Annotated in this window: 41 protein-coding genes and 1 pseudogene; 31 read left to right on the forward strand and 11 right to left on the reverse strand. The window is 68.4% G+C overall.

Annotated elements, in window-relative coordinates; all coding sequences use genetic code 11:
• The 11 genes from KD1_RS00005 to KD1_RS00055 form a co-directional block, all read left to right on the forward strand.
• On the forward strand, positions 1 to 3123 hold a 3123-nt coding region (locus tag KD1_RS00005), incomplete at its 5' end, for a helix-hairpin-helix domain-containing protein (protein WP_068395685.1).
• Positions 3124 to 3162: 39 nt separating this feature from the next.
• Positions 3163 to 3648, forward strand: coding sequence for a SixA phosphatase family protein (locus tag KD1_RS00010; protein ID WP_068395688.1), 486 nt, complete (start codon positions 3163 to 3165; stop codon positions 3646 to 3648).
• Positions 3649 to 3717: 69 nt separating this feature from the next.
• Positions 3718 to 4971: a hypothetical protein gene (locus KD1_RS00015; protein WP_068395691.1), complete on the forward strand. Its 1254-nt coding sequence runs from the start codon at positions 3718 to 3720 to the stop codon at positions 4969 to 4971.
• Positions 4968 to 5576 (forward strand): hypothetical protein, encoded by a 609-nt coding sequence (locus KD1_RS00020; protein ID WP_068395694.1) that lies wholly within the window; start codon positions 4968 to 4970, stop codon positions 5574 to 5576. The genes KD1_RS00015 and KD1_RS00020 overlap by 4 nt, the downstream gene beginning before the upstream one ends.
• 36 nt (positions 5577 to 5612) lie before the next feature.
• Positions 5613 to 6833 carry an arginine deiminase gene (locus KD1_RS00025; RefSeq protein WP_068395696.1) on the forward strand — a complete coding sequence of 407 codons (1221 nt, stop codon included), beginning with the start codon at positions 5613 to 5615 and terminating at the stop codon, positions 6831 to 6833.
• A gap of 67 nt (positions 6834 to 6900) precedes the next feature.
• The gene (locus KD1_RS00030) at positions 6901 to 7272 is read left to right on the forward strand and encodes a DoxX family protein (protein WP_068395702.1); all 372 of its coding nucleotides are present in this window, start codon (positions 6901 to 6903) and stop codon (positions 7270 to 7272) included.
• 112 nt (positions 7273 to 7384) lie between these two features.
• Positions 7385 to 8608, forward strand: coding sequence for an ornithine--oxo-acid transaminase (gene rocD, locus KD1_RS00035; RefSeq protein WP_083541831.1), 1224 nt, complete (start codon positions 7385 to 7387; stop codon positions 8606 to 8608).
• 75 nt (positions 8609 to 8683) lie between these two features.
• Positions 8684 to 9469 (forward strand): methyltransferase domain-containing protein, encoded by a 786-nt coding sequence (locus KD1_RS00040; protein WP_068395705.1) that lies wholly within the window; start codon positions 8684 to 8686, stop codon positions 9467 to 9469.
• A gap of 1 nt (position 9470) precedes the next feature.
• Positions 9471 to 10493, forward strand: a complete 1023-nt coding sequence (galE, locus tag KD1_RS00045; protein ID WP_068395708.1) for a UDP-glucose 4-epimerase GalE — start codon at positions 9471 to 9473, stop codon at positions 10491 to 10493.
• Between the two features lie 110 nt (positions 10494 to 10603).
• Positions 10604 to 11857: a DNA polymerase IV gene (dinB, locus tag KD1_RS00050; protein WP_068395711.1), complete on the forward strand. Its 1254-nt coding sequence runs from the start codon at positions 10604 to 10606 to the stop codon at positions 11855 to 11857.
• Between the two features lie 282 nt (positions 11858 to 12139).
• Complete coding sequence (locus KD1_RS00055) at positions 12140 to 12583, forward strand: SCO2097 family morphological protein (RefSeq protein ID WP_245627206.1); 444 nt, start codon at positions 12140 to 12142, stop codon at positions 12581 to 12583.
• A gap of 89 nt (positions 12584 to 12672) precedes the next feature.
• Here KD1_RS00055 and KD1_RS00060 read toward each other — a convergent pair whose 3' ends face one another.
• Genes KD1_RS00060 through KD1_RS00070 form a run of 3 tightly spaced genes read right to left on the reverse strand, consistent with a single transcriptional unit; the run spans position 12673 to position 14287 of the window.
• Positions 12673 to 13521 carry a zinc-binding dehydrogenase gene (locus KD1_RS00060; protein ID WP_068395714.1) on the reverse strand — a complete coding sequence of 283 codons (849 nt, stop codon included), beginning with the start codon at positions 13519 to 13521 and terminating at the stop codon, positions 12673 to 12675.
• Complete coding sequence (locus tag KD1_RS00065) at positions 13518 to 14060, reverse strand: DUF456 domain-containing protein (RefSeq protein WP_083541833.1); 543 nt, start codon at positions 14058 to 14060, stop codon at positions 13518 to 13520. Before KD1_RS00065 ends, KD1_RS00060 begins: the two co-directional genes overlap by 4 nt.
• An 11-nt stretch (positions 14061 to 14071) precedes the next feature.
• A complete protein-coding gene (locus KD1_RS00070; protein ID WP_174521080.1) occupies positions 14072 to 14287 on the reverse strand; it encodes a DUF7455 domain-containing protein in 216 nt (71 codons plus the stop codon).
• Between the two features lie 187 nt (positions 14288 to 14474).
• On the opposite strand from KD1_RS00070, the gene KD1_RS00075 reads away from it, so the two are divergent.
• On the forward strand, positions 14475 to 16631 hold the full coding sequence (locus KD1_RS00075; RefSeq protein ID WP_068395720.1) for a DNA gyrase/topoisomerase IV subunit B: 2157 nt from the start codon (positions 14475 to 14477) through the stop codon (positions 16629 to 16631).
• A 108-nt stretch (positions 16632 to 16739) separates the two neighbouring features.
• Positions 16740 to 17566, forward strand: a pseudogene (locus KD1_RS00080) (uracil-DNA glycosylase).
• 91 nt (positions 17567 to 17657) lie between these two features.
• On the opposite strand, the gene KD1_RS00085 reads toward KD1_RS00080, so the two are convergent.
• On the reverse strand, positions 17658 to 20123 hold the full coding sequence (locus KD1_RS00085) for a DNA gyrase/topoisomerase IV subunit A (RefSeq protein WP_083541836.1): 2466 nt from the start codon (positions 20121 to 20123) through the stop codon (positions 17658 to 17660).
• A 48-nt stretch (positions 20124 to 20171) separates the two neighbouring features.
• On the opposite strand from KD1_RS00085, the gene KD1_RS00090 reads away from it, so the two are divergent.
• The 3 genes from KD1_RS00090 to KD1_RS00100 all read left to right on the forward strand — a co-directional run bounded on the left by KD1_RS00090 (position 20172) and on the right by KD1_RS00100 (position 24794).
• Positions 20172 to 22958, forward strand: coding sequence for a bifunctional acetate--CoA ligase family protein/GNAT family N-acetyltransferase (locus KD1_RS00090; protein ID WP_068395723.1), 2787 nt, complete (start codon positions 20172 to 20174; stop codon positions 22956 to 22958).
• A 69-nt stretch (positions 22959 to 23027) separates the two neighbouring features.
• On the forward strand, positions 23028 to 23621 hold the full coding sequence (locus tag KD1_RS00095) for a DUF5998 family protein (RefSeq protein ID WP_245627207.1): 594 nt from the start codon (positions 23028 to 23030) through the stop codon (positions 23619 to 23621).
• 3 nt (positions 23622 to 23624) lie between these two features.
• Positions 23625 to 24794: an alkaline phosphatase family protein gene (locus KD1_RS00100; protein ID WP_068395726.1), complete on the forward strand. Its 1170-nt coding sequence runs from the start codon at positions 23625 to 23627 to the stop codon at positions 24792 to 24794.
• 33 nt (positions 24795 to 24827) lie between these two features.
• Here KD1_RS00100 and sepH read toward each other — a convergent pair whose 3' ends face one another.
• Complete coding sequence (sepH, locus tag KD1_RS00105; protein ID WP_068395729.1) at positions 24828 to 25742, reverse strand: septation protein SepH; 915 nt, start codon at positions 25740 to 25742, stop codon at positions 24828 to 24830.
• Between the two features lie 112 nt (positions 25743 to 25854).
• Here sepH and KD1_RS00110 point away from each other — a divergent pair, with 112 nt between their 5' ends.
• The 8 genes from KD1_RS00110 (at position 25855) to KD1_RS00145 (ending at position 31384) form a co-directional block, all read left to right on the forward strand.
• Positions 25855 to 26592: a trimeric intracellular cation channel family protein gene (locus KD1_RS00110; protein WP_083541842.1), complete on the forward strand. Its 738-nt coding sequence runs from the start codon at positions 25855 to 25857 to the stop codon at positions 26590 to 26592.
• Complete coding sequence (locus KD1_RS00115; protein WP_068395732.1) at positions 26589 to 27704, forward strand: ferrochelatase; 1116 nt, start codon at positions 26589 to 26591, stop codon at positions 27702 to 27704. The genes KD1_RS00110 and KD1_RS00115 overlap by 4 nt, the downstream gene beginning before the upstream one ends.
• Positions 27705 to 27715: 11 nt before the next feature.
• On the forward strand, positions 27716 to 28573 hold the full coding sequence (locus tag KD1_RS00120; RefSeq protein WP_068395735.1) for an inositol monophosphatase family protein: 858 nt from the start codon (positions 27716 to 27718) through the stop codon (positions 28571 to 28573).
• A 185-nt stretch (positions 28574 to 28758) separates the two neighbouring features.
• Positions 28759 to 29055 carry a DUF4193 domain-containing protein gene (locus KD1_RS00125; protein WP_068395738.1) on the forward strand — a complete coding sequence of 99 codons (297 nt, stop codon included), beginning with the start codon at positions 28759 to 28761 and terminating at the stop codon, positions 29053 to 29055.
• A gap of 1 nt (position 29056) precedes the next feature.
• Positions 29057 to 29500 carry a dUTP diphosphatase gene (dut, locus tag KD1_RS00130; protein WP_068395741.1) on the forward strand — a complete coding sequence of 148 codons (444 nt, stop codon included), beginning with the start codon at positions 29057 to 29059 and terminating at the stop codon, positions 29498 to 29500.
• A gap of 162 nt (positions 29501 to 29662) precedes the next feature.
• Positions 29663 to 30343 (forward strand): DUF3710 domain-containing protein, encoded by a 681-nt coding sequence (locus KD1_RS00135; protein ID WP_245627211.1) that lies wholly within the window; start codon positions 29663 to 29665, stop codon positions 30341 to 30343.
• Entirely contained in the window at positions 30343 to 30717 is a 375-nt protein-coding gene (locus KD1_RS00140) for an OB-fold nucleic acid binding domain-containing protein (RefSeq protein ID WP_068395747.1), read from the forward strand. Before KD1_RS00135 ends, KD1_RS00140 begins: the two co-directional genes overlap by 1 nt.
• On the forward strand, positions 30707 to 31384 hold the full coding sequence (locus KD1_RS00145; RefSeq protein WP_245627208.1) for a DUF3159 domain-containing protein: 678 nt from the start codon (positions 30707 to 30709) through the stop codon (positions 31382 to 31384). Before KD1_RS00140 ends, KD1_RS00145 begins: the two co-directional genes overlap by 11 nt.
• 31 nt (positions 31385 to 31415) lie before the next feature.
• Here KD1_RS00145 and KD1_RS00150 read toward each other — a convergent pair whose 3' ends face one another.
• The gene (locus tag KD1_RS00150) at positions 31416 to 32102 is read right to left on the reverse strand and encodes a potassium channel family protein (protein WP_068395753.1); all 687 of its coding nucleotides are present in this window, start codon (positions 32100 to 32102) and stop codon (positions 31416 to 31418) included.
• A gap of 29 nt (positions 32103 to 32131) precedes the next feature.
• On the reverse strand, positions 32132 to 32794 hold the full coding sequence (locus KD1_RS00155; protein WP_068395755.1) for a potassium channel family protein: 663 nt from the start codon (positions 32792 to 32794) through the stop codon (positions 32132 to 32134).
• Positions 32795 to 32862: 68 nt separating this feature from the next.
• Here KD1_RS00155 and KD1_RS00160 point away from each other — a divergent pair, with 68 nt between their 5' ends.
• From KD1_RS00160 to KD1_RS00190, 7 genes are all read left to right on the forward strand, one after another.
• Positions 32863 to 34872, forward strand: a complete 2010-nt coding sequence (locus KD1_RS00160) for an APC family permease (protein WP_068395794.1) — start codon at positions 32863 to 32865, stop codon at positions 34870 to 34872.
• Complete coding sequence (locus KD1_RS00165; RefSeq protein ID WP_068395759.1) at positions 34872 to 36125, forward strand: class I SAM-dependent RNA methyltransferase; 1254 nt, start codon at positions 34872 to 34874, stop codon at positions 36123 to 36125. Before KD1_RS00160 ends, KD1_RS00165 begins: the two co-directional genes overlap by 1 nt.
• A 412-nt stretch (positions 36126 to 36537) precedes the next feature.
• The gene (locus KD1_RS00170; protein ID WP_068395762.1) at positions 36538 to 37512 is read left to right on the forward strand and encodes a phosphotransferase family protein; all 975 of its coding nucleotides are present in this window, start codon (positions 36538 to 36540) and stop codon (positions 37510 to 37512) included.
• Positions 37506 to 38609 carry an Rv3169 family protein gene (locus KD1_RS00175; protein ID WP_068395766.1) on the forward strand — a complete coding sequence of 368 codons (1104 nt, stop codon included), beginning with the start codon at positions 37506 to 37508 and terminating at the stop codon, positions 38607 to 38609. Before KD1_RS00170 ends, KD1_RS00175 begins: the two co-directional genes overlap by 7 nt.
• 50 nt (positions 38610 to 38659) lie before the next feature.
• Complete coding sequence (locus tag KD1_RS00180; protein ID WP_068395769.1) at positions 38660 to 39724, forward strand: phosphotransferase; 1065 nt, start codon at positions 38660 to 38662, stop codon at positions 39722 to 39724.
• Positions 39724 to 40797, forward strand: coding sequence for a TIGR03857 family LLM class F420-dependent oxidoreductase (locus tag KD1_RS00185; protein ID WP_068395771.1), 1074 nt, complete (start codon positions 39724 to 39726; stop codon positions 40795 to 40797). The genes KD1_RS00180 and KD1_RS00185 overlap by 1 nt, the downstream gene beginning before the upstream one ends.
• A gap of 104 nt (positions 40798 to 40901) precedes the next feature.
• Positions 40902 to 41609, forward strand: coding sequence for a TetR/AcrR family transcriptional regulator (locus tag KD1_RS00190; protein WP_068395774.1), 708 nt, complete (start codon positions 40902 to 40904; stop codon positions 41607 to 41609).
• Here the strand turns inward: KD1_RS00190 and KD1_RS00195 are convergent.
• The 4 genes from KD1_RS00195 to KD1_RS00210 form a co-directional block, all read right to left on the reverse strand.
• On the reverse strand, positions 41589 to 42656 hold the full coding sequence (locus KD1_RS00195) for a ferredoxin--NADP reductase (protein WP_068395777.1): 1068 nt from the start codon (positions 42654 to 42656) through the stop codon (positions 41589 to 41591). The genes KD1_RS00190 and KD1_RS00195 overlap by 21 nt on opposite strands.
• A 29-nt stretch (positions 42657 to 42685) precedes the next feature.
• The gene (locus KD1_RS00200) at positions 42686 to 44182 is read right to left on the reverse strand and encodes a pyruvate, phosphate dikinase (protein ID WP_068395780.1); all 1497 of its coding nucleotides are present in this window, start codon (positions 44180 to 44182) and stop codon (positions 42686 to 42688) included.
• Positions 44179 to 45012, reverse strand: coding sequence for an SDR family oxidoreductase (locus KD1_RS00205; RefSeq protein ID WP_083541838.1), 834 nt, complete (start codon positions 45010 to 45012; stop codon positions 44179 to 44181). Before KD1_RS00205 ends, KD1_RS00200 begins: the two co-directional genes overlap by 4 nt.
• Positions 45009 to 45867: aldehyde dehydrogenase family protein (locus tag KD1_RS00210; RefSeq protein WP_157073081.1), on the reverse strand; the 859-nt coding region annotated here is incomplete at its 5' end. The genes KD1_RS00210 and KD1_RS00205, both read right to left, overlap by 4 nt.

Raw genomic sequence — 45867 nt, forward strand, 5'->3', positions numbered from 1 at the left:
CATCTGGCCGACACCCCGACCATGGTCGCCGTCGCCCGGCACATCACCGGTGAACACCACGGCCAGGCCCCGCGGGCCGAACACCTGCTCGCCGAGACGGCCGCCCTGGCCGCGCGCTGTACCCAACACCCGCGAGGCGACCTGGGCATCGGTGCGGTCCACCTGCCCGAACCCGAGGTCATCGGTCTCGGCCCGGCCGACGACGCCATGGCGGTGCTCACCGTCCGGTGCCGCGACGCCGTGCCGGCCCGCTACCCGGGCGCTGCGGCGGCCCACCTGCGCACCGTCCACGACCGGCTCGACGCCGAACTGGCCACGATCGCCGCGCTCGGTTACCCGACCTATTTCCTCACCGTCGCGGCCGTCGTCGACCTCATCCGTGAGATGGGCATCCGCGTGGCCGCACGAGGCTCCGGTGCGGGCAGCCTGGTCAATCACCTGCTCGGCATCAGCGGGGTCGACCCGATCCACCACGACCTGCTCATGGAGCGGTTCTGCACCCCGCTGCGCGCCGAGTTGCCCGACATCGACATCGACGTGGAGTCCGCCCGGCGCACCGAGATCTACGAGAAGGTGCTGACCCGCTTCGGTGGCGAGCGCGTCACCTGCGTGTCGATGATGGACACCTACAAGGTGCGTCACGCCGTGCGCGATGTCGGAGCGGCGTTGGGCATGCTCCCCGGGGAGATCGACGAGATCGCCAAGGCCTTCCCGCACATCCGCGCTCGCGATGCCCGTTCGGCGCTGGCCGAACTGCCCGAGCTGCGGGTCAAGGGCCTGGATTCACCCCGGCTCGCGACGTTCTTCGACCTCGTCGAACGCCTCGATGGCCTGCCGAGACACATCGCGCTGCACCCGTGCGGGGTGATCCTGTCCAACGGGGGCCTGCTCGACCGCACTCCGGTCGAGGCGAGTTGGCTGGGCTTCCCGATGAGCCAGTTCGACAAGGACGATGTCGAGGTCCTCGGGCTGCTCAAGCTCGACGTCCTCGGCATCCGCATGCAGTCGGCCATGGCCCACGCGATCGACGAGGTCGCGCGCGTCGACGGGGTGCGCATCGACCTCGACGACCGCGCCGATGTGCCGTTCGACGACGACGCCACCTTCGAGTTGATCCAGTCCACCCGCACGCTGGGGTGCTTCCAGATCGAGTCGCCCGGTCAGCGCGAACTCATCGGCAAGTTCGGGCCGACCGCCTTCGAGGACCTCATCATCGACATCTCCCTGTTCCGGCCCGGCCCGGTCAAGTCCGACATGATCCGCCCGTTCCTCGAGGCGCGGCACGGCTGGGCCGACCCGGAGCACCTGCACGACTCCCTCATCGAGGCGTTGCGCGAGACCGAGGGGGTGGTGGTCTTCCACGAACAGATGCTGCGGATCATCGCGGTGACCACCGGATGCTCGTTGGCGCAGGCCGACGAGGTGCGCCGGGCCATGGGCAGCCCGGCCGGGCAGGAGGAGATCGAGGCCTGGTGGCACCCCGCCGCCACCGCCCGCGGCTACACCCCCGCCGACCGCACCCGTATCTGGGCCGTGCTCAAGGCGTTCGCGTCCTTCGGGTTCTGCAAGGCCCACGCGGCGGCGTTCGCGTTGCCGACGTACCAGTCGGCGTGGCTGAAGACCCACCACACGGCGGCGTTCCTGGCCGGGGTGCTCACCCACGACCCGGGCATGTACCCCAAGCGGCTCATCCTCGAGGACGCCCGCGCGTTCGGCGTCGACGTGCTCGGCCTGGACATCAACGCCTCGCGCGACACGTACCGGGTCGAGCGGGTGCCGATCCCGAGTGACCCGGCCACTCACCGATCCGACGATCATGGCGACCGCGACGACCACGGCGACCCGGAGCTCGGGACCGGCGCCGGCTACGGCATCCGCATCCCGCTGTCCGAGACCAAGGGCATCAACGACGCCGAGGTCGCCCGACTGCTCTCCGGTCAGCCGTACGCCACCCTCGCCGACGTGTGGACCCGCGCGCACCCCTCGCGCCCGACCATGGAGCGGTTGGCCCTGGCCGGGGCGTTCGACTCGCTCTACGGCATCGGCCTGCCCGGCGCGCGCACCAACGGGCTGGGTCGGCGCGGGCTGATCACCCGGCGTGACGTCCTGTTGCACATCGCCGAGCTCGAGCGGTGGGACTCCGCCGGTTCACCCCGGCGCCGGAAGGCCCGGTTGGCGCTGACGGCGGCGGACATCGCCCGCAACGAGTCCGGCCGGGCTCCCGACGGAGCTCCGAACGGCGGCCCACGCGCCGCTCCTGACCGTGTTCTCGTGGGCGGCACCACCGCCCAGCGGGCCGCGGCCCAGTCCAACGCCGCCGCGCCGGTGCGCCCTCAACCGGCGCAACTCACCCTCGATCTCGGCGACGCCCCTGAGCTGACCCGTGGCTCCGGCCTGCCCGAGATGACCGGTCCGGAGCGGGTGCGCGCCGAACTGGACGTGCTCGGTCTGGACGCCTCGGGGCATGTCGTCGAGTTCTACGCCCCGATGCTCGACGCGCTCGGGGTCACCCGGAGCACCGAGTTGTTGCGGGTGCGCACGGGGTCGGAGATCTGGGTGGCCGGGGTCAAGGTCGCCACCCAGACCCCGCCGGTGCGTTCGGGGCGTCGGGTCGTCTTCCTCACCCTCGACGACGGCACCGGTCCGGTCGACGCGACCTTCTTCGAGGATGTCCAGGGGCCGTACGCGGCCACGGTGTTCCACTCGTGGATGATGCTCGTGCGTGGGGTGACCCGCCGCACCGGTGAGAAGGGGATCTCCCTGCGCGCGACCGGTGCGTGGGAGCTGTCCGGCCTGTGGGAGGCGTGGCTGGCCGGCGGACCCTCGGCCGTCCAGACCGCGCTCCGCGACGCCGATCGTGAGGCCCGTGATCTCGATCAGCTCACCACCGAGGCCCTGGCCAAGGCCGACACGGCCGGAGAAGCGCGCGGGCCCGGAGCGCGGCGCGGTCGCCGGATGCTCGTGCACGCCTCCGGGTTCAAACAATCGCCCTACGCCGACACGACTCCGGCGGGGGAGAGCCCGAAACAGGGCCGCGGCGCCCCGCCGAGTCGGCTGGTGCCCAGCGACGGTACCCCGGCGCGCAAACTGTGGCACTCCAGCCCCGGCAGCTCGGGCAGGTGACAATGGAGCACATTGAGCGCCACGTTGCACACTGAACGGGTGGCCGAGCACACCCTGATCCTCCTGAGGCACTCCAAGTCGGACTGGTCCGGCAATGAGGCCGACATCGATCGCCCGCTCGCCAAACGCGGCCGGCGCCAAGCCGCAGAGGCCGGCCAATGGTTGGCCACCTACGTCGATCGGATCGACGTGGCCGTCGTCTCCACCGCTGAACGCGCCCGTGCGACCTGGGATCTGGTGGCGGCTGAACTGGGCGAACGACCCGAAACCCGACACGAGGAAGCGGCCTACGCCGCGTCCGTGAACGAACTCCTCGACATCATCCGTGGTCTCGGCGAACAACTGGGCACAGTCATCCTCGTGGGCCACAACCCCGAACTCGAGGACCTGTCCGAAGCGCTCCTCGGCACCCGGGTTGCCTTGCCGACATCGGCACTTGCGGTGATCGACTTCGACGGTCCGTGGCGCAGCGCCGGCCGCATGCCGGGCCTGCTGCGAGCAGCTGGTCGCCCTCCCGCTGGGTGAAGCGACCCACGCTGTCCGTGCAGAGCGATACTGTCTGCGCACTGACCGCAAAGTGTTGGGGGAGTCACGGTGGATAACGAGATTCAGCTGATCAGCGATGGCACCGGTCTGGCCGTGATCGGGAAGTCGACCGATGTCGAGCGCTTTCTCGCCTCTGAAGGCCTGTCGTCGCAAGATCTCGGACTACACAGGCTCCAAACAGTTTTCAAGACTGGCGCCGTCGGCGCGCAAGCAGCGTCCGAGATCGCGGCCAACTCCGGCCGTTGGATCAAGTTGACTGAGCAATCCGCTCAGGCTGTCAAGAAGTACGGCCTGATGGACGGCAAGCAGGCCGGTGTAAAACACGCCATGATCGGCCAACCGGGCGACATCAAGCAATGGCTGCAGGTCGCACAGGGGCCCGGCACGGTTCTGGCCAACCCAGCGCTCCTTGCCGGTGCTGCCGGAATCATGGCGCAGGTGGCCATGGAACAGGCCATGGATGAGATCCGTGACTATCTCGCCACGATCGACGAGAAGGTCGATGATGTGCTGCGCGCCCAGAAGGACGCTGTCCTGGCCGAGATGGTGGGAGTTGGTCTCGTCATCGACGAGGCCATGACCGTGCGGGCGCACGTGGGCCGGGTCTCCGACGTCACGTGGTCCAAGGTCCAGAACTCGTCCCACACCATTGCCACCACTCAGGCCTACGCCCTGCGTCAACTGGATGCGCTCGCGGAGAAGCTGGAGAAGAAGTCGCGGATCGGCGAACTGGCCGAGACGGCAGCCAAGGCAGAATCTGCGGTCAACGATTGGGTGGCGGTGCTGGCTCGCTGCTTCCAGTTGCAGGACGGGATTGCCGTGTTGGAGCTTGACCGCGTGCTGGACGCCACCCCTGAGGACCTGGACCAGCATCGCCTCGGGCTGAAGGTCGCCCGACAGGAGCGGCTCGACCTCATTGCGGGTAGCACCGAACGCTTGATGCAGCGCATGAACGCGGCTGCCCATCGGGCCAACGCCAAGGTCCTGCTGAACCCGACCACAGCCCCCGGTGTCGTCCGGTCGACGGAGCATGTGGCGCTCACCATGGACCAGTTCCATGCGCTTCTGGGGATCGAGGCCGGACGAGATTCCCTGGAGGCGCGGAAGTGGGTCGACGCTGCCGTCGAGGTACGGGACAAGGCCAAGGACAAGGCACTCGAAACCGGAGCCGACGGAGTGGACGCGGTCAAGCGTCTCGGTAGCGAGACGCGCGAGCGGGCCGGAGCCGTGAAGGGCAAACTCTTCACCACAATCGCCGAGCGAGCTCCCCGCCGGCACAGCCAGAAGGATGAACCCGCATGACACGATGGTTGACCAGCCTGGTACTGGGCCTCCTGTCCCTCGTTCTCGTCTTCGCCCTCGGCGCCTTCGCGGCCGTGAAGAATCAGGATTGGCTTTCCCCCTTCGGGGTCGCGTCCGAGAGCCGGGACTCGCAGGTGATCCAGGCGGTCGAACGCACCCAGGAGGTCTCCCTGCTGAGTCTGGGCGTTCAGGGCATCAAGGAGCAGGACAAGAACGCGCAGATCTTCGGGAACAACATCCCGGGGAGCGGGAAGACCGTCTTCATGCAGTACAACTTCGACGCCAAGTTGGGTATCAACGGCGCTGACGTGAAGGTCACGAAGACCGGCACGAGCGACTACGCCATCTCCATCCCCGCATTCACCTTCATCGGATACAACGAACCGACCTTCAAGGTAGCCACCGAGGACGGCGGCGTCCTGAGTTGGGTCACTCCGGACATCGACAAGGTCGAGATGGTCAACGAGATCCTCAACGACGACTCCAAGAAGACGTACATCGCGTCCAATGAGGAGATCCTCAAGGACCAGGCCAGGGCCTTCTACGACAACCTGATCACCGGCATCGACCCGTCGGCCACGACCACGTTCGAGTTCCGTTCCTAAGACCATCCGACTGGCGCCTGCCCCCATGATGGGGTGATGGACAGCCTCCACGTCGACTCCGAGGTCGGCCCGCTCCAGCGCGTCATCCTGCACCGCCCCGGCAAGGAGCTCAACCGCCTCACCCCGGGCAACAAGGCGGCCCTGCTCTTCGACGAGGTCCCGTGGCTCGAACGCGCCCAGGAGGAACACGACGCGTTCGCCGCCACACTGCGCTCCCTCGACGTCGACGTCATCCACCTCGCGGACTTGCTCGAACAGACCCTGACCATCCCGCAGGCCCGCACCGCCCTGCTCGACGCGACGTTCGACGAACGCATCGTCGGCCCGGCGGCGATCGACGAGGTCCGCAGCCACCTCGACGCGCTCACCCCCGCTGCCCTCACCGAGACCCTGATCGCCGGGCTCACCCGCCGCGAGGTCCTCGAATGGGGCGACGAACCGCACTCCCTCGTGCTCAAGGCCCTCGACCTCGACGACTTCGTGCTCACCCCGCTGCCCAACCACGTCTTCACCCGCGACGCCACCTGCTGGATCTACGACGGCGTGGCCATCAACGCCATGCGCAAACGCGCCCGCCTGCGCGAGACCCTCAACTACGAGGCGATCTACCGCTGGCACCCGCTCTTCACCGCTGACCACCCCCGCTGGTCCACCGGCAGCACCGAGGGGCCAGCCACCGTCGAAGGCGGTGACGTCCACGTCCTGGGCAACGGCACCGTCCTGGTCGGCATGGGTGAACGCACCACCGCCCAGGGTGTCGAGCGGCTCGCGCGAAGCCTGTTCGCACGACGCTCCGCCACGCGTGTCGTCGCGCTCGCCCTGCCGCGCGAGCGGGCCTACATGCACCTCGACACCGTCATGAGCATGGTCGACGTCGACGCGTTCACGTGGTACCCCGGGCTGGCGCCACTGCGCTCCTTCACCATCGACCCCGATGGCGACGACTGGGTCGTCACGCCTCACGAACCCGAGGCGATGACGCGCGTCCTGGCCGACACGCTCGGCGTCGACGACGTCCGCCTGCTGCGCCCCACCCAAGACGCCCACACCGCCGCGCGCGAGCAGTGGGACGACGGCTGCAACGTCCTCGCCGTGCGCCCCGGAGTCGTGCTGGCCTACGAACGCAACGTCAACACCAACACGTACCTGCGCGCCAACGGCATCGAGGTCATCACCGTCATGGGCAACGAACTCGGCCGCGGCCGAGGCGGCCCGCGCTGCATGTCCTGCCCGATCGAGCGCGCGAGCGCCGGGTAAGTACTTGACGGTTCAAGTTCATCCCCTAGAGTAGTTGACGATTCAAATTCAACGTCTAGGAGTTGCCATGAACATCACCCTATGGATCATCGCCGTCGTGCTGGCCGCGTTCTTCCTGCTCGCCGGATTCTCGAAGGTCACCAAGCCCAAGGAGCAGTTCGTCGAGACCATGCCGTGGGCCGAGAACTACTCGCCCAGCCTGATCAAGTTCATCGGTGTCGCGGAGATCCTCGGTGCGCTCGGCCTCATCCTGCCGGCCGCCTTCAAGGTCGCCGTCATCCTGACCCCGTTGGCCGCGACCGGCCTGGCGATCGTCATGCTCCTGGCCATGGTCGTCCACGCTCGCCGCGGGGAGACGCAGGGCGTGGTCATGAACATCGTCATCTTCCTGCTCCTCGCGTTCGTGGCGATCATGCGGTTCGGTTCGCAGTCCTTCTGAGACTCGGCTTCACCCCTGACCCTGCCCACCGAAGTCCACTCGGTGTCATCCTGAGATGACGGGCACCGACGCCCACCGCGCGCCGGGCCCGCCACCAGGAGGGCAGGTTGCGATGAACTCGCTGTTTGCTGGCCAGGCCGGGACGACCCAGGACGAGATCCTTCTCGAGTCGCACTACTCGGCGCACAACTACGCACCATTGCCGGTGGTGATCTCATCGGCGGAGGGGTGTTGGGTCACCGACGTCGACGGGCGCCGGTACCTCGACTGTCTGGCCGGTTACTCCGCGCTCAGTTTCGGCCACCGCCACCCGGCCCTGATCGCCGCAGCCCGCGAACAACTCGACAAGGTCACCCTGACGAGCCGGGCGTTCCACTCCGACCAGCTCGGCCCGTTCAGCCGCGATCTCGCCGCGCTGGCCGGCATGGAGGTCGTGCTGCCGATGAACACCGGCGCCGAGGCCGTCGAGACGGGCGTCAAGCTGGCTCGGCGCTGGGGTTACCGAGTCAAGGGCATCGAGCCGGGGAAGGCGACGATCATCGTCGCGGCCAACAACTTCCACGGCCGCACCACCACGATCATCGGATTCTCGACCGACCCGACCACGCAGGACGGCTTCGGCCCGTTCACGCCGGGTTTCCGCGCGGTGCCCTTCGGCGACCTCGACGCGCTCACCGCGGCGATCGACGAGACCACCGCCGCGGTGCTCATCGAACCGATCCAGGGCGAGGCCGGCGTGGTCGTCCCACCGTCGGGCTACCTGGCCGGCGTGCGCGCGGCCTGTACCCGCGAGAACGTCCTCTTCATCGCCGACGAGGTGCAATCCGGCCTCGGGCGTACCGGAGCGACGTTCGCGTGCGAACTCGAGGACGTCCACCCCGACGTGTACCTCCTGGGCAAGGCGTTGGGCGGCGGCATCGTGCCGGTCTCGGCCGTTGTGTCGACCTGGCCGATCATGGAGGTCTTCGACCCCGGCAGCCACGGCTCGACGTTCGGCGGCAACCCGCTGGCCTGCGCCGTCGGCCACGCCGTGGTCAAGCTCCTCGAGACGGGGGAGTACCAGCGCCACGCCGCCACCCTCGGCCGCACGTGGCTCGACCAACTCCAGGGCCTGATCGGTGGGGCCGTCACCGGCGTGCGCGCTCGCGGTTTGTGGGCCGGCATCGACCTCGACCCGACGATCATCTCCGGGCGAGCCGCGTGCGAGCGCCTGGCCGAACGCGGCGTCCTGGCCAAGGAGACGCACGAATCGACGCTCCGCCTGGGCCCGCCGTTGACGATCACCGCCGACGAGCTCACCTGGGCGACCGACCAACTGCGCGCCGTGCTGTCCTGATCCGGCCCGGCGGCGCCGACCCCGCGACCCGTGCCGACTAGGGTGGGAGGACCACCACAGGCACAAGGAGTATCGATGTCGCAGGAGCGCCGCCGGGGCCGCCGCCCATCGCTGGACACCGACCTGCGATCGGCCGTCGTCTGGGGGCTGGTCCGCGACCTCGCCGCAGCCCGCACCACCGAACTCGGTCGACCGCTGCGCGTGCTCGACGTCGGTGGCGGCACGGGCGGGTTGGCCGTGCCGCTGGCCGAGCAGGGCCACAGCGTGCTCGTCGTCGACCCGAACCCCAACGCGCTCGCGTCGCTGCGACGCCGGGCGGCCGAGTCCACCGACCCGGCCACGACGACGCGGATCACCGCTCGGCAGGGGGAGTTGGCGTCGTTGCCGCAGGTGCTCAGCGCCGGCGAGGTCGATCTCGTCTGCTGCCACGGCACCCTCGAGCTGACCGACGACCCGGCCGGCGCGCTGCGCTCCATCGCCGACGTGCTCGCGCCGGGTGGGCACCTGTCCCTGGTCGCGGCGCAGCGCCTCGCGGCCGTGTTCAACCGGGTGCTCGCCGGCCACATCAAGGCCGCCCAGGCCGTGCTGACCAGCGAGACCGGCACCTGGGGCGACATGGACCCCCTGCCGCGCCGCTTCGACCGCGAGCCCCTGCTCGACCTCGTCGCCGACGCCGGTTTCGCCGTGGAGTCGACCTCCGGGGTACGCATCTTCTCCGACATCGTCCCCAACGACGCGGCCGACACCGAGGTCGAGCGGGTCGCGCTGCTCGAGCTGGAGCGCCAGGCCGCGACCGGCGCGCAGGCCGACGTGCTCAGCCAGATCGCGCCGGCGCTGCACGTGCTGGCCCGCCGCGACTGACATGCGCATCCTCGTCACCGGCGGAGCCGGGTACATCGGCTCCCACACGGTCGTCCAGCTCGCCGCGGCCGGCCACGACGTCGTCATCGTCGACAACTTCGCGAACGCCAAACGGAGCGTCGTGCCCCGCCTCGAGGCCCTGACCGGCACGACGATCCCGGTGCACGCGTTCGATCTCACCGACCGGGTGCGCACCGACGAACTCTTCGCCACCGAGCACCTCGACGCCGTGATCCACTTCGCCGGGCTCAAGGCCGTCGGCGAATCGGCGAGGAAACCTCTCGAGTACTACGAGAACAACCTCGGATCGACGTTCTCCCTGCTGGCCGCGATGCGTCGCCACGACGTGGGCCGACTCGTGTTCTCGAGTTCCGCGACGGTCTATGGCGACCGCGCTCCGGTGCCGTATCGCGAGGACTACGAACCGCTGGCCGCGGTCAACCCCTACGGGCGCACCAAGGTGATGATCGAGCACGTGCTGGCCGATGCCGCCGCGGCCGACGAGTCGCTCAAGGTGGCCGTGCTGCGCTACTTCAACCCGATCGGCGCCCACCCGTCGGGCACGATCGGTGAGGACCCGCTCGGCATCCCCAACAACCTCCTGCCGATCATCGCGCAGGTCGCGGTCGGGCGCCGCGACAAGCTCAGCGTCTTCGGCGACGACTACCCGACCGCCGACGGCACGTGCGAGCGCGACTACATCCACGTCGAGGACCTCGCCGCCGGGCACCTCGCCGCCCTCGACGCGCTCGCCGAGGCCCAGGCCCCGGTCAACGTCTGGAACCTCGGCACCGGCCGCGGCACGAGCGTGCTCGAGATGGTGACGGCCTTCGAGAAGGCCTCCGGAACGGCGATCCCGTATGAGATCGCCGGCCGCCGTGAGGGTGACCTGGCCGCGTACTGGGCCGACCCGACCAAGGCGCACGCGGAGCTCGGATGGCGCGCGACCCGCGACATCGACGACATGTGCGCCGACACGTGGCGCTGGCAGCAGGGCAACCCGAACGGGTATCCCGACGCCTGAGCGCCCCCCCTCCGCCGGTTCGAGGTATTACCGACCGCTGCAACGGTCGGTAATACCTCGAACGGGGAGGAGTCGCGTGCGTTGTCGGTCGCAACTGGTGCAATGGAGTCATGAGTCGTCGCCAGTTCGCGTTGCCGGAGCGCAGCTCCAGCGAGCCTCCCGACGACACCGGCTGCACGATTCTCCACGTCGACATGGATGCGTTCTATGCCTCGGCGTCGCTGCTGGCCCACCCCGAACTCGTCGGCACGCCGGTCATCATCGGTGGCGGCACTCGCTCGGTCGTGCTCTCGGCGACGTACGAGGCGCGCCGTTACGGGGTGACCTCGGCGATGCCGATGACGCGGGCGCGCCGGCTGTGCCCGATCGCCACCGTGCTCCCGCCCGATCACGACCTGTACGCGTCGATCTCGGCGGCGGTCATGGACACGTTCCATGACGTGACTCCGCTCGTCGAGCCGCTCAGTCTGGACGAGGCGTTCCTCGACGTGAGCGGCGCGGTGCGGCTGCTCGGCTCACCGTCCACGATCGGGCAGCATCTGCGCGACACGATCGCCGACGAGCAGGGCATCACCGCCAGTGTCGGAGTCGCGTCGACGAAGTTCGTCGCCAAACTCGCCTCCGGCCTGGCCAAGCCCGATGGCATGGTCGTCGTGCCGCACGCCGAGGTCATCCCGTTCGTGCAGCAGTTGCCCGTCGGCGCGCTGTGGGGCGTGGGTGACAAGACGGAGGAGCGTTTGATCGCCTTGGGGTTGCGCACCGTCGCCGACATCGCGCACACGCCGGTCGAGACGCTGCGCCGGGCGATGGGGGAGGCGAGCGGGCAGGCGCTGCACGACCTGGCGTGGGCGCGTGATCCGCGGCGGGTCGAGCCGGTGCAACGGGAGCGCAGCATCGGCCACGACGAGACGTTCGGCGCCGACGTCGACGACCCGGCCGTCATCCACCGCACCCTGCTCAAGTTGGCGGACCGGGCGGCGGCGCGGCTGCGCAAGCACGGGCTCGTGGGGCGCACGGTGACGATCCGGGTGCGGTTCGCCGACTTCACGACGATCACCCGGTCGAAGACGCTGTCGCAGCCGACCGACGTCAGTCGCGACCTGTACGACACCGCGCGCGGGCTCTATGACGCGCTCGGGCTGCAGCGCGCCCGGCTGAGGCTGGTCGGCGTGCGCGTCGAGGGGCTATCGGATGCCGAGACGACGCCGGTGCAGGTGCGCCTGGACGAGCCGGAGCACAGTTGGCGCGACGCCGACCGCGCGGTGGACCGTGCCAGCGCCCGCTTCGGCGCCGGGGCCGTGCGCCCGGCCAGCCTGATCGGTGACCGGGGGCGTGACGAGGGGCGCGACCGCCGCCGGTCGTGACAGTGAACCCAGGTGGGATCATCGGAGTATGGCCATGACTCCGCGGATCCCTGACGAAAACGAGCGCGGGCGGCAGGCGATTCGCGAGGCCGCCTCACGACGGGGACACGAAGAGCGAGTCCGAGCGTTGTCCGCGCGCGGTCGCCGGCGCTACACGGACCTGTTGACCCGACTCGGCCCCTGATAGAAGCGAAGGTTTTCCACCGGGCTACCCTCCTCCCAGACTTGCCACGTATCCTTGAGAGCAGTTGACGGAGACCAGCGGAGGGGGAGGAGCGGCCGGTGCCCCTGTCTGACCACGAGCAAAAGAAGCTCGAAGAAATGGAACGGGCCCTCTTGGCCGAGGACCCGACGTTCGCGCAGCACATGCGCGGATCAGCGCTGCGCTCCGCCGGACGGAGCCTGAGATCGCGTCAGGTCATCGGTGGCGTCGGCGTGCTCGCTGGCATCGGAGTCGTCGTGCTCGGCATCACGACCCAACAGATCTGGATCGGTGCCATCGGCTTTGCCCTCATGGTCGCCAGTGCTGCCTGGGCGCTGACCGGTTCGGGGTCGACGAGTTCGGCGCCCGAGCGCGGTGCCCGCACCCCGCAGGGCAAGCGCGGCGCGGCGGGCAAGGCCTCACGTCCGGCCGCGGGCAAGGCCAAGCGCCAGCAGAACAAGACCGGCTTCATGCAACGCATGGAGGAACGCTGGGAGAAGCGCCGCCGCGACGGAGGCCGCTGACCGCGCTCCACTTGGTGCTGGCCACAGGGCCAAGCAAAGTGCCCGCCGCGCTGGACAGCGCGACGGGCACATGTGGTTTCAGGGAGAGATCACTCCGGCAGCGTGGCGTACAACCGGCCGGTGACGGTGCCCTGCTTGAGGCGTTCCAGACCCGCTGGGATCTCGTCGAAACCGACCTCCGCTGCAGCGATCTTGAGGTCCCCGGAGGCGATCATGTCGATGACCGCGGCGAGGTGTTCCGGCTTGCCCTGGGACGACGCTCCGAGCAGGTCGATGTTTCGCATGACGAACTCGAACGACGCGAAGGGGAACTCGGTGCGACCCAAGCCGACGAGGACGACTCGACCGAAGCGCTTGACAGCCTCGAGCGCGCCCGTGGTCGTCGTGCCGAAGCCGGCAAAGTCGATGATGACGTCGAGGTCGGCGCCGGCCAACTCGGAGACGTCGTGGACGATCTCCGTGACGCCCTGCTCGCGGGCGATGGCCCACGGCTCGTCCTTCGGCTCGACGCCGTAGACGGTGGCACCCAGCACGACGGCGATCCGCGCGCCGATCAGCCCCAGGCCACCGAGACCGACGATTCCGACACGGTCCCCCGCCTTGACCTGACCGCGGACGACAACACCGGTGTAGGCGGCGAGACCGGCGTCGGTGGCGGCTGCCGCCTGCCCCCAGTCCATGCCCTCGGGCAACTTCACCAGACGCGCCGCGGTCGCCAGGAAGTACTCGGCGTAGGCACCGTCATGGGTGCCGCCGGGGGTGTCCTCGATCGAATCGGCGACGACCACCGCATCGCCGATGGCCCAGCCCGTCACGTCCGGGCCGAGCGCGGTGATGACACCGGAGGCCTCGTGTCCCAGAATCAGCGGCAGGCCGTGCGGGGTGGGGATGACACCCTCCATGACCCCGACGTCACTGTGGCACAGCCCGGCGGTCACGCGGCGACGATGATGCCGCCGACCCACACGATCGCCACGGCCAAGGCGGTGGCCAACTCGATCCCCATCGAGTGCAGCACGCCCCGCAGGGCCGCCTTCGTCGCGCTCCACGCCCGATCCAGGTCCTGGTGGCGCACGAACTCGTAGACGAAGATGCCGAGCACGAAGCCCGGCGGTGCCCCGAAGACGGGGATGACGAAGAACCCGACGATCCCTCCGACGACGCCGGAGAGCAACGCCCAGTTCGAGACTCCGTCACGTTTCATGCGCCGACCCGGCAGCACGACCTGCAACACCACCCCGGCGACGTACAGCGCCACGGCGATGCCGAAGGCCCACCACGCCGCGCTCGATCCGTTGTCCAGGGCCCATAGCCCGACGCTGGCCACGCACAGCACGAGACCGGGCAGCACCGGCACGATGATCCCGAACACGCCCACGACGAACAGCAACGCGGGGATGAGCCAACCGGCGGCGCCGGGCAGAAAATCCACCCCGCCGACCGTGAGGGCGGCGGGGTGGACCAAGAGCGAGGTCATGCGGTCATCGGTCAGGGAGTGTCGACCAAGGCCGGCGTGGAGTCGAGCTTGCTCGACTCGTCCTGGATCTCGGCCAGATCGCGCAACTTGGGCAGGTGCTCCCGGCCGTGATGGGCACAGAAGAACAGGATGCCTCCGCTGTGGAGACGGGCCTTCATGTACGCCTGAGCCCCGCAGCGATCGCAGCGGTCGGCCGCGGTCAGTGGTGCAGCAAGTGCAGTGGTCACGGTCGCCCTTCTTTCTTTCTCAAAGCACCCCATCGACGGTGTGCCTACGAGTCAACAGTCAAACACGTCAAACCCTTCCCGGGGCAATCATCCCCACCACTGGGACGACAAACGTGACCCATGTGAGACCCCAGCGCCGCGTGCCGATGCTGGGTTGTCGGCGGCGGCGCCTACTCTGGAGGGCGAGATGAGTGCCACCACCGACCCCAAGCGCGCCGCGAAGAAGGCCGCCAGCAGCAAGTCCGCGTCCGATTACGGCGCCCACCACCTCCAGGTCCTCGAGGGGTTGGAGGCGGTGCGCAAGCGCCCGGGCATGTACATCGGCTCGACCGACTCGCGCGGCCTGATGCACTGCCTGTGGGAGATCATCGACAACGCCGTCGACGAGGCGCTGGCCGGGCACGGTGATCGCATCGACATCCGGCTGCACGCCGACCACTCCGTCGAGGTCGCCGACACCGGCCGCGGCATCCCGGTCGACATCGAGCCGCGCACCGGCCTGACCGGCGTCGAGGTCGTCTTCACCAAACTCCATGCCGGAGGCAAGTTCGGCGGGGGTTCGTACGCGGCCTCCGGTGGTCTGCACGGCGTGGGTGCGTCGGTGGTGAACGCGCTCTCGTCACGCCTGGACGTCGAGGTCGACCGCGGCGGCAAGACGTGGGCGATGTCGTTCCGCCGTGGTGAGCCGGGGTACTTCGACGACAACGGCGGCGCCAAGTCACCGAACAACCCGTTCACGCCGTTCGAAGCCGGCAGTGAACTGCAGGTCGTCGGCACGACCAAGCGCGGCGTGACCGGCACCCGGGTGCGGTACTGGGCCGACCAACAGATCTTCCTCAAGGACGCCGAGTTCGACCACACGGCCCTGGCCAATCGCGCGCGCCAGACGAGCTTCCTCGTGCCGGGGCTGCAGCTGACCGTGCGTGATGAGCGCGGCCTGGCGGGCACCCCGGGCGCGGACGACCCGGTCGAGGAGAGCTTCAAGCACGATGGCGGCATCACCGAGTTCGTCGACTTCCTCGCGCCCGACGCGCCGTTGACGGACGTGTGGCGCCTCGAGGGCAGCGGCACGTTCACCGAGACCGTGCCGGTCCTCGACGAGCAGGGGCACATGACGCCGCAGGACGTCGACCGCACCTGCCACGTCGACGTCGCGCTGCGCTGGGGTACCGGCTACGACGCGACCACTCGTTCGTACGTCAACATCATCGCCACGCCCAAGGGCGGCACGCACGTCTCCGGGTTCGAGCAGGCGCTGCTGCGCGTCTTCCGCAAGCAACTCGAGATCAACGCGCGCAAGCTCAAGGTCGGCAACGACAAGGTCGAGAAGGAGGACGTGCTCGCCGGCTTGACCGCGGTCGTCACCGTCCGACTGGCCGAGCCGCAGTTCGAGGGTCAGACCAAGGAGGTGCTCGGCACCAGCGCGGTCAAGGGCATCGTCGCCAAGGTCGTCGAGTCCGAGTTGACGACGTGGCTGACCGCGACGAAGGGCGATGCGAAGGCCCAGTCCGGGCTGCTACTGGAGAAGGTCGTCTCGGAGATGAAGTCGCGCATCACCGCGCGCCAGTACAAGGAGACGCAGCGCCGCAAGACCGCGCTGGAGTCGAGTTCGCTGCCGGCGAAACTGCGCGACTGCCGCAGCACCGAGGTCGCGGCCACCGAACTGTTCATCGTCGAGGGTGACAGCGCCATGGGCACCGCCAAGGAGGCGCGCAACAGCGAGTTCCAGGCGCTGCTGCCGATCCGCGGGAAGATCCTCAACGTCCAGAAGGCCAACATCCAGGACATGCTCAAGAACGCCGAGTGTGCCTCGATCATCCAGGTCATCGGCGCCGGTTCGGGGCGCACCTTCGACGTCGACGCTGCGCGGTACGGCAAGGTCATCATCATGACCGACGCCGATGTCGACGGCGCGCACATCCGCACGCTGCTGCTGACGCTGTTCTTCCGGTACATGCGCCCGCTGGTCGAGAAGGGCATGGTCTACGCCGCGGTGCCGCCGCTGCACCGGATCGAGGTCGTCAACCCGGGGGCGAAGAAGAACGAGCTGATCTACACGTACTCCGAGGCGCAGATGCGCACGACGCTGGCGCAGGTGCAGAAGCGCAACCGCTCGATCAAGCAGCCCATCCAGCGGTACAAGGGTCTGGGGGAGATGGATGCCGACCAGCTCGCCGAGACGACGATGGATCCGCGTTTCCGCACGTTGCGGCGCGTGACGATGAGTGACGCCGAGCAGGCCGACCACGTGTTCGACCTGCTCATGGGCAGCGCCGTCGAGCCGCGCCGCGACTTCATCGTCGCCAGCGCCGACGGCCTCGACCGCACCCGCATCGACGCGTAACCCAATTCCGCCGAGAGGTCACTGGTGGTGGCCTAACGTCGAGGTAGGCCACGACACGTGACCACTCGACGTGGGTGTGGCCGACTGGTTGTCGACAGGGAGGTCGTCATGGATCCGCATCCGCTCACGGGGCAACTGTTCGACTCGCCCGTGCCACCCGGCACTGGCTGGCCGGGGGATCCGGCGACGAACGAGACTCCGGTCGCGCATGACGAGGCCGAGGTCATCGACCTGGCCGCCTCGGCGACGAGCATCACCGAGGTGGACGCCCGGGTGTCGGTGTGCCGGGCCTGCCCGCGGCTCGTGGAGTGGCGTGAGTCGGTCGCCATCGACGGGCGGCGGGCCTCGTTCGCCGACCAGCCTTACTGGGGGCGGCCCGGGCCGTCGTTCGGCGATCCGGCGGCGTCCCGGCTCATCGTCGGGCTCGCCCGGCGGCCAACGGCACGAACCGGACGGGCCGGATGTTCACCGGCGACCGCTCCGGGGACTGGCTCTTCGCGTCGCTGTACCGCACCGGGTACGCCAATCAACCGACCGCCGTGGCCGCCGGGGACGGGCTGGAACTCACGGGGATCCGGCTGGTCGCATCGGTGCGATGTGCCCCACCGGGCAACGCCCCGACGGCCGACGAAAAGGCCACCTGCGCGCACTGGCTCGATCGCGATCTGACGCTGACGGTCGCGAGCGAGACCGGACTCGACACGATCATGGCCCTGGGTGGCATCGCCTGGGAGGCTGTGCTGAAGACCGCGCGCCGGCTCGGGTGGGAAGTGCCCCGGCCGAAGCCGAAGTTTGGGCATGCCGCGGAAGTGATGCTGCCGCGCCCCGACGGGGGAGCGGTGCGGCTGGTCGGCTGCTACCACGTCAGCCCGCACAACACCTCGACGGGGCGGCTGACCCAGCCGATGCTCGACGACGTCCTCCGCAGCCTCTGAGTACCTCCGCCGAGTGGTCAATCCTTGTGACGTAAGCCGACGTTACGTCGCAAGGATTGACCAGTCGGCGTGAGGTGGAGGGAAGCCGGGGTCAGGGGCGGGGGCGAACCCAGCCGATGCCGGCGATGACGGCAGTGACCGGCGCCCCGGACCCGTCGCGCTTGGTGTCCGCGGCGGGCAGGTCCACGGCCGAACCGTCCGCCGCCGAGGCCCGCGCGCCCGCGGCGCCGACCCAGGCCTTGGCCAGGGTGTCCTCCCCGCGCAGGAACCGGTGGGTGCGCACACCACCGGTGGCCCGCCCCTTGCTCGGGTACTCCGCGAAATCGGTGACCTTGAGCGAATGGGAGCCGTCGTCGAGCAGGGTCTCGGCCGCGCCGGCCGCCGTCACGACGATGTTCTCCGCCTCCGGGTCCACGGCACCGAAGAAGATGACGTGCTGCCCGGCGGCCAGCTTGATGCCGGCCACGCCACCGCCGCCGCGGCCCTGCGGGCGCACCGACTCCGCGGAGAAGCGCAGCAGGTTCGCGTCCGAGGTGACGAAGACGAGATCCTCGGAGCCGTCGACCAACTCGACCGCGCCGACGACGACGTCATCGTCCTTGAGCGCGATGACCTCCCAATCGGCGTTGCGTTCGGAGGGGAACTCCTGCGTGACGCGCTTGACGACACCGTTGCGGGTGCCGAGCGCCAGGCCGGGGGAGTCGGGATCGAAGGAGCCCAGCGCGAGCGGCTTCTCGTCGGGAGCCAGGTCGACGTAGACCCCCGCCGGTGCACCGCCGGCCAGCGACGGCGCTCCGGCCGATGGCGGCAGGTGCGGCAGTTCGACGGCCGACATGCGAATCATCCGCCCGGTCGAGGTGACCAACCCGAACGTGCCGCGCGCCGTGGTGCGCACCGCCGACACGATCGCGTCGTGCGGGGCGCGGGGCCCGTCGGTGGGCACCGGGTCGCCGTCGGTCGTGCGGGCCAGCAGCCCGGTCGACGAGAGCAGCACCCAGCACGGCTCGTCGGGCACCTCCAACGGCGCGGCCGTCGACTTCTCCTCACCGGAGGACTCGAGCAGCACCGTGCGCCGCGGCGTCCCGTGGGTCTTCGCGACGTCGGCGAGCTCGCTGGAGACCAGCCGCAGCAGCACGCCCGTGTCGCCGAGGATCTCCTCGAGCTCGGCGATTGCCGCGAGCAGCTCGGCCTTCTCGGCCTCGAGCTCGATGAGGCTGAACCTCGTCAGGCGCCGAAGCTGCAGGTCGAGGATGTACGTCGCCTGGAGCTCGCTGAGCTCGAACACGGTCATCAACCGCGACCGGGCCTGCGCCGCGTCGTCGCTGGAACGGATCAGCTGGATGACCTCGTCGATGTCGAGGATCGCGAGGAGCAGGCCCTCGACGAGGTGCAGCCGCTCGCGGCGCTTGCGCAACCGGTACTCCGTGCGGCGGCGTACGACGTCGGTGCGGAAGTCGACGTAGACGCGCAGCAGGTCCTTCAGACCCAGCGTGCGCGGCGTGCCGTCGACGAGGGCGACGTTGTTGATGCCGAACGAATCCTCCATCGGCGTGAGCTTGTACAGCTGCTCCAGCACGGCCTCGGGGTTGAAGCCGTTCTTGATCTCGATGACCAGTTGCATGCCGTTCTCACGGTCCGAGAGGTCCTTGATGTCCGCGATGCCCTGCAGCTTCTTCGACTGCACATGCGTCTTGACCTTCTCGATGACCTTCTCCGGGCCGACCATGTACGGCAACTCGGTGACGATGATGCCCATACGCCGCGCACTGGTCTTCTCGATGCGCGCCGTGGCCCGGGTCTTGAAGGTGCCGCGGCCGGTGGCGTAGGCGTCGCGGATGCCGTCCAGTCCGACGATCCGGCCGCCGCCGGGCAGATCGGGGCCGGGCACGAACTTCATCAGGTCGTCCAGCGAACAGTCGGGGTTGGCGATCAGGTGCCGCGCCGCGCCGATGACCTCGACGAGGTTGTGGCTGGGCATGTTCGTGGCCATGCCCACGGCGATCCCGGTCGTGCCGTTGACGAGCAGGTTCGGGTACGCCGCCGGCAGCACGTCGGGCTGGGTCAACTGGTCGTCGTAGTTGGGGACGAAGTCGACGGTGTCCTCATCGAGGCCGGTGACCATGAGCAGCGCGGCCGGAGCCATGCGCGCCTCGGTGTACCGACTCGCGGCCGGGCCGTCGTCGAGCGAGCCGAAGTTGCCGTGGCCGTCGACCAGTGGCAGGCGCATCGCGAAGGGCTGAGCCAACCGCACGATGGCGTCGTAGATGGCGGAGTCACCGTGCGGGTGGTACTTGCCCATGACCTCGCCGACGACGCGGGAGGACTTGACGTGACCGCGATCCGGCCGCAGGCCCATCTCGGACATCGCGTAGAGGATGCGGCGATGGACCGGCTTCAACCCATCGCGCGCATCGGGCAACGCGCGCGAGTGGATCACCGAGACGGCGTACTCGAGGAAGGCCCCCTGCATCTCATCGGCAACATCGATGTCGACGATGTTCTCCTCGAAGTCGGGGTCCAGCGGCGGTTTCGAGGTACGACGGGTCACGTGGGACATGTTAACGATGCCTGTCCGCTTCACCGTGGAGCATGACAGCATGGCGCCATGACCGATACCGCATTGCCCGATGCCGCACTGCCCGACGGTTACCCGGCCCAGGCGGAGGCCGACGTCGTCCTGCGGGACGGGAGCGTGGCACACGTTCGCCCCATTCGCCCCGACGACACCGAGGCACTGCACGCGTTCCACAACGCGCAGTCCGACGAATCGATCTACCTGCGCTTCTTCGCGCCCATGAAGCGCATCTCGAACCGCGACATGAAGCGGTTCACCGAGGTCGACTACGAGGACCGGATGGCGCTGGTGGCCACGATCCGCGACGAGATCATCGGGGTCGGGCGCTACGACAAGGTCGGGGAGACCTCGGCCGAGGTCGCCTTCAACATCTCCGACCACTACCACGGCAAGGGCATCGGGTCGGTCATGCTCGAACACCTCGCCGCCATCGCCCAGGAGCACGGTCTGAGCGAGTTCGTCGCGGAGGTGCTGCCGCAGAACCGCAAGATGCTCAACGTCTTCACCGACGCCGGGTACACCATCGAGCGTCACTTCGAGGATGGCGTGGTGCACGTCTCCTTCGCCATCCACCCGACGCGCAAGTCCCAGGCGGTGCGCTTCGCGCGGGAGCACCGTGCGGAGTCCAAGAGCATCCAGGGCCTGCTCAATCCCGCCTCCGTCGTCTTCGTCGGAGCCTCGCGGCGCGAACGCAACGTTGGCCACCAGGTGCTGCGCCACATCGTCGAGACACGCTTCACCGGCCGGCTCGAGGTGATCCACCCGGAGGTCGACGAGATCCTCGGCGTGCCCACGGTGAGGTCGCTGGCCGACCTCGAGGGCCCGATCGACCTGGCAGTCGTGGCGGTGCCGGCCCAGGCGGTCGGGGCGCTGGTGCCCGAACTGGCCCGGCTCGGGGTCAAGGGCATGTGCGTCATCTCGTCCGGGTTCGCCGAGACCGGACCCGAGGGGCTCGAACTCCAACTCGATCTCGTGCGTGACCTGCGCGACAACGGGATGCGCCTGGTCGGGCCCAACTCGTTCGGGTTGATCAACAACAGCGACGCGATCCGGCTCAACGCCACGCTGTCGCCGATCGTGCCGCCGCGCGGCCGGTTCGGGATCTTCTCGCAGTCGGGGGCGCTCGCGCTGGCGGTCCTGGACTCCGCCGACCGGCGCAACCTCGGGGTGTCGACGTTCGCCTCGGCCGGCAACCGCGCCGACGTCTCCGGCAACGACCTCATGCAGTACTGGATCGACGATGACGAGACCCAGGCCGTGGGCATGTACCTCGAATCGATGGGCAACCCACGCAAGTTCACCCGCATCGCGCGCATGCTCTCGGCCCAGAAGCCGGTCATCGTCGTGAAGTCGACGTTGACCGCGTTCTCGACGCCGCCGGGTCAGACGGTGCGCGCGAGCAAGGCCAGTCCTGCGGCGATGGATCAGGTGCTCAACCAATCCGGCGTGGTGCGTGTCGAGAGCATCCGCGAGATGTTCGACGTCGCGCAGTTGGTGTTGCACCAGTCCCTGCCGGCGGGCAACCGCGTCGCGGTCGTGTGCAACTCGGCCCAACTCGGAGCCGTGACGGCCGACTCGTGCGTGGCCCGCGGGCTCGACGTGACGCATGGCCCGGTCGCGGTGCACGCCGAGGCCGACGGAGCGGCGTTCCGCCAGGCCCTCGATGCGGCGTTCGACGATCCGTTCGTCGACTCGGTGGTGGCGTGCTTCATCCCGCCGCTGGTGACGCTCGAGGAGGAGGTCGTGCGCGCGGTGCGCGAGGCCGCCGGTCGGTCGGACAAGCCCTGTGTCGCGACGTTGCTCGGGCTGGCCGGGGTCGATGGTGCCCATGACGACCACATGCTGACGGAGGTCGGTGGGGACGAGGTGAGTGACGACGCTCCGGTGAGTGACGAGGCTCCGGCCAGCGGCAAGGACGGGGACGGCGACGCCGCCCGCGTCGGCGTGACGAACTACGGCGTCGTCCAGGCGATCCCGCTCTACCCGTTGCCCGACGACGCGGTCCGCGCGTTGGCCAAGGTCACGGAGTACGGCGCGTGGCGGTCCAAGGACCGCGGCGAGTTCGTCGTGCCCCGGGGCCTGGACCGGCGCAAGGCGAGGGAGATCATCGACGGTCTGCTCGACGAGGATCCGGACGGTCGGGCCCTGACCGACGACGAGTCGGCTGCGTTGCTCGCGTGCTATGGCATCAAGTTGTGGCGCCGCATCGAGGTGCACAACGCGGAGGAGGCCGTCGCCGCCGCCGACGAACTCGGCTACCCGGTGGTGCTCAAGTCGCTCTCCCCGTTGGTGCGTGGCTCCTCCCTCATCAACGGGGTGCGTACCGACCTGACCTCGGCGGGCATGATGCGCCAGGCGTTCGAGACGCTCGACCGGCGGTTGGCGCCGTTGCAGGCCAACCAGTTCGTCGTGCAGGGGATGGCCCCGACCGGCGTCCCGTGTGTCCTGTCGACGACCGAGGATCCGGCCTTTGGGCCGCTCATCTCGTTCGCGGTGGCCGGGGCCACGCGTGACCTGCTCGATGACATCGGGTACCGCGTGCCACCGCTGACCGACGTCGACATCCAAGAACTCATCGGCTCGATCAAGGCCGCGCCGCTGCTGGACGGGCATCAGGGTCTGCCGCCGGTCGATCGACGCGAACTGGCCGATGTCATCGCCCGCGTGTCCGTCCTCACCGACGACATCCCCGAGCTGGCATCGCTCGAGCTGAACCCGGTCATGGCCCACGGGCACCGCGCCGATGTGCTCGGGTGCCAGGCGATGCTCGCCCCGCCGGACCGGCGCGTCGACCCGGGGCGTCGCTCGATGACGTGAGGGCCGGTGGGCGTCGCGTCTGTGGATGACGTGACGACCATCTCGGTGCGGTGGGGCACAATGGCGATCATGCCGTCTGCTTCATTGGACCTGACCACGATCACGCTCCCCGACGAGCTCACCGCCGAGATCGAGCGGGCCGGGTACCATCCGGCGATCGTGGCCGACGTCATCAAGGCGGCCATCGGCACCGAGGTACCCGGGGCGCACCTGGTGCATCAGGAGACGACGTTCGACCAGAACGTCATTCGCCGCCACGTCACCGTGCTCGTCGTCACCGCGACCCGCTTGGTCATCGTCCACGCCGACGACCACGACGACCCGATGGGGCGCGACAGCGTCGCGACCGCGACGAGCGAGTCGATCCCGCTCACGGCGATCCGTGGCGTCATGCTCACGCACGTCGTGCCGAACCCGGGGCAGTACACGCCCGGCTCGCTGGGCCGCGAGGTCACGCTGACGATCGGTTGGGGCACGGTCTCGAGAATCGACCTGCTGCCGGCCGCCTGCTCGGACCCGAACTGCGAAGCCGACCACGGCTACGACGGCACGATCACCGCCGACGACATCGCGCTGCGCATCAGCGCCGAGGCCGACGGACCCGACGCCCTCTCACGGGCCATGGCCTTCGCCCGCGTGCTCTCGACCCTCGTCGGGCGCTGACCCGTGGTCGGTCCCTTCACCCCGATCGTTCCGGAGTACGGTCCGCTCAACCTGTCGAGTCTGCTTCCGCAGGTCGGGCGGTCGCTCGGCGTGCGCGGGCTCGTCGACGAGTCGAGCCTGGTCGGTGAGGCGAACTCCGGGTGGGCGCCGCTCGTGCCCGTCAAGCGTTCGGTCGTCGTGCTCGTCGACGGGCTCGGCGCCGAGCTGCTGGCCCGGCGTGGTGGGCATGCGCCGTTCCTGCGCTCGCTGATGCCGGGTGGCCGGCCGGCTCAGGTGGGGTTCCCGTCGACGACGGCGACGTCCATGGGGTCGTTCGGGACCGGGCTGACCCCGGGCCGGCACGGTCTGGTCGGCTGGGAGGTCCTCGACCCGGCGACCGATCAGGTCTTCAACGAACTCTCCTGGGAAGGCGGGCCGGCGCCGCGGCTGTGGCAGCCGCACGAGACCGTCTTCCAGGCCTGCGAACAGGCGGGGGTGTCGGTGACGCGCATCGGGCCGGGGCACTTCGACGGCTCCGGGCTGACCGAGTCGGCCCTGCGCGGCGGACGGTTCGTGGCGGCGAAGTCACTCTCGGAACGGGTCGACGCGACCGTGTCGGCCCTGCGCAACTCACAGCGGGCACTGGTGTACCTCTACTGGGGCGACATCGACATGGTCGGGCACGTCCACGGGTGTGAGTCGCCGCAGTGGGGCGCCGAACTCGAATCGGTCGACGCAGAACTGCAGCGTCTGGCCCGGCTGCTGCCCAAGGCGACGTCGATGCACATCACGGCCGACCACGGCATGGTTGACGTGCCGATGGCCAACCGGCTCGATCTGGCCCATGAGCCGGACCTCGACGCCGGGGTTCGGCGGCTCGCCGGTGACCCCCGTGCGGTGCAGTTGCACGCGGAGCCCGGTGCCGCCGACGACGTCATCGCGACGTGGCGCGAGCGGCTGGGGGAGCGCGCCGTCGTGCTCTCCCGCGAGGCGGCCATCGCCGACGGCTGGTTCGGTCCGACGAGCATGGACGTCGCGAACCGGATCGGCGAGATCATCGTCGCCATGGGACCGGACCTCGCGGTCGTCGACTCCCGGCACCACCGTCCCGAGTTCCTGGCGCTCCTGGGGCACCACGGGTCGCTCACCTCCGCGGAACTGTCGATTCCGTGGCTGGTGGTCGAGCCGGAGTAGCGCCGTCGGGGCCGGCCGGGGTGCTCCGGTCGGCTAGGAGCGGCCCGAACCGCCGAACATCACGTCGTCCCAGCTCGGCACGGACGGGCGACCCTTGCGGGGCTTGGCCTCGGGCTTCGGGGTCGGCCGCGCCGCGGCGGGCTCCGCCTCGGGTGTGGGTTTCGTCTCGGGTGGGGGTGCAGGCTCAGGCTTGGGCTCGGCCCCGGGGCCACGTCGACGCCCGCGACGACTCCGCGCTCCGGAATGCTGTTTCATCGTCGTGATGAGATCGGCGGGATCGGGCCGGTGTCGCAGGCCGCCGGTGGCCTCGACGTCATAGACCGGGGTGTCCGGACGGGCCGTGTGCGGCGACGGGATGACCCCGTCCTCGACCTCCTCGGTGAGCCAGCGCGCCTCATCGTTGCGCGGAACGACCGTCATCGCCTGCGGGTCGAAGAACCACGACGCGACGCGGCTGCGCCCTCCGGCCGGGAATTCCACCGATACGGTCCAATGCCCGTCGTGCGTGCGCGCGGAATCCCAGCGCGCCAGATCCCGTTCGACACCGCGCTCCACCAGCCGCGATTCAACCCGTTCGATCAACGTCTCGGTGCGTGACCGCGCTCCGGGCTTGGAGGTGATGCGCAGGGGCACACGCTGCGCCCGGGAGGCGTAGTACTCGCGCTCGGCCACGACCGGGCCCTCGTAGCGAATGACCTTCTCCACCGGCCAGCCGGTCCGTTCGGCGACCTCCTCGGCGGTCATGCCCTGCCGGATCATCTGCTGGATGTCCTTGGGCCGAATCGAGTTGTCCATCTCGATCTGGATCTGACCCAGGCGCGGCCGATCCCGCCGTGCCGCAGCCCTCAGCGCCTCGTCGATGGGCACCCGGTAGCGCTCGCCGGAGTCATCGACGAGCAGCAGGTGGATTCCGTCGGCGTGCACGCCGATGAGGCGCAGGTCGTGCATGTGCTACTCCCGATCGTGGACAGTTCTCCTGACTCTCTCACCTGCGAGGCCCTCCGGCGGGGACATCCACGCCGTGACCTGCCCGTGCGCGGCGGTAACGTGGCCTGTGCTCATGCTCACTGACCAGACCTCGCTGCAGCTCACCGACCAGACCCTGCTGCAACTCACCCTCGACGTGGTGGGGATCTTCGCGTTTGCGCTCTCGGGTGCCGTCGTGGCCGTGCGGGCGCGACTCGACATCTTCGGGGTACTCGTGTTGGCCGGCTCGGCCGGGTTGGGCGGAGGCATCCTGCGCGACGTGCTGCTCGGTGCGACCCCGCCGCAGGGGGTCACCGATCCCTGGTACCTCGGCAGCGTCGTCGCGGCGGCGCTCGTGACGTTCCTCTTCCACGCGCCCTTGGAGCGGGTCTGGTGGCTCGTCGACCGCCTCGACGCCGTCGGCCTGGCCGCGTTCACGGCCACCGGTGCCATGAAGGCCCTCAATCTCGGAGCGCCGCCGATCACCGCGATCATCCTCGGCACGATCACCGCGGTCGGCGGAGGCATGCTGCGCGACCTGCTCGCCGGGCAGGTGCCCCAGGTGCTCTCCGGTCAGTACTACGCGCTGCCGTCGTTGGCCGGTGGCACCGTGCTGGTGCTGCTCCACCAGGTCCACCTCCTGACGCCCATGGCGGTGTGGGCCATCGTCGCCGGCATCTTCCTCGTGCGGATCATCGTCATCCGGCTCGACGTCCACGCGCCGATCGCCCGACTCGTCGACCACGGAGCCACGGCGCCGCGCGGTGATGACCCACCCGCCGCTCACGACTCCGACGACCATCCCGACCCGACCACCGGAGACGCCACATGACCGACCCCGACCTGGCGCCCTACGACGCCCTGCTGCTGATCTCCTTCGGGGGACCGGAGGGCCCGGACGAGGTGTTGCCGTTCCTGCGGCGCGTCACCGCGGGCCGTGGCATCCCCGACGAACGGCTCGTCGAGGTCGGGGCGCATTACGACCTCTTCGGCGGGCGCAGCCCCATCAACGACCAGTGCCGGGCGCTCATCGCGGCCCTGCGCACCGAGCTCGACGGCCGAGGTCTCGACACCCCGATCCTGTGGGGCAATCGCAACAGCGAGCCGTTCCTGGCCGACACGCTGCGTGAGGCGTACGAGGCCGGCCACCGGCGAATCCTGACGTTGACGACGAGCGCCTGGTCGAGTTACTCCTCGTGTCGGCAGTACCGCGAGAACCTCGCCGACGCGGTGACGACCCTGATCGAGCAGGGCACCGTGGCCGACGGGGGTGACCTGGTCATCGACAAGGTGCGGACCTACGGCGTGCACCCCGGGTTCGCGGTCACCAACGCCACGCTCGTAACCGAGGCGGTGCGGGCCGCGGCCGCGCAGTACCGCCCGGAGGAGATCCGCGTGCTGTTCGTCACCCACTCCATCCCCGAGGCGATGGACGAGACCTCCGGTCCGGGCGACGGCGACGGGAACACGTACTCGCGCCAGCACGCCACCCTCGCCGCCGCGTGCGTGGCGCAGTTCGACGCTCCGGTCGAGGGCGAACTCGTCTTCTGCTCACGCTCCGGCCCACCCCACCAGCCGTGGCTCGAACCCGACATCGTCGACCGGTTGGAGGAACTGCCGGCCGAAGGTGTGAAGGCCGTGATCGTCGCTCCGATCGGCTTCGTCTCGGACCACATGGAGGTCATCTACGACCTGGACGTCGAGGCGGCGGCCGCGTGCGAGCGGCTGGGTCTGGCCATGACGCGCGTGCCCACGGTCGGTACCGATCCCGACTTCGTGCGCGGGCTCGTCGACCTCATGCTCGAGCGGGCGGCGGAGTCTCGGGGCGAACCGGTGACGCGGCCGGTGTGGCCGGCGAACGCAACTCCGATGCCCAGCGTGTGCGCGCCCGGGTGCTGCCCCAACCTCCGCCGGGCCGCCCCGGCCCTGTGCGGACTCGACTGAGAGGTTCTGCGATGACACACCCCGAGGACATCGACGTCATCTCCCTGGCCCGGGTGGCCCGTGAGGTGGCCACCGAGGCGGCCGCGCTCATCGTCGACGAGCGCCCGCCCGGCCTGGGCGTCATGACGACGAAGACCTCCGCGGTCGACATCGTCACCGAGATGGACCAGCGCGCCCAGGACCTCCTGCGCCGCCGACTGGGTGAACGGCGCCCTGACGACGCGTTCCTCGGCGAGGAGGAGGGCTCGAGCGACGGCACCAGCGCGATCACGTGGGTCGTGGACCCGATCGACGGCACCGTCAACTACCTCTACGGCATCCCGGCGTACTGCGTCTCCGTCGCGGCCGTGACGGGCGACCCGCGCGAGGTGGGGCAGTGGCGGCCGGTGGCCGGAGCCGTCGTCAATCCCGTGACGGGGGAGCGGTTCCACGCCGCCCGGGGCCAAGGGGCGTACCGCGCCGTCGGGGCAGGGGAGGCGACCCGGTTGGCGGCCTCGGGGGCGAGCGACCTCGCGACCGCGCTGATCGGCACCGGTTTCGGGTACGTGGCGCCGCGCCGTCGCTGGCAGGCCGACGTGTTGGCGCAGGTGCTGCCGGCCGTGCGGGACATCCGCCGCATGGGCAGCGCCGCGCTCGACCTGTGCCATGTCGCCGACGGGGCCCTCGACGGGTACTACGAGCGCGGACTCAATCCGTGGGACTTCGCCGCGGGTTGGCTGGTTGCGACCGAGGCAGGTGCGCTGGTCACCGACGAGCACGGCGGAGCGCCGTCGGGGGCGATGATCGTCGCCGCGCGGCCCGGGCTGCACGCTGCGCTGAGCGGTGAACTGCGCTCCGCGATCGCGGTGGTGACGCCCGAGACGCCGTGAGGCGGCCGCCGATTCCGGGCGCGATTGGTCGTCGTCGGCGGGAACTCCGACCCCGGGGATGGCGTTGACGCGTGCGATGAGGCACAATGTGCCGCCGGTACGGGCATAAGCCGCGTTGCCCGCTGCGTTGCATCGTGACTCATCTGACCCGAACCCAGCGGTTGGATACGAATTGAAAGGGCGAGATGGCAACCGATTACGACGCCCCCCGCAAGACCGACGACGAACCCGAGGACTCGATCGAGGAACTCAAGTCCCGTCGCGTCGACAAGAACTCCTCCAGTGTGGACGTCGACGAGACCGAGCACGCGGAGGGCTTCGAGCTGCCCGGTGCCGACCTGTCCAACGAGGAACTCTCCGTTCGAGTGCTCCCGCGTCAGGCCGACGAGTTCACCTGCTCGGAGTGCTTCCTCGTTCACCACGTGTCGCAGTTGGCCTCCGACGCCGGTGGAGTCCTGATCTGCACCGAGTGTGCTGCCTGAGATGACGGCGCCGCTGGCGGTACGGCTGCGCCGGGTTCATCCCGACGCGGTCGTACCGTCGTATGCCCGCGACGGTGATGCCGGTGCGGATCTGAGCGCGGTCACCACGGTGACCCTGGCCCCCGGTGAGCGCGCGCTCGTGCCGACCGGGATCGCGCTCGCCCTGCCGCACGGCTACGTCGGCCTGGTCCATCCGCGCTCCGGTCTGGCCGCGCGGCACGGCGTGAGCATCGTCAACGCGCCCGGCACGGTCGATGCCGGTTACCGTGGCGAGATTCTCGTGAACGTCGTCAATCTCGATCCGACCGAGTCGTTCACCGTCACGGCCGGAGACCGGATCGCGCAGCTCGTTGTCCAACGCGTCGAGACCTGTGCGTTCGAGGTCGTTGACGAGTTGGAGGACAGCGAGCGCGGCGCCGGCGGGCACGGCTCCAGCGGCCGCTGAGCCGCCCCCACTCCTCGCCGAGTGATGGTTTCGGGCCGCCGACACGCCGGTGGAGGCGGCCCGAAACCATCTCTCAGCGAGTGGGCTCAGGCCCCGTACGTTCAGGTCTCGGGGTTAGTATCCGAGGGATTCCACACTCACCGCCCACGACAGGACGTGACCATGTTCGGCCGGCGCCGCAAGAACGACAATTCCGTCGAGACGAACACCCCGGAGTCGGAGGCCACGACCCGCTCGCAGGGGCCGTGGGACATCGCCGAGCAGCCCGACCTCGACGAGCGTGTCGACCTCGGTGCGTTGCGCCTGCAGGGCGTGCCGGGCCTGGAGTTGCGGCTCGAACTGGACCAGAACACCGGCGAGGTCTCGTCGGCCCACGCCGTGATCGCCGACTCCACGATGCAGTTGCAGGCCTTTGCCGCGCCGAAGTCCCGAGGGATCTGGGACGACATTCGGGCGGAGATCACCGAGGCCATCACCAGTGGCGGCGGCACCGTCGATGTGCTCGACGGCGACTTCGGGCCGGAGCTGCGCACCCGGATGCCGCAGGCCGGCCCGGACGGGCGCACTGTGTATGCGCCGGCCCGGTTCGTCGGTGTCGACGGGCCCCGGTGGTTCCTGCGGGCCGTGCTCAGTGGCACGGCCGCGATCGATGACGCTGCGGCGGCCCCGCTGCTCGAGGTCGTGCGCACCGCCGTCGTCGTGCGCGGCGACGGGCCGATGGCGCCGCGCGAACTGCTGCCGCTGACCGTGCCGGAGAACTCGACCCCCGTGGACGAGACCGAACCCACCCGCGACGACCTCGCCCCCTTCGAGCGGGGACCTGAGATCACTGAGGTGCGGTGATGGCTCGCACGGTCTTCGGTCGATGGGGTCGCGATCTGACGCGCTCGACGAGCGAGGTCGACGCCAGCGCGTTGGCTGAGGACTCGGCGCGGGTCGGCTGTCAGCACCTCAACGAGTGCGCCGACCGGACCCATGTCAGCGTCGCCGGGGTGCTCAACTCGGTGACCCTACGCCCGCGGAAGCACGTGCCGCTGCTCGTGGCCGAGCTGTACGACGGCACCGACACGGTGCGCCTGGTCTGGCTGGGGCGCCGCGCGATCCGGGGGATCGAGCCGGGCGTGCACGTGCGCGCCAGCGGGCTGCTGACCCGGTTGGAGGGTCGCCCGACGATCCACAATCCGGCGTACGAGATCATGCCTGCCCGTGTCCGCTGACGTCGACGAGGACGACCTGACCACGGTCGAGCAGGTGGTGCGCCGTCGGCTCATCACCGCCGTGGGTGGCTGGCGTGGCTCCTTGGAGGGGTCGCTGCCGATGCTCGTGTTCGTCATCGGTTGGACCGTGACCAAGGACGCCCGCAACTCGCTCGTCGCCGCGGCCATCGTGCTCGGTGTGCTGGCTGCGGCCCGTGCCATGCAGCGCTCCACCCAGCAGTACGTGTTGGCCTCGGTGTTCGTCACGGCCATTGCGGCGTTCTTCGCGTTGCGTTCGGGGCGCGCGGAGGACGCGTTCCTGCCGGGCATCCTCACCTCCGGCGCGTACTTCGTCGGTTCGCTGATCTCCATCCTCGTGCGGTGGCCGCTGGTGGGCTTCATGGTCGGGTTGGCCGATCCGAACTACCGGGAGGACCCGTTCGCCTGGCGGCGTCATCGCGGTGTCGTGCGCGTGAGCGCCCGGCTGACGTGGGTGCTCGTGCTGCTTTACGCCATCCGGTTCGCCGCGATGTTCCCGATGTACCTGGCCGGCAACATCGCCGTGCTGTCGGTGCTCAAGGTGGCGTTGGGCTGGCCGCTGTGGATCGGCGCCCTCGGGGTCATGGCGCTGCTCCTCATGCGGGGGCACACCCCCGTCGATGCGCCGGACGAACCCACCCCGGCCTGACCGCGCTCCGCTCTGCCTGACCTCGGTGCGGTTACTCCTCGTCGCGGGGGCGGCGACGCTTGCCGGAGCGGAACAGCGACTCGAGCTCGTCCTGGGCCTCGTCGGTGGTGAGGAAGAACAACTGGTCACTGCCCTCGAGCGAGTCGTCGGCCACCGGGGCGAACGGGCGACCGTTGCGCAGGATGCCGACCAACACGGTGTCCTCGGGTAGGCGCACGTCCCCGACCCGCGACCCGACCATCGGGTTCGTGGCCGGCAGCGTCAGCTCGACCATCGACCCGGCACCCTGCTGGAACTGGAAGATCTGCACGAGATCACCGACGCTGACGGCCTCCTCGACCAGAGCCGTCATCAGCCGCGGCGTCGAGACCGCGACGTCCACGCCCCAGCCTTCGTCGAACATCCACTCGTTCTTCGGGTTGTTGACCCGCGCCACCACGCGGGGGACCCCGAACTCGGTCTTGGCCAGCAGCGAGACCACCAGATTGGCCTTGTCGTCGCCGGTCGCCGCCACGCACACGTCACACGTGTCCATGCCGACCTCCTGCAGGGTCGAGATCTCGCACGCATCGGCGGCCAGCCACGACGCGTCGGGCACCTTGGCCATGCGCACGTCGGTGGCGTCCTTGTCGATGAGCAGGACCTCGTGGTCGTTGTAGATGAGTTCGCGGGCGATGGACCGGCCCACACTGCCGGCCCCGGCGATGACGACACGCATGTGAACGATTCTCCTGTCGTGGCCGACGGTCAGCGGATGGGCGAGGTGGAGTCGAGGAGCCGCTCGACCTCGTCGACCCGGTGGCGTTCGATGACCAGGTGCAACGTGTCGCCCTCCTGGTAGACCGTGTCGGGTCCGGGCAGTTGCGCTTCGCCGAGTCGGGTCAGGAAGGCCACCCGCGCCCCGGTCTGCACCTCGAGGGCCGTCAGTCGCGTGCCCACCCACGCGGCGCTCACCGGCACCTCGGCCACGACGACCCGGCCGGAGGGTTCGGTCAGGGCCGGCACTGCGCCCTGCGGCAGGAGCTGGCGCAGCATCTGATCGCTGGTCCACTTCACCGTCGCGACGGTGGGGATGCCCAGGCGTTGATAGATCTCGGCGCGGCGGGAGTCGTAGATGCGCGCGGCGACGTTCTCGACGCCGTAGGTCTCGCGCGCCACGCGGGCGGCGAGGATGTTGGAGTTGTCGCCGCTGGAGACGGCCGCGAACGCGTACGCCTCCTCGATGCCGGCCGCGCGCAGGGTGTCGCGGTCGAAACCGACGCCGGTCACCCGGCGCCCCTGGAATTCGGTCCCCAGACGGCGGAACGCCGTCGCATCCTGGTCGATGACGGCCACGTCATGGCCGTGTCGCTCCAAGCCCTGGGCCAACGCCGATCCGACGCGCCCACAACCCATGATCACGAAGTGCACGACCCGACGCTACACCGCCGAAGGGGTTGCTCATTGTTCGTCGCGCGGTCGGGGGTTTACAGTGGTCAATCGTGTCCGTCGGCCGAGTCGTCAAGCGGGTTCTCATCGGTCGCGCCGAGCGCAGCGATGTCGGTGAGCGAGCCCTCCCCAAGCGGATCGCGCTGCCCGTCTTCGCCAGCGATGCGCTCAGTTCCGTGGCGTACGCCGCCGACGAGATCTTCCTCGTCCTCGGCCTCGCCGGCGGGTCCCTCGCCCTGACCCAGTCCCTGTGGGTGGCGCTGGCCGTGGCCGTCGTCATGGCGATCCTCGTGCTGGCCTACCGGCTCAACGTCGTGGCCTACCCTTCCGGCGGCGGCGACTACGAGGTCGTCGGCACCAATCTCGGGCCCCGCGCCGGGCTGGTGGTCGGGTCGGCGCTGCTCGTCGACTACGTGCTCACGGTGGCGGTCTCGGTCTCGGCCGGCGTGCAGAACGCGTCGACCGCGTTCGGGTGGTTGCGCGGGCACGAGGTCATGGTCGCCGCCGCGGCGATCCTCCTGCTCACCCTCGTCAACCTCCGCGGGCTGCGCGAGTCCCGGCGTGCGCTGGCCCTGCCGACCTACCTGTTCATCGCGGCCATCGCGGCACTCGTCGTCACCGGGGCGGTGCGGCATTTCACCGGCGGATTGCCGGCCGCCGAGAGTGCCGCGCTCGAACTCGTCCCGGCCGACGGGTACGAGACGGTGGGGATGTTCGCGATGGGCTTCCTCATGTTGCGGGCGTTCTCCTCCGGTAGCGCGGCGTTGACCGGCATCGAGACGATCTCCACGGGGGTGCCGGCCTTCAGGTCGCCCAAGGCCAGGAACGCCGCCGTGACCCTGTCGATCATGGGAGCGCTCGGCATCGCGATGCTCCTCTCGGTGGTCGTCCTCGCCCGCTGGACCGGGGTGCAGCTGGCCGAGAACCCGGCCACCCAACTGCTCCGCGACGGCGTGCCGGTCGGTGAGGCACACATCCAGGAGACCCTGCTCGGCCAGATCTCCCGTGCGGTGTTCTCCGGCTTCGACGCCGGTGTCATCCTCGTGTCGATCGTCACCGGCCTGATCCTGCTGGTGGCGGCCAACTCGGCGTTCAACGGCTTCCCGGCGTTGGCCTCGATCCTGGCCCGAGACGGGTTCCTGCCGCGCCAGCTGTACACCCGCGGCGACCGGCTGGCGTTCTCCAACGCCATCCTCGCCCTGGCCGTCGCCGCTGCCGTCTTTGTGCTGGCCTTCGACGCGAGTGTGACGCGGCTGATCCAGCTGTACATCGTCGGCGTGTTCGTGTCGTTCGCGCTCAGCCAGATCGCCATGGTGCGGCACTGGAACCGTGAACTGATCGCCTCCCAGGACCCGACCGCCCGGGCCGGCATCGGGCGGCGCCGCGTGGTCAACGCCGTGGGCGCGACCGTGTCGGTGCTCGTGCTGATCATCGTGCTGGTCACGAAGTTCACCCACGGGGTCTTCCTGGCGGTGTTGGCCATGGCCGGGTTGTACGTCGTCATGTGGCTGGTGCGCCGGCACTACGACCGGGTGTCACGTGAGCTGGTTGTCATCGACGACGACACCTCCCTGACTCGGTTGCCCTCGCGGGTGCACGCGGTCGTGCTCATCTCGAAGCTGAACAAGCCTGCCGTGCGTGCCCTGGCCTACGCCCGGGCGACCCGGCCGACGACGCTCGAGGCGGTCACGGTCTCCGTCGACCAGGAGGCGACCGCCGAACTCGTCGCCGAGTGGGATCGGCGAGGCTTCGACACTCCGCTCAAGACCCTGGCCTCGCCGTACCGGGACGTGACGGGCCCGGTCGTCGACTACGTCACCTCGTTGCGCAGCCAGAACCCGCGCGAATTGGTGGCGGTCTACGTGCCGGAGTACGTCGTGGGGCGTTGGTACCAGAATCTGCTGCACAACCAGAACGCGGCGCGGCTCAAGCGTCGACTGCACTTCGAGTCGGGAGTCATGGTCTGTTCGGTGCCGTGGCAGTTGCGATCCGCCAAGGGACAGGAGGTCTGGCTCGACCAGGCCCCACCCGTGACCGGCAGTGTGCGAGGGCCGAGATGATGACCACCCAGAGTGCAGAACCCATCGACGGCCTGACCGTCGGCGATGAGGTCGAGGTGGTCGTCGGGGCCGTGGCCCACGGTGGGCACTTCGTCGCCCGCCACGAGGGTCGCGTCATCTTCGTGCGGCACACGCTGCCCGGTGAACGGGTGCGGGTGCGGATCACCGACGGTGGCCCGGGCGAACGATTCCTCCGCGGCGATGCCGTCGAGGTGCTGGAGCCCAGTGCGGATCGCGTCTCCCCGCCGTGCGCCTTCTCCGGGCCCGGGATGTGTGGCGGCTGCGACTTCCAGCATGTGGATCTGGCGCGCCAGCGTCTCCTCAAGGCCGATGTCGTTCGGGAGCAGTTCGAGCGGCTGGCCGGTATCGGCGATCTGGGGGACCTTGTCGTCGAGCCCGTCGAGGGCAGTGTGCCCGAGACGCTAGCCGGGTTGCGTTGGCGCTCGCGAGTCGAGTTCGCCGTCGGCGAGGACGGCCGCGCGGGCCTGCGCCGCCACCGCAGTCACGCCATTGTGCCGATCGATGACTGTGTGATCGCCGATCCGCGGATCATCGACACCGGAGTGCTGGGTCGAACCTGGGCGGGGGAGAAGGCCGTCGACGTCATCGCCCCGGCCGTCGGTGAGACCGTCGTCGTGCCTGTGCCCAGCGGCGATCCGGGGCCGGACGTCACCGAGACCGTGGCCGTCGCGGGGCGCGAGCACGCGTATGCCGTGGCGGCTCGCGGGTTCTGGCAGGTTCATACCGGAGCGCCGAACACGTTCGTGGACGCGGTCATGGCCGCCGCCGAGGCGCGACCGGGCGAGAAGGTCATAGACCTCTACAGCGGGGCCGGGCTGTTCTCCGTGCCGTTGGCGCATGCCGTGGGGGAGCGCGGTGCGGTCCAGGGGGTCGAGTCCGACCGGTCCGCGGTCGAGCACGCCGTCGCCAACCTTGCCGCCACGCCGTGGGCGCAGGCCAAGCGTGATCGGGTCGACCGGTGGCTCAATGCCGCGGCCCGCACGCGTCGGCGGGCCGATCTGGTCGTGCTCGACCCGCCGCGCACGGGAGCCAAGCGGGCCGTGCTGCGCGACGTCGTCGGGCTGCGGCCGCGGCGCATCGTGTACGTCGCGTGCGACCCGGCGGCGTTGGCGCGTGACGCGGGGTATCTGCGTGAGTTCGGATGGTCGCTGACCGGGCTGCGGGCGCTCGACGCGTTCCCGATGACGCATCACGTGGAGTGCGTGGCGGTCTTCGAGCCAGCGCGCGGCTGACGTCCGGTACTCAGCCGTTCCATGAACGACGGGTGACCCTCCACGGCGACGGCCGTGAAACGACCGTTGTCCAGATGGTCGATCCGGGTCTGAACTGCCTCCAGGAGCGCCTCGATGTTGGCGGCGTGTGCGTCGAACTTTTCGGGGCCTGGCTTGGGCAGCTCGACGGAGGATGATCGCTCCTCGCCTCGGCCACGACGATCGAAAAAATGTGAACTTGGGGTCGCAAAGTCCTTGGGAAGCGGCTAGTCTCCAGACAACCGCTTGTGATCCGTCCCCCGTCGGCGTGGGATGGAAATGACCGAAGGGAGTCTGCCCGGTGACTGGGGTAGCGGAGGTACGAGAAGGCTTGACAGAGATCTTTCGGGTCTCCGGACACCTCGCGGTGGGAGGCTCGCTCAACGAGATCCGAATGGAGCCGATCGGCACAGGACAGATGGCAGACACCCTTCGGGTCTCGCTCGATCGTCCACCAGCCGGGCTCCCGTCGTCGTTTGTGGTGAAGCTTCCCGTGGCAGAGGGGCAGACGGCTGTCACTGCTCGACACGCGGCCGTGTACGAGCGCGAGTTGCGGTTCTATCGTGAACTTCGACCGGAACTCCCCGGCCTTGAGTGCCCCCGCTTCTACGGCACGTTTGACGTAGAAGGTGAGCCGGCACTGGTGCTCGAGGAGATCCTTGGCGCTCAGCAGGGGAACCAGATCGAGGGCGCTGTCCAGGGCCAAGCCGGACTTGCCGTGGACCAACTCGCCAAATTCCAGGTGCGCTGGTGGAACGACGAGGATTTCGGTTCGCAAGACTGGCTCCAGCGTCGAGCAGGAGCGCCTATTGCAGATCGTCAGAAGCGCTACCTGGCCGCTTGGGCGAAGGTGGCCGAATCAGTGGCTGATGACCTGGTCCCTGGTGCTGCGGAAGTGATCGAGGAGTTTGGCCACCGGTGTGACCTTTGGTCCAGGTCGTACGATGGCCCACTTACTTTGGTCCACCACGATTATCGACTGGACAATATGCTGTTCACCGACCATTCGGTCTCAATCGTGGACTGGCAAACTCTTGGGTGGGGACCTCCTGCGTGGGATATCGCCTACTTCATGGGGACCTCAATCCCGGTCGAAGAACGACGAGCGACCGAACGCGAGCATGTGGAGTGCCACGCCGAGCAGCTCCGTGAATCGGGCGTTATCGGCTGGGATGATGACGTGGCGTGGCATCGATACCGACAGATGTCGTTCAGCACGCTCCTGCTCACGGTCCCGGCAGCTGGCGAGGTGCGCACGAACAAGCGCGCGCGTCAAATGTTTGTGGCCATGTGGAACCGTGCTGCGCAAATGGTCATCGACCTTGACGCGCGTGAGTTCCTCCTTACGGAAGCGGACCAGCCATGTTGAGCACGTACGATGACCTTCTCGTCCACCAGACCCCAGCTCCCGTGCTGCACTTGGCCAACGGCGACCCTGCATTCTATGAACGCTACTACCTGACTGCCTTCGCGCCAGACGCGTCGGGGCACTTGGGGTTTGGTCTAAGCATCTATCCCAACACAGGGATCATCGACGCCTCGCTCAGCGTCTCGCGGGACGGCGTGCAGGAATCGGTATTTGCCTCTGGACGCTTGCCCACGGACCGCACGCAGGCCAAGGTAGGGCCGTTGCGGGTCGAGGTGCTCGAACCACTGCGTCGGATCAGGGTCGTCGCGGAGATGACGGATGGACTTGCTGCCGACGTCACCTTCGTGGCGGAGGGTAGCCCGATGGAGGAGCAGCGGCTGATTCGCAACCGCGGTACAGCTGTCGCATCCGACCGCACGCGTTTTGTGCAGTTCGGAAGCTGCACCGGGTCGGTCCTCACCCCCGTCGGCACAATGTCCATCGACGGATGGCATGGCGTGCGTGACCGTTCCTGGGGTGTACGGCGCCAGGCCACTGCCGAGGATGTCGCATCGGCGGAGGTGAGGCCGATATACGCAGTGTGGAGTGTGCTGCACTTTCCTGACGACTTTCTCCAGGTCACGCTGCACGAGGCTCCGGATGGGGTGGGCCATGTCCGGATGGCAATGCAGACGCCTCGGGTGAGTCCGAGCGAGGTCGTACCGAACGTGCCTCTGCGGCGCACCGACGACCTGCGCGTGGCCATCACCTATCAGCCCGGCACCCGTCGCCCGGCGAGCGCCCAATTGAAAGTCGGGCCTCGAGGGCCGCTCGAGTTCGACATCGCCGTGACTCCCCTGCAGGTCTTTCAGATGAAGGGTCTGGGCTATTACCACCCCGAACGCGGTCACGGCCGCGACCATCACGGGGAGTCAGTGTCTCGGGAATCCTGGCGTATCGATGACCTTGACCCGTTGGCCAAGGAGAACGTGCACGCCCAACAACTCTGCATCGTTCGCAGATCCGACGGCGTCGACGGCATCGGGATCTTCGAACACATCGCGATGGGACCACATCAGCCTTCTGGCCTTCCCAAAGGCCTGGCTGCGCCGCAATGACGCTGTCACAGCCACCTGCCACCCAAGTATTCAAATGAATCGAGGAGCCCATGCACGCATCGGATGTTAACGCAGAATGGATCGACAAGGTCCTGCACCAGAACGGCACCCTTCCGTCGGACACAAGGATCACAGGTGCCAAAGTTCGACCGATTGGGACCGGTCAAGTCGCCGACTCGGTACGGGTGGAACTCGACATTGAAGGTGATGCCCCGTTCAGTTCACTGGTCGCAAAGGTGTCGTCCGACAATGACCAGAGCCGCGCGGCCGGGCGAACTGAACTCAACTATCAACGTGAGGTGCGGTTCTACGAGCAGGTCGCCCCACGACTCTCCGCAAGGGTGCCGCATTGCTACTACTCCGAAATCTGCTCCAATGGCACCGAATTCGTGCTCCTTCTGGAAGATCTCTCGCCCGCGACTGCAGGGAACCAGTTGGACGGCACGAGCATTGAGGATGTTGAAGAAGCACTGATTCAAGCAGCCGGTTTCCACGCTCCGTTCTGGGACAGCGATGAGTTTTCCGGGTCGGATTGGCTGGACATATCCAGCAGTTACTGGCCACGGTTCGAGCAGATGATGCCGCAGTGGTGGGGTGGGTTCCGGGACCGCTATGAGGGCAGGTTGACCGACGACCACGCCGCTTTCGGGGACCGGTTCGTGGGTGGCATTTCCAAGTACTACGAGCTGATGCGGTCGCTACCTGCGACCATCCAGCACGGTGACTTCCGCCCCGACAACATCCTTTTCGGGGTCGGTGGAGATGCGCGCTCCTTGGCTGTCGTCGACTGGCAGACGGTGCTGCTTGCGCCAGGTCCCGTCGACGCCGCCTACTGCGTGGGAGGATCTTTGCCGGTCGAAACCAGGCGCGCCCACGAAGAGCGCCTCCTCAGTCTGTACATAGATGAGCTACGGCGCCTGGGGGTGACGACCGAACGGGCCTTGATCGAGCAGGGGTATGCGGCCGGCACGCTGCACAACTTCATCATCGGGGTTGCTGCTGCGATGCTGGTGGTTCGAACTGACCGGGGCGACGCGCTCTTCCAATCCATGGTGACCAATGCCGTCACGCACGCTCAGGACAAGCGCGCACTGGAACAGGTCGGCATCGCGTGATGATTGATGACGCCCCACAAGCCGGACCTCGGTTTCCCGAGCTCGGTTTCTACACCTTGGGCGGACACGTCGAATCGCCTCACGAGATGTTCGATGAGCTTCGGCTTGCTGAGGAGCTGGGGCTGGGCAACGCCTTCATCTCCGAGAGGCTCAACGTCAAGGAGGCATGCGCTCTCTCGGGCGCAGCCGGTGCAGTGACGAGCAGCATCGACATCACCACCGCCGCGACGAACATCAACACCAGGCACCCGGCCATCTCTGCTGCCTTCGCCACCACGATGCATCGGCTCACCGGGGGGCGGTTCATCTTCGGGATCGGCCGAGGGCTTCGGCCTCAGATAGCCGGACTTGGCCTATCCCAGACCACCACCGCTGAGATGGAGGAGTTCGCGCTCTTGATGCGGCGGCTGTGGCGCGGCGAGGTCGTGACCGGGTACGACGGACTTCTAGGGCAGTTCCCGAAAGTCGCCTTGGACCCGAACTTCGACGAAGACATTCGACTGGCGACAACGGCATTCGGGCCCCAAACCTTGGCGCTCGCGGGGCGGGCCTTCGACGTCGTCATTCTGCATACCTTCTTCAGCGACGAGACCGTTCTCCGCGTAGTCGACACGATCCGGCGCAGCGCCGAGGAAGCGGGGCGCGACCCTGCCTCGGTGAAGATCTGGTCCTGTTATGCCACAGTCCCTGACGAACTCCTGCCGGAAGCAATCATGAAGAAGACCGTCGGGCGACTCGCAACGTACCTCCAGGTCTACGGCCAGCTTCTCGTGGAGACCAACCACTGGGACCCGGTGCCGTTGAGACGTTTCCGCGAATCGACGGTGATCAACGAACTCTCGGGATGGGCAGACGCCAGTGCGACGCTGGAGCAGTTGGAGAGAATCCGAGATCTGCTTCCCTCAGAGTGGCTGGCCTGTGCCGCTACAGGCTCACCGGCTGCTTGCGCCGAAGCCGTCCGGAGCCAATTGCACCTGGGCTGTGACGGCGTGATCATGCACGGCGCGACTCCCTTGGAACTGCGGTCCGTAGTTCGGGAGTACGGGGCTCTCCACACCCACCTGCCGACGTAGTCTCATGGCAACGGTTGTGAACGCATCTTCGCAGTTAGCGCTAAGATGAGCGAGTTCCATTCGAGCAACCGTGAGGTGATGACCCTGCGGAGGGAGGCGAAACCGTGAGCGGTACCGACGAGGCTGTCAGCAGTTCGCTCATCACCGAGTTCTACAGCGACGCAGGCTTGGCCGCCGAAGTTCCCTCCAAACGACCGAACAAGCGGGGGGAGCAGACCCGTGAACGACTGATCAAGGCCGCTACCGAGTGCTTCACCGAGTACGGCTACACACGAACGCGGATCTCGGATGTCGTGCACCGCGCAGACACAGCCCAGGGCAACTTCTACCGCCACTTCGGGTCCTTGGACGAGGCTTTCCTCGCCGTGCTCAGGCCAGGGTTGGAGGAACTGGCGAGCGCGTCCACGAGACGCTCGGGACACTCCACCGACTTGGCCAGCCTGGTCGAAACCAACTCCACCTATCTGCACACCTATGCCCGTCATCGACACATCCTGCGCCTCCTTCGTGAGGCCGCTGCATCAAGCCCCAACGACGGTTTCCAGTCACTGTGGCTACGGCTTCGTGGCGATTTCGTCGCACGTACGAGACGCTGGCTGGTGCGACTACACGAGGCAGGGAAGATCGAGGACGTCAACCTCGACCTGCTGGCCGAATCGCTCGGCTGCCTGACGGAGCAGATGGCCTACGTCCATGTGGGACTTCCCCCGACCACGCCCCGCCGCGAGCGGATCGATGAACTCGGTCAGGCCCTTGGCGAGGCGTGGTTCCGTCTCATCCCGCGCCGTGTGTCAGAACTCGATCTTGACTGACTGACTCGACGGCGTGGCCTGACACGCCAAGATGTACCCGTCGGCGATGTCTTCGGCCTCCAAGGCGTCGGTTTGGCCGAGGTTGACGGTGCCTTGGCCGAGGTGACAGGTGCAGGCTCCGCACTTGCCCTCGCGACATGCGTACGGTGTGTCAATGCCGTTGAGAACCATGACGTCGACCAAGGTATGGGTGGCCGGCCACGCCAGTTCATGCACGGCCCCATCGATGTTCACCTCGACGAGGGCAGCGTCAGAGAGATTCTCCTCGGCAATCTCCGCGATCGGCTGGAAGGGATCGCCGGTCAGCGAACGGTACTCCTCGGTCTGGATCCGATAACTGTCGAAGCCTGCTGAGACTGCCCCCTCGCGCACCATCTCCATGAACGGAGCCGGGCCACAGACAAAGATCTCGCGCTCTCGGTAGGGGGCTGCCCAGGCGGCGAACGCCTCGGCCGTGGGCAGCCCCCGGTCGGCTTCGAGCCAGTGCTCAACGACGAGTCGTTCGCCATACTCGTCGGCCAGCCTCTGCAGTTCCCCATCGAAGATGATGGACGCTCTGTCGCGGTTGGCGTAGAAGAGGGCGATCCGGCCCGTCACCGAGGCCAGGACGGCGCGCAGGACCGACATCGCCGGTGTCACGCCACTCCCGGCTGCACAGAGCAGCAAGTCGGCCTCCGGGGATCGCGGACAGAAGAGTCCGCTGGGCGGCAGCACCCGCAGTTGCTTACCGGCCGCGGCGTGATCGCACAGCCAGTTGGACGCGTAGCCATTCGCGGTGCGCTTCACCGTGACCGCGATGCCGTGCTCGGCAGGCGAGCTTGAGATGGAATAGCACCTGGCCACCCAACCGGTCCGGTCACTCGGCACGGCGACGGTGAGAAACTGACCGGCCCGGAACGCGTACTCATCGGTCAGCGCAGCCGGCACGTCGAACCAGATCGTCACCGCCTCGGCGGTCTCGGGCACAACCCGGTCGATCGTCAGTAGGTGGCCAAGCAGATGGGCGTCGGGGTCAAGGGAATCTTGACCTGTCACGTGAGTGGTCATGGGTGGCTCCGTTCCGTCGTCGCGGAGTTTCATAGCTGGTCGACTGCCAGTCGGTGGATGGGGTGTTCCGCGTCGTCAGCGGCGAGGGCGATCATTCGGAGAACGTGTGGGTCGTGGGCCACGGGGGAGGTGTTCACCGTGCCTTCCGAGTAGACCTTGCCCGTCGTGCCGTCGATCGTGATGACACTGCCGGCCAAGGACCCGACCAGTCCGGGCCCCGCGCCCACGACGCACGGCAAACCAATCTCTCGACAGACCAGCGCGGCGTGCGATGTCGCGCCACCGACCTCCGTCAGGACACCAGCAGACTGGAACATGGCTGGAACATCGTCGGGCGCCGTGAAGGTGCGAACCAGAATCACGCTTTCTCCCTGGCCAACCAGCGCAAGCACCTCCTCGAAGGTGTGGGCGACGTGACCGGTGGCTACGCCGGGGCTTGCCCCGAGCCCGATCGCCAGGGCCTCGCCGTCCTCCTTCTCGATCAGCGAGGCGTTGGCAAGGGAATCCACATGGTCTGAGCTGACCCTCGACAACGCCTCCTCCGCGGTGATCGTGCCAGCCTCGAACAGGTCTACGGCGATTCGGACGGAAGCGTGGGGTGAGCGTTTCCCTGCGCGGCTCTGGAGCACGTAGAGGCGTCCCTGCTCGACCGTGAACTCGACGTCCACGAGATCCCGATACTCAGCCTCGAGCGTCTCGGCAATGCGGCACAGATCTGCGTGCAGGACGGGGTTGCTCTCGACCAGATCAGTCAGCGGCGTCGGTGTCTTCTCACCCGAGACGACATCCTCACCTTGGGCGTTGGCGAGCCATTCCCCGAAGATCGTCGGTTCTCCAGTGCTCGGGTCTCGGCTGAACAGCACCCCGGTGCCTGACTGGTCATCTCGGTTCCCGAAGACCATGGCCTGCACGGTGACGGCAGTGCCCCCACCCGTGCCGAGAACATGCCGCTCGCGATAGGCACGGACCCGCTCGTTGGTCCACGAGTCGAAGACTGCGCCGACTGCCGACCGGAGCTGCTCCCAGGCGTCGACCGGGACGGTGCCTTCGCCGTTGAGGACGATGTCGCTGTAGCAACGCTGGAATCGATCCCATGTGTCCTGCGCCCAAGCCGGGTCTCCGGATTCGGATGCGAGGGCGTCGACCAAGTCCGGTGTGAGACCCAGATTGAGGACGGTATCCATCATGCCGGGCATGCTTTGAGCGGCGCCGGATCGGACGGAGACAAGGAGTGGGGAAGGACCTCGACCGAACGTGCGGCCCGTATCCTTTTCGAGCGCACGGATGGCCTCCACGACGTCGTCCCACGCCGCATCGGGTAGTGCGCGGCCGTTGGCGTGGTAGAGCCCGCACACAGCGGTGGGCAACGTGAAGGCTGGCGGGACTGGTAGTCCGATCCTGCGCATGTGGTTGACGCTGTAGGCCTTCCCTCCCAAGACCTCACGGTCGCCGGGCTGCGAGCCATCGAGGTGGACGACAAAGGGCACGTCGCCTGCCTGGCTGAGCGTGGACGTCGAACTGGTCATGACGTAGAACCTCCCGAGGTGGGGGACTGGGTTGAGGGTGCTGAAGTGGTCGCATCGATGTGCAACTCGGCTGCTCGACGGGCTGCCATCAGACCGCCTTCTACCAGGATGTCGATGCCGTTCAGCCAGGTGGCGGCCGGTGAGAGACAGAAGGCCACAACAGCCGCGATCTCCTCCGGGCGTCCATGGCGCCCGACCGTGGCCACCGCGCGGTCCATCCGGTGCTGGCCCATGGTGGCCGTGAAATCGCCGAGGATCGGCGTTTCCACCGGCCCGGGGCTGATGCTGAGGGCTCGTACACCCGAACCAAGGAGAGCAGCGGCCCTGCGCATCATCGCGTCGACGACGACTCTCTTGGACGTGTCGTAGGCGGCCGTGCCATCGATCGGGTGACTCTCAAGCCACGCGTCGATGTCGTCCGCACTCTGGGCACGGTGCAGCAACTCAAGTGAATCGTCGTGCTGGGCGTTGTTGTGGGCCGCCACCGATGCCACGCTGACGATGGCGCTGTCGGCAACCAACCGGGGCTGAAGTGCATCGCTCAGAAGGCGTGGCCCGAGAACGTTGACCCGAAGGATCGTGGCAGGCGGCGCCGTGCCTGGAACCCCGGCCACGTTGGCAAGACCCCCGATCTGCGCTGGGAGCCGATTCACCAGTTCGGCGATGGCAACTTCGTCGGCCAAGTCACAACCGAGAGTGCCGTCGCCCTCGATGCGGTCCACCCCTATGACCGTGACCCCTTGATCATGGAGGATCCGGACCAAGGCTGCACCGATGCCGGAGGCGGCCCCGGTGACCACAACAGGGGGGCGAGGAATCGTCGTGGTCATGCCATCACCGCCGTCACGTCGGTGAACTCTTCGATGCCCAAGGACCCGAGCTCGCGCCCGTACCCCGAGTTGCGCATCCCACCAAATGGCACCAAGGGTCGATTCCGAGTGCGTACCCCGTTGATCTTCACCTGACCCACCGACAACTGCCCAGCAATGCGGAGGGCCCGTTCGTCGTCGCCGGACCAGACCTCGGCCGAGAGCCCGTAGTCGCTGTCATTCGCGATCCTGACGGCATCCTGCTCGCCGGTGTAGGTCTGGATGACCACGACAGGTCCGAAGATTTCCTCCCGAACGGCCTCGGCGCGTTCAGGGAGACCGGTAATGACGGTGGGGTCGACGAAGAATCCGGTGGCGGTCTGCTCCGACCGCCGGCCACTGCCGGTCACCAACCGCCCACCCTGCTCCACGGCTCGGTTGATGCGGGCCAGGACAGCCTGCATCTGACGGTGGGTGACCACGGGACCATGGGTGGTGGAGGGCTTGGTCGGATCGTCGAGAACGAGCCCGGCGGCAGCGTCGCGAACCAGCTCCACGGCGTCGTCGATGCGGTCAGCCGGCACCAGCATCCGAGTCGGCGCGTTGCAGGCCTGCCCCGAGTTCACCATGCCACTTGTCAGGGCAGCGGGCACGGCCTGGGCGAAGTCGGCGTCATCCAGGATGAGCGCCGGGGACTTGCCGCCGAGCTCCAAGGCGGTGCGGGTGAGTTCGCGAGTGGCCAGTGCGGCGACCTCCTTGCCTGCGCGCACACTTCCCGTGAACGAGAGTCGAGCAAGAAGCGGGTGCCCGGCCAGTGCGGCACCGGTGATCGGCCCAGAGCCGGTGACGACGTTGAGGAGACCGGCGGGCGCGCCC

The organism is Kribbia dieselivorans NBRC 106261, assembly GCF_001552435.1.
GTDB lineage: Bacteria > Actinomycetota > Actinomycetes > Actinomycetales > Dermatophilaceae > Kribbia > Kribbia dieselivorans.

What these genes read in the sequence shown, in the direction of transcription:
- KD1_RS00195 (WP_068395777.1), bottom strand. Translation starts at nt 42,656, where the DNA reads ATGACCACTCACGTGACAGGTCAAGATTCCCTTGACCCCGACGCCCAT.
- KD1_RS00125 (WP_068395738.1), top strand. Translation starts at nt 28,759, where the DNA reads ATGGCAACCGATTACGACGCCCCCCGCAAGACCGACGACGAACCCGAG.
- KD1_RS00095 (WP_245627207.1), top strand. Translation starts at nt 23,028, where the DNA reads ATGCCGTCTGCTTCATTGGACCTGACCACGATCACGCTCCCCGACGAG.
- KD1_RS00135 (WP_245627211.1), top strand. Translation starts at nt 29,663, where the DNA reads ATGTTCGGCCGGCGCCGCAAGAACGACAATTCCGTCGAGACGAACACC.
- KD1_RS00030 (WP_068395702.1), top strand. Translation starts at nt 6,901, where the DNA reads ATGAACATCACCCTATGGATCATCGCCGTCGTGCTGGCCGCGTTCTTC.
- galE (WP_068395708.1), top strand. Translation starts at nt 9,471, where the DNA reads ATGCGCATCCTCGTCACCGGCGGAGCCGGGTACATCGGCTCCCACACG.
- KD1_RS00205 (WP_083541838.1), bottom strand. Translation starts at nt 45,012, where the DNA reads ATGACCACGACGATTCCTCGCCCCCCTGTTGTGGTCACCGGGGCCGCC.
- KD1_RS00020 (WP_068395694.1), top strand. Translation starts at nt 4,968, where the DNA reads ATGACACGATGGTTGACCAGCCTGGTACTGGGCCTCCTGTCCCTCGTT.
- KD1_RS00040 (WP_068395705.1), top strand. Translation starts at nt 8,684, where the DNA reads ATGTCGCAGGAGCGCCGCCGGGGCCGCCGCCCATCGCTGGACACCGAC.
- KD1_RS00115 (WP_068395732.1), top strand. Translation starts at nt 26,589, where the DNA reads ATGACCGACCCCGACCTGGCGCCCTACGACGCCCTGCTGCTGATCTCC.
- KD1_RS00120 (WP_068395735.1), top strand. Translation starts at nt 27,716, where the DNA reads ATGACACACCCCGAGGACATCGACGTCATCTCCCTGGCCCGGGTGGCC.
- KD1_RS00185 (WP_068395771.1), top strand. Translation starts at nt 39,724, where the DNA reads ATGATTGATGACGCCCCACAAGCCGGACCTCGGTTTCCCGAGCTCGGT.
- KD1_RS00180 (WP_068395769.1), top strand. Translation starts at nt 38,660, where the DNA reads ATGCACGCATCGGATGTTAACGCAGAATGGATCGACAAGGTCCTGCAC.
- KD1_RS00110 (WP_083541842.1), top strand. Translation starts at nt 25,855, where the DNA reads ATGCTCACTGACCAGACCTCGCTGCAGCTCACCGACCAGACCCTGCTG.
- KD1_RS00150 (WP_068395753.1), bottom strand. Translation starts at nt 32,102, where the DNA reads ATGCGTGTCGTCATCGCCGGGGCCGGCAGTGTGGGCCGGTCCATCGCC.
- KD1_RS00200 (WP_068395780.1), bottom strand. Translation starts at nt 44,182, where the DNA reads ATGACCAGTTCGACGTCCACGCTCAGCCAGGCAGGCGACGTGCCCTTT.
- dut (WP_068395741.1), top strand. Translation starts at nt 29,057, where the DNA reads ATGACGGCGCCGCTGGCGGTACGGCTGCGCCGGGTTCATCCCGACGCG.
- rocD (WP_083541831.1), top strand. Translation starts at nt 7,385, where the DNA reads ATGAACTCGCTGTTTGCTGGCCAGGCCGGGACGACCCAGGACGAGATC.
- KD1_RS00085 (WP_083541836.1), bottom strand. Translation starts at nt 20,123, where the DNA reads ATGTCCCACGTGACCCGTCGTACCTCGAAACCGCCGCTGGACCCCGAC.
- KD1_RS00175 (WP_068395766.1), top strand. Translation starts at nt 37,506, where the DNA reads ATGTTGAGCACGTACGATGACCTTCTCGTCCACCAGACCCCAGCTCCC.
- KD1_RS00025 (WP_068395696.1), top strand. Translation starts at nt 5,613, where the DNA reads ATGGACAGCCTCCACGTCGACTCCGAGGTCGGCCCGCTCCAGCGCGTC.
- KD1_RS00065 (WP_083541833.1), bottom strand. Translation starts at nt 14,060, where the DNA reads ATGACCTCGCTCTTGGTCCACCCCGCCGCCCTCACGGTCGGCGGGGTG.
- sepH (WP_068395729.1), bottom strand. Translation starts at nt 25,742, where the DNA reads ATGCACGACCTGCGCCTCATCGGCGTGCACGCCGACGGAATCCACCTG.
- KD1_RS00140 (WP_068395747.1), top strand. Translation starts at nt 30,343, where the DNA reads ATGGCTCGCACGGTCTTCGGTCGATGGGGTCGCGATCTGACGCGCTCG.
- KD1_RS00165 (WP_068395759.1), top strand. Translation starts at nt 34,872, where the DNA reads ATGACCACCCAGAGTGCAGAACCCATCGACGGCCTGACCGTCGGCGAT.
- dinB (WP_068395711.1), top strand. Translation starts at nt 10,604, where the DNA reads ATGAGTCGTCGCCAGTTCGCGTTGCCGGAGCGCAGCTCCAGCGAGCCT.
- KD1_RS00170 (WP_068395762.1), top strand. Translation starts at nt 36,538, where the DNA reads ATGGAGCCGATCGGCACAGGACAGATGGCAGACACCCTTCGGGTCTCG.
- KD1_RS00075 (WP_068395720.1), top strand. Translation starts at nt 14,475, where the DNA reads ATGAGTGCCACCACCGACCCCAAGCGCGCCGCGAAGAAGGCCGCCAGC.
- KD1_RS00090 (WP_068395723.1), top strand. Translation starts at nt 20,172, where the DNA reads ATGACCGATACCGCATTGCCCGATGCCGCACTGCCCGACGGTTACCCG.